Annotated in this window: 49 protein-coding genes (1 of these 49 running past the window's edge); 36 read left to right on the top strand and 13 right to left on the bottom strand. The window is 63.6% G+C overall.

Going from position 1 to position 57,671, the window contains the following annotated elements; all coding sequences use genetic code 11:
* Positions 1-528, top strand: partial view of an ATP-binding protein gene (locus ACF8EF_RS23115; RefSeq protein WP_176683346.1) — the 3' portion only. It extends 486 nt beyond the left edge of the window; the window shows 528 of its 1,014 coding nt (coding positions 487-1,014); its start codon lies off the left edge, out of view; it ends in the stop codon at positions 526-528.
* A gap of 77 nt (positions 529-605) precedes the next feature.
* Entirely contained in the window at positions 606-1,196 is a 591-nt protein-coding gene (locus tag ACF8EF_RS23110; RefSeq protein WP_392462130.1) for a VWA domain-containing protein, read from the top strand.
* Between the two features lie 106 nt (positions 1,197-1,302).
* On the opposite strand, the gene ACF8EF_RS23105 is transcribed toward ACF8EF_RS23110, so the two are convergent.
* On the bottom strand, positions 1,303-1,569 hold the full coding sequence (locus ACF8EF_RS23105; RefSeq protein WP_003247923.1) for a hypothetical protein: 267 nt from the start codon (positions 1,567-1,569) through the stop codon (positions 1,303-1,305).
* Between the two features lie 341 nt (positions 1,570-1,910).
* Here ACF8EF_RS23105 and ACF8EF_RS23100 point away from each other — a divergent pair, with 341 nt between their 5' ends.
* On the top strand, positions 1,911-3,236 hold the full coding sequence (locus ACF8EF_RS23100; protein WP_176683348.1) for a sigma-54 dependent transcriptional regulator: 1,326 nt from the start codon (positions 1,911-1,913) through the stop codon (positions 3,234-3,236).
* 399 nt (positions 3,237-3,635) lie between these two features.
* Here ACF8EF_RS23100 and ACF8EF_RS23095 read toward each other — a convergent pair whose 3' ends face one another.
* A complete protein-coding gene (locus tag ACF8EF_RS23095; RefSeq protein ID WP_392462128.1) occupies positions 3,636-5,636 on the bottom strand; it encodes a U32 family peptidase in 2,001 nt (666 codons plus the stop codon).
* Positions 5,637-5,850: 214 nt separating this feature from the next.
* Positions 5,851-6,231 carry a RidA family protein gene (locus tag ACF8EF_RS23090; protein ID WP_003247927.1) on the bottom strand — a complete coding sequence of 127 codons (381 nt, stop codon included), beginning with the start codon at positions 6,229-6,231 and terminating at the stop codon, positions 5,851-5,853.
* Positions 6,232-6,367: 136 nt separating this feature from the next.
* Here ACF8EF_RS23090 and ACF8EF_RS23085 point away from each other — a divergent pair, with 136 nt between their 5' ends.
* Positions 6,368-7,060: a tRNA (adenine(22)-N(1))-methyltransferase gene (locus ACF8EF_RS23085; RefSeq protein WP_392462126.1), complete on the top strand. Its 693-nt coding sequence runs from the start codon at positions 6,368-6,370 to the stop codon at positions 7,058-7,060.
* A gap of 1 nt (position 7,061) precedes the next feature.
* Here ACF8EF_RS23085 and ACF8EF_RS23080 read toward each other — a convergent pair whose 3' ends face one another.
* Positions 7,062-7,322 carry a DUF2790 domain-containing protein gene (locus ACF8EF_RS23080; RefSeq protein ID WP_004577522.1) on the bottom strand — a complete coding sequence of 87 codons (261 nt, stop codon included), beginning with the start codon at positions 7,320-7,322 and terminating at the stop codon, positions 7,062-7,064.
* Positions 7,323-7,436: 114 nt separating this feature from the next.
* On the opposite strand from ACF8EF_RS23080, the gene ACF8EF_RS23075 reads away from it, so the two are divergent.
* Positions 7,437-8,369 (top strand): LysR family transcriptional regulator, encoded by a 933-nt coding sequence (locus tag ACF8EF_RS23075; protein ID WP_339533515.1) that lies wholly within the window; start codon positions 7,437-7,439, stop codon positions 8,367-8,369.
* 117 nt (positions 8,370-8,486) lie between these two features.
* On the opposite strand, the gene ACF8EF_RS23070 is transcribed toward ACF8EF_RS23075, so the two are convergent.
* A complete protein-coding gene (locus ACF8EF_RS23070) occupies positions 8,487-9,638 on the bottom strand; it encodes an acyl-CoA dehydrogenase family protein (protein ID WP_176683352.1) in 1,152 nt (383 codons plus the stop codon).
* Positions 9,639-9,654: 16 nt separating this feature from the next.
* Positions 9,655-10,728 carry an enoyl-CoA hydratase/isomerase family protein gene (locus tag ACF8EF_RS23065; RefSeq protein ID WP_176683353.1) on the bottom strand — a complete coding sequence of 358 codons (1,074 nt, stop codon included), beginning with the start codon at positions 10,726-10,728 and terminating at the stop codon, positions 9,655-9,657.
* Between the two features lie 328 nt (positions 10,729-11,056).
* Between ACF8EF_RS23065 and mnxG the strand changes: the two genes are divergently transcribed.
* From mnxG to ACF8EF_RS22970, 19 genes are all read left to right on the top strand, one after another.
* Complete coding sequence (gene mnxG, locus ACF8EF_RS23060) at positions 11,057-16,900, top strand: manganese-oxidizing multicopper oxidase MnxG (RefSeq protein ID WP_176683354.1); 5,844 nt, start codon at positions 11,057-11,059, stop codon at positions 16,898-16,900.
* 18 nt (positions 16,901-16,918) lie between these two features.
* A complete protein-coding gene (locus ACF8EF_RS23055; RefSeq protein ID WP_176683355.1) occupies positions 16,919-18,895 on the top strand; it encodes a cytochrome D1 domain-containing protein in 1,977 nt (658 codons plus the stop codon).
* Positions 18,892-19,548 (top strand): SCO family protein, encoded by a 657-nt coding sequence (locus ACF8EF_RS23050; protein WP_176683356.1) that lies wholly within the window; start codon positions 18,892-18,894, stop codon positions 19,546-19,548. Before ACF8EF_RS23055 ends, ACF8EF_RS23050 begins: the two co-directional genes overlap by 4 nt.
* A complete protein-coding gene (locus ACF8EF_RS23045; protein ID WP_176683357.1) occupies positions 19,545-20,210 on the top strand; it encodes an SCO family protein in 666 nt (221 codons plus the stop codon). The genes ACF8EF_RS23050 and ACF8EF_RS23045 overlap by 4 nt, the downstream gene beginning before the upstream one ends.
* A gap of 194 nt (positions 20,211-20,404) precedes the next feature.
* Positions 20,405-21,895: an ABC transporter substrate-binding protein gene (locus ACF8EF_RS23040; protein WP_256122339.1), complete on the top strand. Its 1,491-nt coding sequence runs from the start codon at positions 20,405-20,407 to the stop codon at positions 21,893-21,895.
* 12 nt (positions 21,896-21,907) lie between these two features.
* Positions 21,908-22,549, top strand: a complete 642-nt coding sequence (locus ACF8EF_RS23035) for a SurA N-terminal domain-containing protein (protein WP_176683359.1) — start codon at positions 21,908-21,910, stop codon at positions 22,547-22,549.
* Positions 22,550-22,798: 249 nt separating this feature from the next.
* Complete coding sequence (locus tag ACF8EF_RS23030) at positions 22,799-23,332, top strand: response regulator (RefSeq protein WP_176683360.1); 534 nt, start codon at positions 22,799-22,801, stop codon at positions 23,330-23,332.
* Positions 23,333-23,515: 183 nt separating this feature from the next.
* Positions 23,516-25,189 (top strand): GspE/PulE family protein, encoded by a 1,674-nt coding sequence (locus tag ACF8EF_RS23025; RefSeq protein ID WP_176683361.1) that lies wholly within the window; start codon positions 23,516-23,518, stop codon positions 25,187-25,189.
* A complete protein-coding gene (locus ACF8EF_RS23020; RefSeq protein WP_176683362.1) occupies positions 25,173-25,952 on the top strand; it encodes a hypothetical protein in 780 nt (259 codons plus the stop codon). Before ACF8EF_RS23025 ends, ACF8EF_RS23020 begins: the two co-directional genes overlap by 17 nt.
* Before the next feature lies 1 nt (position 25,953).
* Complete coding sequence (locus tag ACF8EF_RS23015; RefSeq protein ID WP_176683363.1) at positions 25,954-26,496, top strand: pilus assembly protein; 543 nt, start codon at positions 25,954-25,956, stop codon at positions 26,494-26,496.
* Positions 26,483-27,046 carry a type 4a pilus biogenesis protein PilO gene (pilO, locus tag ACF8EF_RS23010; RefSeq protein ID WP_176683364.1) on the top strand — a complete coding sequence of 188 codons (564 nt, stop codon included), beginning with the start codon at positions 26,483-26,485 and terminating at the stop codon, positions 27,044-27,046. The genes ACF8EF_RS23015 and pilO overlap by 14 nt, the downstream gene beginning before the upstream one ends.
* Positions 27,046-27,552 (top strand): hypothetical protein, encoded by a 507-nt coding sequence (locus tag ACF8EF_RS23005; protein ID WP_176683365.1) that lies wholly within the window; start codon positions 27,046-27,048, stop codon positions 27,550-27,552. The genes pilO and ACF8EF_RS23005 overlap by 1 nt, the downstream gene beginning before the upstream one ends.
* A complete protein-coding gene (locus tag ACF8EF_RS23000) occupies positions 27,549-29,414 on the top strand; it encodes a secretin N-terminal domain-containing protein (protein WP_176683366.1) in 1,866 nt (621 codons plus the stop codon). Before ACF8EF_RS23005 ends, ACF8EF_RS23000 begins: the two co-directional genes overlap by 4 nt.
* On the top strand, positions 29,411-29,890 hold the full coding sequence (locus ACF8EF_RS22995; protein WP_176683367.1) for a type II secretion system protein: 480 nt from the start codon (positions 29,411-29,413) through the stop codon (positions 29,888-29,890). The genes ACF8EF_RS23000 and ACF8EF_RS22995 overlap by 4 nt, the downstream gene beginning before the upstream one ends.
* A gap of 5 nt (positions 29,891-29,895) precedes the next feature.
* Positions 29,896-30,270: a type II secretion system protein gene (locus ACF8EF_RS22990; RefSeq protein WP_003247965.1), complete on the top strand. Its 375-nt coding sequence runs from the start codon at positions 29,896-29,898 to the stop codon at positions 30,268-30,270.
* Positions 30,245-30,772, top strand: a complete 528-nt coding sequence (locus tag ACF8EF_RS22985) for a type II secretion system protein (RefSeq protein ID WP_176683368.1) — start codon at positions 30,245-30,247, stop codon at positions 30,770-30,772. The genes ACF8EF_RS22990 and ACF8EF_RS22985 overlap by 26 nt, the downstream gene beginning before the upstream one ends.
* Complete coding sequence (csgE, locus tag ACF8EF_RS22980; RefSeq protein ID WP_209965542.1) at positions 30,769-31,170, top strand: curli production assembly/transport protein CsgE; 402 nt, start codon at positions 30,769-30,771, stop codon at positions 31,168-31,170. Before ACF8EF_RS22985 ends, csgE begins: the two co-directional genes overlap by 4 nt.
* A complete protein-coding gene (locus tag ACF8EF_RS22975; RefSeq protein WP_003247970.1) occupies positions 31,167-31,580 on the top strand; it encodes a curli assembly protein CsgF in 414 nt (137 codons plus the stop codon). The genes csgE and ACF8EF_RS22975 overlap by 4 nt, the downstream gene beginning before the upstream one ends.
* A 34-nt stretch (positions 31,581-31,614) precedes the next feature.
* Positions 31,615-32,463, top strand: a complete 849-nt coding sequence (locus ACF8EF_RS22970) for a CsgG/HfaB family protein (RefSeq protein WP_176683370.1) — start codon at positions 31,615-31,617, stop codon at positions 32,461-32,463.
* A gap of 181 nt (positions 32,464-32,644) precedes the next feature.
* On the opposite strand, the gene ACF8EF_RS22965 is transcribed toward ACF8EF_RS22970, so the two are convergent.
* Positions 32,645-33,442, bottom strand: a complete 798-nt coding sequence (locus tag ACF8EF_RS22965) for an RHS repeat-associated core domain-containing protein (RefSeq protein WP_392462123.1) — start codon at positions 33,440-33,442, stop codon at positions 32,645-32,647.
* Positions 33,443-34,193: 751 nt separating this feature from the next.
* Here ACF8EF_RS22965 and ACF8EF_RS22960 point away from each other — a divergent pair.
* The 5 genes from ACF8EF_RS22960 (at position 34,194) to ACF8EF_RS22940 (ending at position 40,371) form a co-directional block, all read left to right on the top strand.
* A complete protein-coding gene (locus ACF8EF_RS22960) occupies positions 34,194-34,430 on the top strand; it encodes a hypothetical protein (RefSeq protein ID WP_392462139.1) in 237 nt (78 codons plus the stop codon).
* 343 nt (positions 34,431-34,773) lie between these two features.
* Positions 34,774-36,684 carry a sigma-54-dependent Fis family transcriptional regulator gene (locus ACF8EF_RS22955; RefSeq protein ID WP_176683372.1) on the top strand — a complete coding sequence of 637 codons (1,911 nt, stop codon included), beginning with the start codon at positions 34,774-34,776 and terminating at the stop codon, positions 36,682-36,684.
* A gap of 1 nt (position 36,685) precedes the next feature.
* Positions 36,686-38,419 (top strand): ABC transporter ATP-binding protein, encoded by a 1,734-nt coding sequence (locus ACF8EF_RS22950; protein ID WP_392462121.1) that lies wholly within the window; start codon positions 36,686-36,688, stop codon positions 38,417-38,419.
* Positions 38,409-39,086 (top strand): peptidase S8 and S53 subtilisin kexin sedolisin, encoded by a 678-nt coding sequence (locus ACF8EF_RS22945; RefSeq protein WP_392462119.1) that lies wholly within the window; start codon positions 38,409-38,411, stop codon positions 39,084-39,086. Before ACF8EF_RS22950 ends, ACF8EF_RS22945 begins: the two co-directional genes overlap by 11 nt.
* Positions 39,079-40,371: an NAD(P)/FAD-dependent oxidoreductase gene (locus ACF8EF_RS22940; protein ID WP_392462117.1), complete on the top strand. Its 1,293-nt coding sequence runs from the start codon at positions 39,079-39,081 to the stop codon at positions 40,369-40,371. Before ACF8EF_RS22945 ends, ACF8EF_RS22940 begins: the two co-directional genes overlap by 8 nt.
* Before the next feature lie 52 nt (positions 40,372-40,423).
* Here ACF8EF_RS22940 and ACF8EF_RS22935 read toward each other — a convergent pair whose 3' ends face one another.
* Complete coding sequence (locus ACF8EF_RS22935) at positions 40,424-41,677, bottom strand: MFS transporter (protein WP_129932243.1); 1,254 nt, start codon at positions 41,675-41,677, stop codon at positions 40,424-40,426.
* 251 nt (positions 41,678-41,928) lie between these two features.
* Here ACF8EF_RS22935 and ACF8EF_RS22930 point away from each other — a divergent pair, with 251 nt between their 5' ends.
* On the top strand, positions 41,929-43,668 hold the full coding sequence (locus ACF8EF_RS22930) for a sigma 54-interacting transcriptional regulator (RefSeq protein WP_392462115.1): 1,740 nt from the start codon (positions 41,929-41,931) through the stop codon (positions 43,666-43,668).
* 194 nt (positions 43,669-43,862) lie between these two features.
* Positions 43,863-45,137 carry a carbohydrate porin gene (locus tag ACF8EF_RS22925; RefSeq protein ID WP_392462113.1) on the top strand — a complete coding sequence of 425 codons (1,275 nt, stop codon included), beginning with the start codon at positions 43,863-43,865 and terminating at the stop codon, positions 45,135-45,137.
* Positions 45,138-45,196: 59 nt separating this feature from the next.
* Here ACF8EF_RS22925 and ACF8EF_RS22920 read toward each other — a convergent pair whose 3' ends face one another.
* From ACF8EF_RS22920 to ACF8EF_RS22900, 5 genes are all read right to left on the bottom strand, one after another.
* Positions 45,197-46,207 (bottom strand): alcohol dehydrogenase catalytic domain-containing protein, encoded by a 1,011-nt coding sequence (locus tag ACF8EF_RS22920; RefSeq protein ID WP_392462111.1) that lies wholly within the window; start codon positions 46,205-46,207, stop codon positions 45,197-45,199.
* 10 nt (positions 46,208-46,217) lie between these two features.
* Positions 46,218-47,036, bottom strand: a complete 819-nt coding sequence (locus tag ACF8EF_RS22915) for an SDR family NAD(P)-dependent oxidoreductase (protein WP_021782943.1) — start codon at positions 47,034-47,036, stop codon at positions 46,218-46,220.
* Positions 47,037-47,070: 34 nt separating this feature from the next.
* Positions 47,071-47,592 carry a 2,4'-dihydroxyacetophenone dioxygenase family protein gene (locus ACF8EF_RS22910; RefSeq protein ID WP_392462109.1) on the bottom strand — a complete coding sequence of 174 codons (522 nt, stop codon included), beginning with the start codon at positions 47,590-47,592 and terminating at the stop codon, positions 47,071-47,073.
* A 206-nt stretch (positions 47,593-47,798) separates the two neighbouring features.
* On the bottom strand, positions 47,799-49,112 hold the full coding sequence (locus ACF8EF_RS22905) for a hypothetical protein (protein WP_392462107.1): 1,314 nt from the start codon (positions 49,110-49,112) through the stop codon (positions 47,799-47,801).
* Between the two features lie 138 nt (positions 49,113-49,250).
* Positions 49,251-50,744, bottom strand: a complete 1,494-nt coding sequence (locus tag ACF8EF_RS22900; RefSeq protein ID WP_176683378.1) for an aldehyde dehydrogenase — start codon at positions 50,742-50,744, stop codon at positions 49,251-49,253.
* A gap of 403 nt (positions 50,745-51,147) precedes the next feature.
* On the opposite strand from ACF8EF_RS22900, the gene peaA reads away from it, so the two are divergent.
* The 5 genes from peaA (at position 51,148) to ACF8EF_RS22875 (ending at position 57,484) form a co-directional block, all read left to right on the top strand.
* A complete protein-coding gene (gene peaA / locus ACF8EF_RS22895) occupies positions 51,148-52,713 on the top strand; it encodes a quinohemoprotein amine dehydrogenase subunit alpha (RefSeq protein WP_392462105.1) in 1,566 nt (521 codons plus the stop codon).
* 48 nt (positions 52,714-52,761) lie between these two features.
* Positions 52,762-54,192, top strand: a complete 1,431-nt coding sequence (gene peaB / locus ACF8EF_RS22890; RefSeq protein WP_064492342.1) for a quinohemoprotein amine dehydrogenase maturation protein — start codon at positions 52,762-52,764, stop codon at positions 54,190-54,192.
* A gap of 1 nt (position 54,193) precedes the next feature.
* Positions 54,194-54,517: a quinohemoprotein amine dehydrogenase subunit gamma gene (qhpC, locus tag ACF8EF_RS22885; protein WP_014590799.1), complete on the top strand. Its 324-nt coding sequence runs from the start codon at positions 54,194-54,196 to the stop codon at positions 54,515-54,517.
* A gap of 31 nt (positions 54,518-54,548) precedes the next feature.
* On the top strand, positions 54,549-55,670 hold the full coding sequence (gene peaD / locus ACF8EF_RS22880) for a quinohemoprotein amine dehydrogenase subunit beta (RefSeq protein WP_392462103.1): 1,122 nt from the start codon (positions 54,549-54,551) through the stop codon (positions 55,668-55,670).
* Positions 55,671-55,810: 140 nt separating this feature from the next.
* Positions 55,811-57,484, top strand: coding sequence for a fatty acid CoA ligase family protein (locus ACF8EF_RS22875; RefSeq protein WP_392462102.1), 1,674 nt, complete (start codon positions 55,811-55,813; stop codon positions 57,482-57,484).
* The last annotated feature ends 187 nt before the right edge of the window (positions 57,485-57,671 follow it).

Raw genomic sequence — 57,671 nt, 5'->3', positions numbered from 1 at the left:
TTCGGCCTGAACGTGGCGCTGGAGGGCTTACCGGAGCCCGAGGCCCGGCAGCAGATCATTCGCCGCCGCCTGGCCTTCGACAGTGACCCTCAGGCGTTCTGCGCACACTGGGCCCAGGCCCAGGCGCAACTGCGCGAGCGCTGCCAGGCGGCGCGCCAGGCCTTGGCCGACATTGCCCTGGATGACCAGGCGCTGGCCTGGATTACCGAGCGCTGCTACGCCGCCGGCGTGGACGGCCTGCGCGCCGACCTGGTGTGGCTGCGCGCTGCGCGCGCCCACTGTGCCTGGCGCGGCGCTGCGGCTATCGAAGAAGTGGATGTCGAGGCGGTGGCCGAATTCGCCTTGCGCCATCGCCGCCGTATGACGCCCCAGGCCAACCCGCCGTCGGCGCCACCGCCGCCTGACCAGCAGCCTGGCGCCGGCAACCCGGGTGAACGGGGCGGGCAGGGCGACTGGGGGGCATTACCGGCGCAGCCGGTTGCCAGCGGCGCCCGCCGTGAGGTGCCGAACTGGGCAAAAAAGCCCTGAGCATCCCCCAGCCACCAGCCAAAGGGGCGGATGCCAGAGCGGGCACAGGCAAGCAGAACGGTACCCGCCGTGGCCCCGTGCATCATGCGGCGGTCGGCCGGGTGGCCTGGCTGCCGACCTTGCTCAAAGGGCGGCCGCGTCAGCGACAGGACCTGTGCTGGCAGCAGCGCAAGGGCAGGCCTGCAGAGTTGTGGCTGGTGATCGTCGATGCCTCGGCTTCAACCCGGCGTCATCAGGCGCTGGCGCAGACCAAAGGGTTGCTGGCGGCATTGTTCGACCAGGCCTATCGCCAGCGCGCCCGCTTGGCCCTGCTGACTGCCAGCGGGCGCACGCCACAGTGGCAGCGCCACGGGCTGAAGGCATCGGCCGCCTTGCAACCCTGGTTGCAGGCCTTGGGGGCAGGTGGGGGCACGCCGTTGTTAGCCGCACTGGAGCAGGCGCGGCACTGGCTACAGGCGCGGCAGCGAGCCCACCCGCAAGAAGCCTTGCGTTGCCTGGTCTTCACCGACGGTCGCCTGCAGTACAGCAATATCGTGCAGCCGATGCCATGCACCACGTTGTTGGTCGATATGGAGCTGGCGCCAGTGCGCCTGGGGCGCGCGCAGCGTCTGGCAGAACAATTGCACGCCGATTACCAGCATTTGCAACAATTCAAGGTGGTGGATTGAAAGGGCGGGTTGCGACACTATGTCGCAATCAGAAAAGTTGTCGCAACAGCAACAGAGAAGTTGCACAAGTGCGTGACAGTGCACGCACTTGTTGTGCCAGCCGATATTACTTTGGCATCGACCACGGTTGCAGGTCGTAACCCTTTTCACACAGTTCGGCGCGCACTTCTTCGATCAGGCTGGCCCATTGGGCCGGGTCGGAGTAGATGCGCGACGACACTTGCTTGGCGCCGATGCGGGTGCTGGTCCGGTCGATCACTGCCAGGCTCAGTTCACCAGTACCGTTGGGCGCATCCCAGGCTACGCACTGGAACGGTTCGAAGGCGTGGTCGGCAATCAGCAGTGCTTCGTTGACACGGAGCGGGGCATTCATGGTTCGGTCTCTCTATGGTCCCAAACATCGAAGTGAAGTCCGCGTTGCTTCAAAGTCGCCTCATGTATCGCGAAGTGCAGCGCGGGGTTGTGTGTACTGATGCTCGTTGTTAGTGGATAAGTCACACATTGGTTGTAAATTTTTTTCCAGGGGCGCCGCTGTTCTTGCCTGCGCCGCCTTGTGATGTCGATAAAGTGCGAAAATTCCCGTAGTGGTTTGTAAAAAAATGATTCGGCAGACAAACGGTACTGGGAACCGTCAACTTCGTTGCTACTGTTAAACGAGCGCCACAACTTGCTGTTTTACTTCAAAAAACCAAAAACTGGCGCCAAGGACCGGTCATGCAGCAGCCTGCCGCTCAACGCCGTTTGCTTATCGTCGACCCCTGCGACGATTGCCACCGTTTGTTACCTGGCCTGCGCAACGCAGGCTGGGATGTGGACAGCTGTCTGCTCGGGGCTGCGCTGGACCACACGTGCGATGTCGGGCTATTGCGCTTGCAGGCTTCGCACCTGAGGCACCCGGATGCGGTCAAGGACATGATCAAGCGCAGCAACACCGAATGGATTGCCGTGCTCAGCGCCGATCAGCTGCGCATGCCGGCGTTCGGCGATTTTGTGTGTGAATGGTTTTTCGACTTCCATACCCTGCCGTTCGACGTCTCCCGTGTGCAGGTAACCCTGGGCCGGGCCTTCGGCATGGCGCGCCTGCGCGGCAAGGGGGCTGTCAAGGTCGATGAGACGACCCATGAATTGCTCGGCGAAAGCCGGCCTATCCGCGAGTTGCGCAAGTTGCTGGGTAAACTGGCACCCACCGAGTCCCCGGTGCTGATCCGCGGTGAGAGCGGCACCGGCAAAGAGCTGGTGGCACGCACCCTGCACCGCCAGTCGCAACGCAGCGAGCAGCCGTTCATCGCTATCAACTGCGGGGCGATCCCCGAGCACTTGATCCAGTCCGAACTGTTCGGCCATGAGAAGGGCGCCTTTACCGGCGCCCACCAGCGCAAGGCCGGGCGTATCGAAGCGGCCGATGGCGGCACGTTGTTTCTTGATGAAATCGGCGACCTGCCGTTGGAGTTGCAGGCCAACTTGCTGCGTTTTTTGCAGGAGAAGCACATCGAGCGGGTGGGTGGCAGCCAGCCAATACCGGTGGATGTACGGGTGCTGGCGGCCACGCATGTGGACCTCGAGCGGGCCATTGAGCAAGGGCGTTTCCGCGAAGACCTGTATTACCGCCTGAACGTCTTGCAGGTGGTGACCGCGCCGTTGCGCGACCGGCATGGTGACCTGTCGATGCTGGCTAGCCATTTCGCCCATTTCTACAGCGTGGAAACCGGGCGTCGGCCGCGGTCGTTCAGCGACCATGCCCTGGCGGCGATGGGCCGGCATGACTGGCCGGGCAATGTGCGCGAGCTGGCCAACCGTGTGCGCCGCGGGCTGGTCCTGGCTGAAGGGCGGCAGATCGAGGCGCAGGACCTGGGGTTGCAGTTGCTCGACCCGGAACAACAGCCGCTGGGCACGCTGGAGGAATACAAGCACCGCGCCGAGCGGCAGGCGCTGTGCGATGTGCTCAACCGGCACAGCGACAACCTGAGCGTGGCGGCCAAGGTGCTGGGCGTTTCGCGGCCGACGTTCTACCGCTTGCTGCACAAGCACCAGATACGCTGAGCGCTTCTGAGGTACGCTTGCGCCGTTCTTTGAAGCCGCTCTTACACAAGCCCGTGTAGGAGCGGGTTCACCCGCGAAAGGGCCGGGCCTGCTAGCCAGTTTCCACCCGCCGTTCACCGTTGTCTCTGCTACCGTATTCGCGGCTACCCGCGAAAGGGCCGGACCTGCTGGCCAATGTCCACCCGCCGTTCACCATTGTCGCGGCTACCGTATTCGCGGGTAAACCCGCTCCTACAGGGAACAAGCCTGTGTAGGAGCGGGTTTACCCGCGAAAGGGCCGTGCCTGCTGGCCAATTTCCACCTGCCGTTCACCGTTGTCTCGGCTACCGTATTCGCGGCTAAAGCCGCTCCTACAGGGAACCACAAGCCCGTGTAGCGAAGAGGCCCTGCCAGGCGAACTCAGTGCGGTCCGCGCGGGATGGTCTTGAGCAAGTCTTCCGGGCTGATATGCCCCACCACCTGGGCCACCGCGCTGCCCGGGGTCGGCAGGTCGATGATGTGGCTCTTCATCTTGCCGATCACATGCATCTCGCACGGCTTGCAGTCGAACTTCAGGGTCAGCACTTCGTCACCCTGAATCAGCTGCATCGGTGCCACCTTGGTGCGCACGCCGGTCACGCCCTTGGCCTGCTTGGGGCACAGGTTGAAGGAGAAGCGCAGGCAGTGCTTGGTGATCATCACCGGCACTTCGCCGTGTTCTTCGTGGGCTTCATAGGCCGCATCGATCAGTTGCACGCCGTGGCGGTGGTAGAAGTCGCGGGCCTTCTGGTTGTATACGTTGGCCAGGAATGACAGGTGCGACTCGGGGTACACCGGCGGTGGTGTGCTCTCGGCCTTGCGCCCGCCACGCGGATGCGCCTGCACACGCGCTGCAGTCAGCGCCTCGATGGCTTCGCGGCGCAGGGCCTTGAGCTGCGAGTTGGGAATGAAGTACGCCTGTGGGGCATCCAGTTCGATGCGGTCGGCGTGGTACAGGGTGGTGCCCAGCTGGCCGAGCAGGTCGTGCAGCTGCTCCAGTGCCTGCTGCGGCTTGTTGGCTACGCCGAACGGGCCGTCCAGGGCCACCTGCACACTCACGCCTTCTTCACTGCTCAGGGTCAGCATCAAGCGCTGCTCGCGCAGGACCGCGTGCCACTCCACGCCGACCCGGCGTTCGGAGGAGGTGCGTTGCAGGGCCTGTTGCCAATTGTGGTCGAGGTTGCGCGACAGCGGGTGGTTGGGCCGCAGCTTGTGCAGGCCTTCGGGCATTTCGTTGGGTTCGACGCGATAGCGGTAGCGCTTGTGGCCGTCTTCTTCGAATTCGCCCCGCGGTTCGGCGATGTTGGCGCGGAAGCCCACCACTTCGCGCTTGACCAGCACATTGAGGCCGTCGCCGTTGGTCAGCGGTACGTCGGTAACCACGTGCATGTCACGCTTGCCGACCTTTTCCACTACACCCACCGGCAGGCCGGTGAAGGTTGGCGAGTCGAAGGCGCCGATATCGACCTTACGGTCGGTCACGAAGTAGTCGGTGCTGCCGCGGTGGAAGGTTTTGTCCGGGTCGGGCAGGAAGAAGTGTTGGGTACGGCCGCTGGACGCGCGGGCGTACTGAGGGCGGTCTTCAAGGATGGCATCGAGCTCTTTGCGGTAATGGGCGGTGATGTTCTTCACATAGCCCATGTCCTTGTAGCGGCCCTCGATCTTGAACGAGCGCACGCCGGCATCGACCAGGTCAGCCAGGTTGGCAGTCTGGTTGTTGTCCTTCATCGACAGCAAGTGTTTCTCGAACGCAACCACGCGGCCCTGGTCATCTTTCAGCGTGTAGGGCAGGCGGCAGGCTTGCGAGCAATCACCGCGGTTGGCGCTGCGGCCGGTCTGCGCATGGGAAATGTTGCATTGGCCGGAGAACGCCACGCACAGTGCGCCGTGGATGAAGAACTCGATGGCAGCATCGGTTTCGGCGGCGATGGCGCGGATTTGCTGCAGGTTCAGCTCACGCGCCAGTACCAGTTGCGAGAACCCGGCCTGGTCGAGGAACTTGGCCCGCTCCAGAGTGCGGATGTCGGTCTGGGTGCTGGCATGCAGCTCGATCGGTGGGATGTCCAGCTCCATCACCCCGAGGTCCTGCACGATCAGCGCGTCAACGCCGGCATCGTACAGCTGGTGAATCAGCTTGCGCGCCGGTTCCAGCTCGTTGTCGTGGAGGATGGTGTTGATGGTGGTGAACACGCGTGCATGGTAGCGATGGGCGAACTCGACCAGTTCGGCGATATCGCTGACTTCGTTGCAGGCGTTATGGCGCGCGCCAAAGCTCGGGCCGCCGATATAGATGGCGTCAGCGCCGTGCAGGATCGCTTCACGGGCGATGGCCACGTCACGGGCAGGGCTGAGCAGTTCCAGGTGATTCTTTGGAAGGGACATGTCGTTATATTTTCGGGCTGTCACGGTTTAGGCGGGCATTGTAGCGGTGAAACGGGCTGGCGGCATCATTGGGGTGCCGGGAGGTGCGGGATCGGCTGGGAGTACGCGCAACTGTGGGAGCGGCTTTGGGTCGCGAACGGGCCGCAGAGCGGCCCCGGCGATTTTGCGGTCAGTCAACGATGTCGGGGGCGCTGCGCACCCCGACAAGCGCAGCTCAGCGCTTGGCAGCCATCGCCGTCACTTCCACACGCATGCCTTCAAATGCCAGCGAAGCCACGCCCACCGCCGCACGCACCGGCCAGGGCTTGCTGAAGAAGCGCTGGTACACTTCGTTGAACGCCGCGCGGTCGGCCATGTCGGTCAGGTAGATGGTCAGGTGCAGCACGCGGTCCATACCGCTGCCGGCCTTTTCCAGGGCCACTTTCAGCGCCTGCAGGGTGCATTCGCTCTGCTCGACGATGCCGCCCAGTTCCAGGCTGCCGTCGGCGTGGGTCGGGATTTGCGTGGTGACCAGTACGCCGTTGTACTCGGCAACGTCCGAGGAAATCGACTCGGCGTCCGGGTCCGGGGTGTAGATGATGTCTGCATTTGCCATGGTGTGTTTGCCTTGCAACGGAAGGAAAACGGCAAGCCTACGCGAGCGCACCGGCCCGGTCGAGGGTGCCTCGGCGTTTGAAATGCGCGGCGTTCGCCGTCAGAATCGCGGCCGATTGCAAAACCAGGGGTTTACGTTGAACGAACAGACTTTGTCCAGGCGCCTGGAGCGCGTGGCCGCCCATGTACCGCAGGGCGCGCGCTTGGCCGACATTGGCTCGGACCACGGCTACCTGCCGGTGGCCTTGATGCTGCGTGGCGTGCTCGAGGCCGCTGTAGCGGGTGAGGTGGCACAGACGCCGTTCGCCTCGGCCCAGCGCAATGTGCGCAAAAATGGCCTGCAAGAGCGGGTCACCGTGCGCCTGGCCGATGGGCTGGCAGCGGTCGAGCCGCAAGACCGTATCTCGGTGGTGAGCATCTGCGGCATGGGCGGCGACACCATGTGCGAGATCCTCGAGGCCGGCAAGCAGTGCCTTGGCGGCGTCACGCGCCTGGTACTGCAGCCTAATGGCGGTGAGCGCGAACTGCGCCAGTGGCTGGCGGGCAATGGTTACCAGATCGTCAGCGAAGAGCTGTTACGGGAAAACCGCTTCGATTACGAGATCATCGTCGCCGAGCCGGGCAGGGGGGTGTATAGCGCTGAACAACTGTACTTCGGCCCCGTGTTGATGCAGGAGAAAAGCGAGGCGTTTGTGGTCAAGTGGCGGCGCATGCTGCGGCAGAAGCAGCAGACCCTGGCCAATTTCCAGCGGGCCCGCGATGCGGTGCCTCAGGCGAAGATCGACGATTTCAATCAGCAGGTGGGCTGGATCACCCAGGTACTGGCCTGACTCACTGCTGCGAGCAGTTGCCCATTTCCCGGTAGTCGATTTCGCGCTTCTGGCCCTGATGGTCGACGTACACCATGTGTGCGGTGCCCACCTGGCAGTCGGCGGCGTTACTGGCCGGGGTGATGGAGATGACCTTGGCCACGTCCAGCGGCATGCCGTATTCATATTGGCTGCTGACGGGCTGGTTGTTGCCGGCATCGGCAAAAGCACCGAACGAGGCGAAGGCAGCGGCAATGGCAAGGACAGTGATCGAGCGTTTCATGACAGGCTCCTTTTTTAATGGATGGCTAATGATCTATTCATTTGCCATCCACAATAAATGGGCTAAACCGTGATAGATTCCTGCTTTTAACGCAACAATAAGGAGCACCCCTTCATGGACATGCTGCATGCCATGCGTACCTTCACCCGGGTGGTGGAATGTGGCAGCTTCGCTGCAGCTGCCAATGCTCTGGATATTTCTGCAGCGCAGGTTTCGCGCATCGTTGCCGAGCTGGAGAACCAGTTGCAGACCCGCCTGCTGCACCGCACCACCCGGCGCTTGCGCATGAGCGAGGCGGGTGAGCGGTTTCTGGAGCGTGCGCGGCAGATCATGCTGCTGACCGAAGAAGCCGTGGGCGAAGCGCGAGGGGCGCACCTCACGCCTCGCGGCCATCTGCGTTTGCACTGCCCACACGGCATGGGGCTGTTGCTGATGCCGCTGGTGGCCGGCTACAACATGCTTTACCCGGAAGTGGTGATCGAGCTGACGCTGTCGCAGCGCAACCCCGACCCACTGGCAGAAGGGCATGACGTGGTGATCACCGTGGACGGTGCGCTACCGGATTCGCAACTGATCGCTGTGCCACTGGGCAACATTTTCAGCATCCCCTGCGCGGCCCCCGGTTACCTGGATACCCACGGTGTACCGGAGCGCCCCGAAGACTTGCACGGCCATCGCTGCCTGCGCATGGCTTACCCGATGTACGAAGGTGACTGGGTGTTCCCGCAAGGGGTTGACCAGTGCGTGATTGCCCCGAACGACAGTTTCTCTACCAACGTCGCCGACGCCATGCTGGTGGCCAGCGAGCTGGGCATGGGCATTGGCCTGCTGCCGTTCTACACCGCCAGCCAGGCGATCGGGCAGGGGCGCTTGTGCCGGTTGCTGGCACCGTATCGGCTGCGGGAAAGTGCGCTGTATGCGATGTATCCGTCACGCCATTACCTGGACGCCAAGGTGCGCACCTGGATCGATTACCTCAAGGAGCAACTGCCGGCGCTGTTCGAGGGGCATGCCAGGGTGGTGGATGATACGCGGTATTGGCGCTGAGGCGAGAAGTTTGCCGCTGATACATCCCGGTGGGAGCGGGCGCGCCCGCGAACACCGGCAAAGCCGGTGCCATCCACCGCGTCGCCCGCTCCCCCAAAAAACCGCGCTGCCTTTGCGTTACAGCGGATAGTGCTTCAATTCCCGCGCAATCAGCATCCGCTGGATCTCGCTCGACCCTTCATAGATCTGGGTAATCCGCGCATCCCGGTAATAGCGCTCCACCGGGTAATCTTCCAGATAACCATACCCACCATGCACCTGGATTGCCATCGAGCACACCCGCTCGGCCATTTCCGAAGCGAACAGCTTGGCCTGTGACGCTTCCGACAGGCACGGCTTGCCGGCGCTGCGCAGGCGGGCGGCATGCAGGATCAGCAAACGTGCGGCGTTCACCTGCACCTGCATGTCGGCCAGCAGGTTGGCGATGCTCTGGTGTTCATTGATCGGCTTGCCAAACTGTATGCGCTCACGTGAGTAGACCAGCGCCGCTTCGAATGCAGCGCGGGCGATGCCCAAGGCCTGGGCGGCAATGCCGATACGGCCGCCTTCGAGGTTGGACAGGGCAATGGCCAGGCCCTTGCCACGCTCACCGAGGATATTGGCGGCAGGAATGCGGCAGTTGTCGAAAGTGACCGCGCAGGTGTCGGAGGCGCGGATGCCCATCTTGTGTTCGCTGCGGTCAACCTTGAACCCAGGGTTGTCGGTGGGCACCAGGAACGCCGACAGGCCTTTCTTGCCCAGCTCCGGGTCGGTCACTGCGAAGACGATCGCCAGGCCGGCACGGCGGGCATTGCTGACGAACTGCTTGGCACCGTTGATGACCCACTGGCCATCCACCAGTTCGGCGCGGGTGCGCAGGTTGTGCGCCTCGGAGCCAGCCTGTGGTTCGGTCAGGCAGAAGCAGCCAATCACCTCGCCGCTGGCCAGGCGTGGCAGCCACTGCTGTTGCTGTTCGGCGGTGCCGTAGGCCAGCAGCGGGCCGCAACCTACCGAGTTGTGGATGCTCATCATCGCCCCGGTGGCGCCGCAGCCGGCGGCGATCTCTTCCACGGCCAGGGCATAGGCGACATAGTCGGTGTAGCTGCCGCCGAAGTCCTCTGGCACCACCATGCCCAACAGGCCCAGTTCGCCCATCTTGCGCACCACGCCATCATCGATCCAGCCGGCCTTTTCCCAGGCCTGGGCATGGGGTGCGATTTCGCCACGGGCAAAGTCCCGGGCCATGTCGCGGATCATGATCTGTTCTTCGCTCAGTTCGAGGTCTTGCATCTGTGTACTCCCGGGCTCACAGGCCTTCGAAGAATTGTTCGACCCGCTGGCTTTGCAGCGCGGCCAGGGTCGGCGGGTTCCAGCGGGGCTGCTTGTCCTTGTCGATGATCAGGGCACGCACGCCTTCGATGATGTCGCCGTGCTGGAACCACTGGCGGTCCAGGTGCAGTTCCATGGCAAAGCAGTCGTCAATGCCCAGCTCGCGCCCTCGGCGCAGCATCTCCAGCGTAACCGCCATGGCCAGAGGCGAGCGTGTTTCCAGCTGATCGGCGGTGGCCACCGCCCAGGCGTGGCTGTCGCCAAGGCTCACCGCACGCAGTTGCTCGACGATGGCTGGCAGGTCGGGCAGGGCGAAGAAGTGGTCGATGACCGGGCGCAACTTTTCCAGTGGCGCATCGTCCAGTACCTGGGTACCGAGCCTGGCCAGCAGGTTTTGCAGGTCCTTCAGCGGGTGGTCGCTGAAGTCGAGCTGGTCGAGGCCCTGGTCGAGGGCGGCGAGCTGGTCGCTGGCCAGGTACCAGTCGGCCAGGCCGCAATACAAGGCGTCGGCCGCCTGGATCTGGGCACCGCTGACACCCAGGTAGATGCCCAGCTCGCCGGGGATGCGCGAGAGGAAGTAGCTACCGCCTACGTCCGGGAAGTAGCCGATGCCGACCTCGGGCATGCCCAGCCGGCTGCGCTCGGTGACCACGCGCAGGTCGCAGCCCTGGGCCAGGCCCATGCCGCCACCGAGGGTGAAGCCGTCCATCACCACCAGTATTGGCTTGCGGTAGCGGTGGATGACCAGGTCGAGGGCGTACTCTTCGACGAAAAAGGTTTCATGCAGCGTGTCGCCGGCCTTGAAGCTGTCGTACAACGAGCGGATGTCGCCACCGGCACAGAACCCCTTGGGGCCTTCGCCGCGCAGGACCACGGCGTGCACGTGCGGGTTGTCGGCCCACTGATCCAGGTGCTGACGCAGGCTGCGCACCATGTCCAGGGTCAGGGCATTGAGACCGGCCGGGCGGTTCAGGGTCAGGTGGCCGATCTGGTTGCGGACCTCGGCCAGTACGTGGTCGGTTGCTGCCGGGGTATGAGCGTGCGCAGTCATTGCGTTCTCCCTGCTTTGTTATTGATTTTCCAAGTGAAGTCTGGAGTTCGCTGGAGGATCGCTGGATCCTGGCATGCGAATTTGCCTTGTACAATCGACAATTGTGCAAGGGTACCGTGCGTTTTTACCTTGTGCGAGGCCAGCGCGCGCCTGGGGCGTAGCCTTTACCCTCACGGGATTTCGCCCCCCGATTCGGGGGAACCCGCTGGGGGATCCTCCCCAACCTGATTCGGTTGACATCGCAAGTTGCTGACGGATATGAAATTTTTCTTCTGGCACACACCTTGCTCCAGCTCCCCACAGAGATCCTGTGTCCCGGAGGTGCAGCATGTCGACGCCGCTCAAAGGCCCCATCGTGTCATCACTCGTACTGGCCTTGCTTGGCTGGGAAGCAACCAGCGAGGCGGCTGTGCAGTGCCAGCGCACCCTGGTCGCCAACGTGGTGGCACTGGATCAGCCACTGATGTTCAACCGCCTAGGCGCGCAGAACGCCAACGGCATGATGTTTGCCCTGCGCGAGGATGTGGTGGACGACAAGCTCGTCCCGCTGAGCATGGGCGGGGCCGCCGTGCCGGGCAAGGTCACCCTGCGCCCGGACAAGCGCCCGCGGCCTATCGTGCTGCGCGTGGCGGCCGGTGACTGCCTCACGGTCAACCTGACCAACCTGCTGGATTACAAGGCGAACCCCAACAAGCACGGCATCGAGGCCGAAGAGCCCGAGGGTGAGGAAGAGGGGCCGGAGGTTGAAAACGAAGGCGGCGAAGGCTTTGTCGCCGACGAGCAGGTGGCCGAGCGCATGGTCGGCTTCCAGGTCAACGGCATGCAGGCGGTGAACAGCATTGCCGATATTTCCGCCTATACCGGGCGCAACGGCAACTTCTTCGTCAGCCCCGGCAGCACCCGCAGCTACACCTTGTATGCCGAGCGCGAAGGCGCCTTTGCCGCCACCAGCAAAGCCGCTACATTCGGCGGCGAGGGTACGGCGGGCAACGTTTCCAATGGCCTGTTCGGCCAGGTGGTAGTGGTGCCCAAACTGGGCCGTACCTACCGCAATACCCTCACTGAAGAAGAAATGCGCCTGGCCACCACCGGTCGAACCGCCACCGGCCAGCCCGTGATCGACTACGAAGCCCGTTATCCGCAGGTCGAGCCGTGGATCGCCGAAGGCAAGGCCGGCAAGCCGATCATTGCCATGGTCAACGGCAACGAGATCATCAGCAGCGAGACCGATGCCATCGTCATGGGGCCCAACCCCGACGGCAGCTTCCCCAGCTCTACTTACCCGCTGGAAAGCACGGGCAAACGCAACCCGGCGCTGCCCAACCGACTGGAGGCGTTCCGTGATTTCGCCTCGCAGTTCGCCGACGAGGTTGCCGGTACCCAAGCCTTCCCTGGCTACTGGGCCGACCCGGTGATGGGCCATGTGCTGGAGCCTACGCGCGATTCGTTCATGATCAATTACGGTTCTGGTGGCATGGGCGCCGAAGTGGTGGCCAACCGCTTGGGGGTGGGCCCGATGCACGATTGCCTGTCGTGCGCCTATGAAGAGTTCTTCCTCAGCGCCCACACGGTTGGCGATATCGGCACCCTGGTGGATGTACCGGCAAACGTCGGCCTGGAACACATCCGCCCGGGCGAAGTGCCGCCGGCCAGTGCCGTCGGGGTCAAGGCCAGCATGGCCCTTTACCCCTCAGAGCCTGCCAACGTGCACCACAGCTATATCGGTGACTTCACCAAGTTCCGCAACACCCACAACGGGCACGAGCAGCACATCTTCCACTTGCACGGCCACCAGTGGCTGTTCAACCCCAATGACGACAACTCCGACTACATCGATGCCCAAGGCATCGGCGCTGGCGTCGGCTACACCTACGAAATCGCCAACGGTGGATCGGGCAACCGCAACCGTGTTGCCGGTGATGCCATTTACCACTGTCACTTCTACCCGCACTTCGCCCAGGGCATGTGGGCCATGTGGCGGGTACATGACGTGTTCGAAGAAGGCACGCGCCTGGAGGTAAGCGGGCAGGGCGAGAATGGCTTCCACAGTACCCCGTTCGCCCTGCGCAGCGGTAAGCCGGCCGTTGGCGCCCGGGCCCTGCCCGATGGCGAGATCATTGCCGGTACACCTATTCCGGCCATCGTGCCGTTGCCCGGCAAGGCAATGGCGCCCATGCCCGGCAAAGTCGTGGTCGTGCCCAAGCTCTCCGAGGCGTTGGTTGCCGCCAACGATGATGACCACGAAGACGAGGATGATGACGACTACGCCAGTGAGGCGCCCGTGCGCAAGGCCGTGGGCTCGCTGGCGCTGGTCGACCGCACCGAGGCCAACCGCAACGCCGATGGCACGTTGAAAAACCCAGGCTACCCGTTCTGGATCGGCGGTATGGAAAGCAGCGTCGGCAATCGCCCGCCAACCCCGCCCCTGGACATGCTCGACCCGGCCCTGGCCCGGCAACTGAAAGACAGCGGTAAAGCCCTGTGGGCCAACCTGGATGCGAACCAGGTCGATGGCTGGGACGGCGGCCTTGGCCGCCATGCACTGGACGGTGTGTCCGCCGGTGGTGTAGCGGATACCACCACCACGAAACTGGACTTCACCAAGGTCGTGCACAAGGCCAAGCCCATCTACCTGCCTGAAGAGGGCACCGATGTCGAGCAGGCAGCCATGCAGTTCCACGCCATGGGTGAACACCCCAGCTATGCACTGATCCCCGGTAACCAGCCAGTGGCCAAGGCGTTCCGCACCAACGGCGCCTTGCCGACTGCGGGTGCGCCGTACTACGAGCCCTGCATGGATGACCGTGGAAAACGCCTGACGCAGTCCTCCGGGGTCGGTGAGTTCAACAGTGGAGAGAGCCTGACGGGTGTGAACTTCCGTGGCGCCTCGGCCTTCACTGCCGACCGCCCACGCATCTACAAAGGGGCCAATATCCAGTTCGACGCGGTGTACAACAAAGTGGGCTACCACTTCCCGCAGGCACGCATCATCGCCCTGTGGGAGGACGCCTGGCCGGTCATTACCAAGCAGCGCCCGCCAGAGCCGCTGGTGATGCGCATGAACACCTTCGACTGCGCGATGTACCAGCACACCAACCTGATCCCGAACATCTATGAGATGGACGATTACCAGGTGCGCACCCCGACCGACGTGATCGGCCAGCACATCCACCTGCCCAAATGGGACCTGACCGCCGCCGACGGCTCGGCCAACGGCTGGAACTACGAAGACGGCATTCTTTCGCCCGGTAGCGTGGTCGAGCGTGTGCATGCCATTCGCACTTACAACGGTTGCACCGAAGGGGATAGCCGCGATGGCACCGCTGCCTGCCCGAAAGCCAGGCAGCACCCGTACTTCGGCCGCTTTGGCCGCGCCGACTGGCTGGGCGCACGTACAGCCATGCAGCGCTGGTTCGCCGACCCGCTGGTGAACGTGCATAACGTCGACCGTGGCCTGGGCACCATCTTCACCCATGACCACCTTGGCCCATCGACCCACCAGCAAGTGGGCCTGTATGCCACCGTGCTGGCCGAACCGGCCGGCTCCACCTGGTACCACGCCGAAACCGGCGAGCAGCTGTACAACCCGGCCACGCGCCAGGACGGCGGCCCGACCTCGTGGCAGGCGGTGATCCAGACCGGCGACCACGATGGCGACGGCAAGAACGACAGCTACCGCGAGTTCTTCCTGGAGTACAGCGACTTCCAGCATGCCTATGAAGCCGGCGTGTACGTTGGTGCCGGGCCGGACGGCATTCCCAATGCCCAGTCGTACCCGGCCACCGCCGACAGCTTCCGCTACGCCATCAACCCGCCCGTGCGTGGCAAGGCGTCGAGCCTGCTTGAGGCCATCGTCGAGGAACGTGGTGGGATCAACCCTGGCTGCCCAAGCCGGCCATGCCCGCAGGCGATCTCGGTGGATGACCCGGGGATGTTCGTCGTCAACTACCGTAACGAGCCCCTGGCCCTGCGCGTGTATGACCCGAACAAGGTTGGCCCGGACGGCAAGCGTGGCATGCAGGCCGACGGCCTGGCCGGCGACCTCAGCTATGCCCTGCAAACCCGTACCGACCGCGCTATCCCGGCGATGAACCTGTCGCCATCGGCGATCACCTCAGCGGTCGGCCCCACCGGCGGCACCACGCTGTTCCCGCCACATATCAACACGGCTGGCGCCGAGCCGGGCGACCCGTTCACCCCGTTGCTGCGTACCTACTCCGGTGACAACGTGCGCCTGCGCATGCACGCCGGAGGCCACGAAGAGGAGCACAACGTCACCCTGCACGGCGTGAAATGGCTGCAGAACGGTTCTGGCTTCGGTAGCAGCTCCAACTCGGGCTGGAAGTCGTCGCAAATGATCGGCATCTCCGAGCAGCTGGGCTTCATGGCGCCGGTGTCGATGATCTCCAGTTCGGCAGCCACCAACGGCGACTACCTGTACTCGCTGGACGCCGCCCTGGAAGGCTACTGGAACGGTATCTGGGGCATCATGCGCAACTACACCGCGCAGCGTGCCGACCTGTTCCCGCTGCCCAACAACCCGCAGCCGGTGGCCATGCGCAACACCGTGAACTTTAACGGCATCTGCCCGAAAACCACGGCCAACCCCAACGGCATTGGCACCCGCACTACGGTCAAGCGCAACTACGAGATCGTCGCTGCGCTGGCCAACGACATCCTCGAAAACCGTAACGGCGTCAGCATCAATGACCCGGCGGGCATCGGCCAGCATGTCGGCGGCGCGCTCAAGGCCGACGGTGGCACCCTGGTGTTCAACAGCCGCAAAACCGCCATCCCGCTGGTCAGTGGGGTAGACCCTGAAGATGGGGCGACCTTCACCATCGGTGGCCACAGTGCGCCGCTGCATGACCCGACCGCGATCCTGTACGTGCGCAAGGCTGACCTCGATGCCACCACCGGTAAGCTCAAGCCGGGTGTCCCGGTAGAGCCCCTGGTACTGCGCGCCAATGCCGGCGACTGCATCAGCATCACCCTGGAGAACCGCTTGCCACTGGTGATGCCAGACCTGTCGAGCACTGCAGTGATGCACAACGTGGTCAAACGTGACCGCTTCGACAGCGAAGGCTCCACCGCCTTTGCCAACAACCTGATGCGGCCGTCCAGCCATGTGGGCCTGCATGCGCAACTGCTGGCCTACGACATCACCAAGTCCGACGGTGCCAACGTTGGCCTGAACCCGGTGCAGACCGTGCCACCGCGTGCCGGCACCAGCGGCGCTTACCCGACCAAGGAGTATCAGTACTACGCCGGCCACCTGGAGCGTGAAGGCAAACCGGTGTCGCAATTGGGCCGCACAGTGGACAACATCAAGACCACGCCTATCGAGTTCGGTGGCCTCAACCTGACCCCGTCAGACTTCATCAAACAGCCGCAGAAAGGTCTGGTGGGTGCCATGAGCATCCTGCCGCAAACCGCCACCTGGACCGAGGATACTGCGACCCGTACCCAGGCCACGGTGAAGGTCAGTGGCCAGCCGGACTACCGCGACTTCGTCACAGTGTGGCAGCGCGCACTGAACATGCGCTGGGCCGACGGTCGTCCGGTAGAAGGTATCAATGTCGAAGGCAACGGCGCTGCCGGTGACCCGCAAGACAACGGCAACATGGCGGTCAACTACAAGACCGAACCGTTGTGGCTGCGCTTCGGCATGGCGCCCGACTCGCCATTCGGCCGCGCCAATGGCCTGGGCTTTGGTGATGTACCCAACGCCCACATGGCCTACGCCAACGCCCTGGTCGGTGGCGACCCGCAAACCCCGGTGCTGTACGCCAAGCCTGGGCAACCGGTGCGCAACCATATCGTGATGCCCAGTGGTGGCAGCCGCGGCATGGTCTACCAACTGGACGGGCACGTATGGCCACTGCACAACTACCAGGCCGAGAAGAGCGATGCGGACGGTTACCCGATGAGCATGCCCGGTATCGGTTCGGTGCGCTTTGGCTACAACCCGATGGCCATGTACATCGGCGCGCAGGAAAGCGTACTGCCAGCAGCGCACTTCAGCTTCATGCTGCCGAGTGCCGGCGGTGCCAACGCGGTGGCGGGTGACTACCTGTTCCGCGACTACGCCGCCTACGGCAACCTTTCGGGGCTGTGGGGGATCTTGCGGGTGACCAACGAAGCGCCGCCGGCAACGGCCCCGGCGCAGTGACGGAAGGGGAACGCGAGCATGAACAAAAAGACTCGCCCTGCTTACCTGGGGGTAGTGTTGGGGGTAGCGCTGATCGGCCTGGGCGTGGCGTACGAAAAACTATGGTGCGACCCGCGCGAGCTGTTGCAGGAGCGGGCCAATCCGCAGGCCTTGCACCGGCTCAGCCGGGACGGCGTAACCGTGGAGTTCGAGGCCCGGCCATTGGCCGGAGGGGAACTGAAGGAGGGCGATTTCGCCAACATCCGCTTCAAGCTCAGCGACCAGACCAGTGGTCAACCGCTGTCGGGCATGGCCCCGGGAGCCTGGATCGACCCGGTGCAGTCGGCCCCGGCGGGGGACCGCGAGCAGAGCTGCAAGGCGCGTGTGGCGCTGTTTCTCAAGAGCAGCATTGGGGCCCGGCCGCTGCTCGACCTGAACAGCTACTTCTTGCTGATGTTGAACAATGACGCCAGCCTCACCGTGATCGACCCGACGGTGTCGGTGGGCGGCGTGACCAGCACCATGGCCCGCATCGAGCTGCCAGGCCGGCCCATGGACTGGGCGGCCATCAGCGATGACAAGCAGGTTTTCGTGTCGATACCAGAGCGGGGCAAGGTTTCGGTGATCGATACCGAGACCTTCACCCGCGTGGCCGACCTGGATGCCGGTGACCAGCCGCTGCGCGTGGCCCTGCAGCCGGACCAGCTTCGGCTGTGGGTCGGCAACAACAGCAGCGACCCGGCCAAAGGCGGGGTAACAGTGATCGACGTGCCGGGGCGCAGCGTCCTGAAACACTTCAACACCGGAACCGGGCACCACGAAATCGCCTTCAGCGCCGACTCGCGCTACGCCTACGTCAGCAATCGCGACAACGGCACCCTGAGCGTCATCGGCATCCCGGAAATGCGCCTGGCCAAGACCATCAAGGTGGGCCCGCACCCGCTGTCGGTCAGCTATTCGGCGCTGTCCCAGGCCGTGTACGTGGTCGATGGCGAGGAGGGCAGCGTAAGGGTGTTCGATGCCCGCAGCCACCAGTTGCGCCACACGGTCCAGGCCGAGCAAGGCCTGGGGCCGATGCGCTTCAGTCAGGATGGCCGCTACGGCATCGTGCTCAATACGTTGGAGAACCAGGCCCTGGTCATAGACGCCAGTACCGACAAACTGATCCACCACGTTCCGGTGGCGGCCGAACCGTACCAGCTGACGTTCACCAAAGGCTATGCCTATGTGCGGGGCCTGGCCTCACCGAGAGTGAGCATGATCAATCTGGCCAGCCTGGGAGAGGGGCGCTCGCCAATCGTGCAAAGCTTCGAGGCCGGCCCGGCAGCGCCGCGCCAGGCCGGTGACCTGCCACTGGCCCAAGGGCTGTCGGTATCGCGTGATGACAATTCGGTGTTCGTGGTCAACCCGGTGGACAACAACACCTACTTCTACACCGAAGGCATGAATGCGCCGATGTCCGGCTACAACAACCGCGGCCACCAGGCCCGCGCCGCCCTCGTCGTTGACCGCAGCCTGCGCGAAGTGGCACCTGGGGTGTATGGCTCGACGGTGAAGCTGCCCGCTGCCGGCAAGTTCGACGTTGCCTTCCTGCTCAACCAGCCGCAAATCATTCATTGCTTCAGCACCGAGGTGGCCGCAGGGGCCAATGCCAGCAAACCCAAAGGCGCGCGTGCCGAGTTCATCGGCCTCGACCAGCCGCTGCCGCAGCACAGCGACTTCACTGCGCGAGTGCGGATTGTCGGTGACGACGGGCAGCCGCGCCTGGGCCTGAACGACCTGAGCCTGCGCTACTTCCTGGCGCCATCGTCGATGCCGCGCAACCTGCAGCTGCAAGAGGTGGGCGAGGGGGTCTACCAGGCGGCGCTGAACTTGCCTGAGGCCGGTGCCTGGTACCTGCATGTGCAGTCGCCCTCGTTGGGGCGCAAGTTTGCCGAAGAAAACTACACCAGCCTGCGCGTTCTGCCGGCTGCTGCAACCAATGCTTCCCAGACTGACGTGAGGAATGTGCGATGAACGCCAAGCATGCTTGCACACTGTTGGCCCTGAGTCTGGCATTTGCCAGCAACCTGGTAATGGCCCACGCCGGTCACGACCATGACGGTCACGCCGGACAACCGCCGGCGGCGCATCAGGAAAAGACCAGCGTGCGCTTTGCCGATGTTTCGCTGCTGAACCAGGACGGCATGCCGGTACGCCTGGAGAAAGACCTGGTGGATGACCATCTGGTGGTCATGGGCTTCATTTACACCAGTTGCACCACGGTATGCCCGGTGGTGTCGTCGATCATGGGCAAGGTCCAGCAGCAACTGGGTGGCCGGGTAGGCGAGGAGGTCCGCATGGTGTCGATCAGTGTCGACCCCCAGCGTGACGACGCCAAGCGCCTGCAACATTATGCCAAGGCATTCCAGAAGGGGCCGGGCTGGAGCTGGTTGACTGGTACCCCGTACGCCATCACCGAAACCCTGAAGGGGCTGGGCAGCTTCAACGCCGACCTTAGCCAGCACCCACCGCTGATACTGGTGGGTGACGGGCGTAGCGGGCACTGGACGCGTTACTACGGCTTCACCGACCCGGCTGTCTTGATCGAAGAGATCAACCGCCTCAGTGCGCGCCGGGTACATGCCAAGAGCACCGCCATCGCCGACCATCACGAGGTGCAACCATGAGCACTGCAACCGCCCACCGCGCTGGCATGCGTGCTTTCGACTGGCTGGTGCTGGGTAGCTGCCTGTGGATCCTCACGTCGGTGGCGTTCGCCCACGAAGGCCATGCGCCGCAACCCCCGGAGCCGCAGCCGGCACCGCAGGCGATGGCCAGTGGTGGCGGTACCCGCGACGCCAAGACGTGGTTCACCGACACCGTGTTGAAGGACCAGAATGGCCGCGAGCTGCGCTTTTACAGTGACGTGCTCAAGGACAAGGTGGTGATGCTCAACGTGATCTTCACCCACTGCACCGATGCCTGCCCGCTGATTACCCGCAAGCTGCGCGAGGTGCGTGAGGCCATGGGGCCAGCGCTGGCCGGCCAGGTGACCTTCGTGTCGATCAGCAGTGACCCGCTGAACGACACCCCCGAGGTGCTGAAGGCGTTCGCCGCCAAGCAGGGGGTGGAGGGGCCGAACTGGTTGTTCCTGACCGGCGACAAGGCCAACGTCGACTTGGTGCTTGGCCGTATAGGGCAGTTCCTGCCGAGTCCCGAGCAGCATTCGACGCAGCTGATTGCCGGTGATGTTGCAGGTAAACGCTGGAGCAAGATTCGCCCGGATGCACCGCCAGCGGCGATTGCCCAGCGCATGCAGCTGCTGACTCAGCCACTGGCAGGTCGGTGAGTATCATGGGCCGCCTGGGGAATTGGCGTCTGTGGCATCAGCTGTTGTGGGAGCGGCCTTGCGTCGCGAAAGGAGCGCGCAGCGCTCCCCTCTTTCTGCGCTTGAGCTGCCACTGCCGGGGCTGCTGCGCAGCCCTTTCGCGACGCAAGGCCGCTCCCACAGGGCTTGCGATTTGGCTCACATGCGCGCTTGGCATGGCATCTTCGACCTCAGCCTTGGCCCTGAACCTAACCGACCACGAACAAGCCGGCAAACGCCTTTACCGCGAGGGCGTTTCCAGTAGCGATGCTCAATTGCAAGCCCGGGTGGGCGCCAGCGACATCACAGTCCCCGCCAGCGTGCTGCCCTGCGCCAGTTGCCACGGCAACGATGGCCGTGGCCGTGCCGAAGGCGGTGTGCGCCCCCCCGGCCTCGACTGGCAACGCCTGGCACTCGGCCAGGGCCTGCGCGAGGCCAACGGCCGTCGCTACCCGGCCTATACCGACAGCAGCCTGGCGCGGGCCATCCAGCAGGGTATTGACCCGGCTGGCAATCGCCTGGACCCGGCCATGCCACGCTTCGAACTGACCTTGGCCGACCAGCGCAACCTCACCGCCTATCTCAAACGCCTGGCCCAAGAACGCGACCCTGGTGTGGAGGAGGGCGTGCTGCGCCTTGGCACCCTGCTGCCCGCGAGCGGTCCGCTGGCCGAAGCCGGGCAGGTAGTGCGTGCCGTGCTGGAAGACGGCGTGGATCAACTCAATCAGCAAGGCGGCATTCACGGGCGGCGCCTGGAACTGGTCGTACTAGACCCAGGTTCCGACCCGGTCAATGCCGAACGCGCCCTGCAACAGTTGCTCGAGCAAAAGCGGGTGTTCGCCCTGATCGCGCCATTGGCGCCCATGCTGGACCTGCGCCTGACGACCTTGTTGGCGCCACAGAACGTGCCGATGGTCGGCAGCACCCCACGCAGCGGCGGCAGCGAACAGATCTTCGACCCGCTACCCGGCTTGCCCGAGCAGTTGCTGAGCCTGGCGGAGCATGCCCGTGGAGCGCTGGGCCTGGCACCGGATGAGTTACGTGTAGTGTTTGCCGGTAACGAACACGCAGCCTTGGCCGAGCAGGTACGCGAGCGCTTACGACAGCAGGGCTGGGCGCCACCCGCTATCCTGGCTTTCGACGGCCAGGCCGTGGACGGGCAGGGCATCGTCTTTCTTGGCCGCGCCCAGGCCTTTGCCGAGTTGGCGGCGGCGTTGCAGGAGGCCGGCCGCGAGCCCTACCTGTTCGCCGCCTCCAGTCAGGTAGCCGGCGCTGTGGCGCGATTGCCGGCGCAGTGGTCGCAGCGGCTGTTTCTGGCCTACCCCTACGTGCCTGAGGACTGGACCGAGCAAGGCCTGGCTGCGCTCGCCGGGCTTCAGCAGCGCCAGGGCCTGGACCCGCGCCAGGCGTCGTTGCAGGTCAATACGCTGTGCGCGTTGCGCCTGCTGAGCGAAGCGCTGAAGCAGATTGGTCGTGATGCCAGCCGCGAGCAACTGATCGCTGCGCTCGAAGGCCTGCACGATGTGCCCACCGGCCTGACCCCGGCACTGGGCTTTGGCCCTGGTCGCCGCCAGGGCATGGCAGGTGCCCATGTGGTGGCGGTGGCCCTGCCCGGGCCGCGCTTTACTTCGGTCAGCCCCTACCGGCCAGTGCCGGTCAGCCCTTGAGCGGAGGTTGTCATGCGTATCCTGTGGTTGTGCCTGTTGCTGGTGCTGACCAGGGCGAGCTGGGCCGATGTGCCGGCGGCGCGGGTCAATGGTGTCGAGATCGGGTTGATGCGCCTGGAACGCTACTTCAGCGAGTACCTGGACGCCCAGGGGCGGGCGGTGACCAGCATCCGCAACCCAGGCCTGTATAAACGCCTGCGTGACCAGGCGTTGGACGAGCTGATCGACAAGGAGCTGTTGTGGCAGGAAGCGCAACGCCAAGGCATTGCTGTCAGCGATGAACAAGTGTCGGCGCAGGTTGGCGAGATCGAAGCGGCATTTGGCAGCCCGGCGCTATTCGAAAGGCGGCTGGCAGAGGCGGGCTTCGACAGGGCGCAGTACACTGAATACACCCGGCATGAGATGGCGGCACAGCAAGTGTACGCCCTGCTCAGCGCAGTCGACGCGCCGAGCCAGGGCGAAGTGGAGGCATTTTATGATGCCAATCAGGAGAGGCTGCAAGGAGCGCAGAACCAAAGTGATAATCCATCGGTCATACGCGAGCAAGGCCTGGCCTTGGCCAGGGCAACGCTCATCGGTCAGCGGGAGGCGCAGGCGCGCCAATCCGTGCGCCAACGTTTGCGCGAGTCCGCTAAAGTGGAAATCGCCGACTGAGCCCGTTGATGGCGCTTGCCCCAATGCTGGGGAATTAAGGTTTGGCAATTTGCCATCATTTTCCCCGCTTGTGGGGAACGGGTGGGGTGCGCCTGCTCAGCGTATGTCGGTTACTGGCCGGCACCCTAGTAAAATCAGTGGCTTACAGTGGTGCAACATGACTATTCACGCCTGGCACGAAGCCTGCTCAAGTCTTTACAAGGGCGTACTTCGCAGACCGGGGAACCGGGCAGTATTTGGGAGTCGACCTTGGTGAACAGAGTATTGGTAGTCGATGACGAACAGACTCTTGCGCAGAACCTGCAAGCGTATCTGCAGGCGCAAGGCCTGGAAGTTCATGTTGCCCACGACGGTGCCAGTGGTATCGAACAGGCTGAAAGCCTGGCACCGCAAGTAGTTGTGCTGGATTACCGCCTGCCCGACATGGAAGGTTTTCAGGTGCTGGAGGCTGTACGCAAGAACAGGCAATGCCACTTCGTGCTGATCACCGCCCACCCCACCGTCGAGGTGCGTGAGCGGGCCGCCGAACTCGGTGTGAGTCACGTCCTGTTCAAGCCGTTCCCACTGGTGGAACTGGCGCGTGCGATCTTCGACCTGCTGGGCATCGAGCGCCGGCGCAGGGCCACGGACAACCCGGCCGAAGGGTTCGTCGAACGACGCCAGAACAGGAACGAATCGTTCCCCCTGCAGTTGTACGATGGAAGCTGGGTGCTGGCCGACCGCCGCCGTAATGGCGCCAAGCCACCGGAGCCCGACGACGATCAACTGCTCACAGGGGAATAGCGGCGCCCGCACCCCTGGCCGAGCCAGCCTGCGACGCGCCCCTGAGCGGAGTCGCAGGCCATGCCAGAAGCATTCGATGCAACCCCGGAATCTGCAAAGCCTGCACCGATGTTTTCGCGGGCATGCCCGCTCCCACAGGATGTATGCAGCCCACAGACCTGTGATGTACCTGTGGGAGCGGGCATGCCCGCGAAGAACCCAGCAAAAATTTCCGCCTACCCCCGCGAACTGCTGGCCCAGGCCCGTTTGCAAGCCACTGACGAGCGCCTGCTCGACTGCCTGGAACGCCTGGCCTGCGACACCCCCGACACCTTCACCCGGCGCCTGGGCCTGACCCTGCATTATCCGGTACTCGACAGCCACAGCCTGCTGGCCAGCACCCCACGCTTCGACAAGGTGGCCTTGGCCCAGTGCCTCAAGCGCGAATGTGTGCTGATCGAAGAGGGCGGCCAGTTGCTGGGCGTGTTCGCCGACCCCTTCGATCCCGCTCGCCTGGCCTGGATCGACGACGTACTGCAAGGCGCGCCGCTTTACCTGGCCCACGCCGCCGACCTGGCCACCTTCCTGGCCCGTCATGAAGAAAGCTTCCACGCTGTCGATGCCCTTGACCACGACGCTGAAGCCAGCAGCGAAAGCGACCCGCTGCAACGCCTGTCGCTGGCCAGTATCAGCGAAGATCAGAGCCGCGTGGTCAAGCTGGTCAACTCCACCCTGTACGACGCCCTCAAGCTGCACGCCAGCGACATCCACCTGGGCATGACCGGCCAGGGCCTGACCATCAAGTACCGCATCGACGGCGTGCTCAACGGTGCAGGCAAGGCCAGTGGCAGCGCCTTCGCCGACCAGGTGATCTCACGTATCAAGGTCATGGCCGAGCTGGACATCGGCGAAAAACGCGTGCCCCAGGACGGCCGCTTCAAGGTGGCCGTGGGCGACCGGCAAATCGACTTCCGGGTGTCGATCATGCCTAGCATCTTCGGTGAAGATGCGGTGCTGCGGGTGCTCGACAAGCAGGACTTGTCCGACCGGGTCAGCGGCGTGCAACTGCAAGCCTTGGGCTTTGCCGACGAGACCTTGCGCGCCCTGCGTCGGTTGGCGGCAGAACCCTACGGCATGATCCTGGTCACCGGCCCTACAGGCAGCGGCAAGACCACCACCCTGTACGCCATGATCAGCGAGATCAACCATGGCATGGACAAGATCATCACCATCGAGGACCCGGTCGAGTATCAACTGCCCGGCGTCCTGCAGATCCCGGTCAACGAGAAGAAGGGCCTGACCTTCGCCCGCGGCCTGCGCTCGATCCTGCGTCACGACCCGGACAAGATCCTGGTCGGCGAAATCCGTGACCCTGACACCGCCCAGATTGCCGTGCAATCTGCGCTCACTGGCCACCTGGTGTTCACCACCATCCACGCCAACAACGTGTTCGACGTGATTGGCCGCTTCAGCCAGATGCAGGTCGACCCCTACAGCTTCGTTTCCGCGCTCAACGCGGTGCTGGCCCAGCGCCTGATTCGCCTGGCCTGCCCGCACTGCGCCACGCCCTGTGAACACGATGACGACACCCTGTATGGCTCAGGCCTGACCCGCGAGGGGGTGGCCGGCTGGACGTTCGTCCGCGTCAAGGGCTGCGGCCATTGCCGTGGCAGTGGTTACCGCGGCCGCAGTGCGATTGCCGAACTGCTGCACCTGGATGATGACCTGCGACAAATGATCGTGGAGCGCCGCCCGCTGGCGCAGATCAAGACGCTTGCCTGTCAGCGCGGCCTGCGCCTGCTGCGGGCCTCGGCCCTGGACCTGGTCCGCGATGGCCGCACCACCCTTGAGGAGATCAACCGTGTCACATTCATCTGACCGTTACTGCGCCGTATTGGGCGCCGAGGGTGTCGGCCTGGGTCGCTGGCACAAGAACCACCACCAATGGCTGGGCAGCCGCGCGTTCAGCAGCGACGCCACCCAACCGGCCTGGGATGCTGCCGTCGACGGGTTGGCCGCGCTGCTGGCCGAGCATGCGGTGCGGGGTGCCCAGTTGCGGGTGCTGCTGTCCGCCCGCTACAGCCGTTTCTGCCTGGTGCCCTGGAGTGACGCCATCGGCCACCCTCGCGAGCTGGACGCCTATGCCCGCGCTTGCTTCGAAAACCTTTACGGGCAGCCGTTGGACGACTGGCGCATCGTGCTGTCACCGGAGCCTGCCGGTGCCGCCCGCATCGCCACGGCGCTGCCCGAAGCCTTGCTGCGGCGGCTGCAGGCACTGGGCCAGGAAAGCCGCCTGAGCCTGCGCTCGGTGCAACCATACCTGATGGCTGCCTACAACCGCTGCTGGTCACAGCTGGAGCAGGGTGACTTCCTGTTCGTGCTGGCCGAGCCGCGCCGCAGTGTATTGCTGCTGGCCGCCGGCGGTGCCTGGCAGCAAGTGCTGGCACAAGGCTGCGCTGACAGCGACCAGGCCTTGCAAGCACTGATCGAGCGTACCTGTGAGCTGTACGGCGAGCACCTGCCACGGGTGTACCTGCATGCCCCGGGCCGCTGCGACGTGCCGCAACTGGCGGCCGTGCAACTGTGCCAGCCGGCCGGCGAAGCCGACCCGCTGTGCGCCATGTGGCGGGCGGTGGCCTGACATGCGCCGCCTCGACCTGGAATTTCAGCCACGACGCAGCGGCCCGCTGGTTTGGTCGCTGCTCGTCCTTGCCAGCGCCATGGTCGCCGGCCTGGTGCTGCTGCAGCAACGCTTGCAGACCGAGCAAGTGGCGCTGGAAGCCAGCGTCCATAGCCTGGAACTGCAACTGGGCCGCCGCCCGGCCAGCACCGAACCCAGGAACAGCGCCGCCAGCCGGGAGCAGGCTGAGCGCCTGGCACAAATGCGCAGTGTGTCGCAGCAACTGCAACGCCCCTGGCAGCAGCTGTTCGCCATGCTTGAAGCCATGCCGCAGGACGACGTCGCGCTGCTCGGTCTGACGCCGGATGCACGCAAGGGCCAGGTGCGCATCACTGCCGAGGCGCGCAACCTCGAGGCGATGCTGCAGTACCACCAGCGTCTGGAAGCCAGCGACGAGCTCAGCGACGTGTCGCTGCTCAACCACGAGGTGCTCGCTGCGCGGCCCGAGCACCCGGTGCGCTTCACCCTCACCGCCACCTGGGAGACCGGCCATGCGCGCCCTTGAATCGTTCAGCAGCCTGATCCTCCAGGAGCGCCTGCGCATTGTCGGCCCGGTAGGCCTGGCTGCCGTAGCCGTAGGCCTGCTCGCCATTGGCGTGGGGTGTGCCGGTGTGCTGCCGCAATGGCAAAGCGTACGCGAACTACGCGCCACCGAAGCGCAGGCCAGCGTACAGGTAGGGCGTGTCAAGCGGGGTGAGCTGAAGATTGCGACCCAGCCCGAGCAGCAGGCCCTCGACAGCCTGCGACAGCAACTGCCCGGGCAGCCCCAGGCCAGCGAACTGATCGAGCGTCTGTACCGCCTGGCCAGCGCCGAGCGCATCAGCCTGGCCCGTGGTGAATACGCGTTGGGCATCGACCCCAAGACCGAGCTGGCCCGCTACCAGATCGTGCTGCCTGTGCGCGGCAGCTACCCGCAGATTCGCGGCTTTATCAAAGGCCTGCTCAAGCAACTGCCGACCCTGGTGCTGGAAGACCTTGAGCTGCAACGCAAACGCATCGGCGACAGCGAGCTCAATGCCCGCCTGCGCATGACCCTTTACCTGTCGAGGTCGTGATGAACACACAACGTGCAGTCATCTGGGCCGGCTTCCTCGGCGTTAGCGCGGCACTGGCCTGGGCGCCGGACCATTGGTTTGGCCAGGACGATGGCGTCGCGGCCTTCGCGGGTAAACCCGCTCCTGCAACAGAAAGCGCTGCGCCCATCGTAGGGGCGGGCTTGCCCGCGAAAGGGCCGGAGCAGGCCTCCCGCGACCTGTTCCCAACCCAGCAATGGACCCAACCCAAAGCCCTGGCCACGGTCATCGAACAGCCCGTGGTCGCCGCGCCAGTACTGGCACCCGCTCCGACCGCCCCAGCCTTGCCATTTGAATTCATCGGCCGCATGGGTGACCGCGACGACCTGCAGGTCTTCCTGCAGAGCGGCGAAAAACTCTACGTCGTGCGCCAAGGCGACGTGATCGAAGACACCTATCGCCTCGATCGGGTATCGGCCAGCGAGCTGAACCTGGTCTACCTGCCTTTGCACCAGTCGCAGACCTTGTCTGTCGGGAGCGCACCATGAAGTCGTCAAAGCTGTGCAAGCCTGCTCCGTTTCTGCTCGTTGCGCTGTGCGTGGCCATTGCCGGTTGCGGCTCCAGCGCGGTACGCAAGGACAGCGATCAATTGATGAAGGAGGGCCAGTACGAAGCCGGCATCGCCCGCCTGGAAGAGGCGTTGCGCGACGACCCGCGTGACACAGAGCTGAACATCGCCCTGGCCCACAGCCGCCAGGCGGCTGTCGAGGCCCTGATTACCCAGGCCGACAGCGACCGTGTCCGCCACGACTTCGCCAACGCCCGCATGGGCTATGGCCGGGTGCTCACCCTGGAGCCGAACAACCGCCGTGCCCAGGAAGGCATTCGCCAACTGGAGCTGATCCGCACCCTGGACGAACGCGTCGCGCTTGGCCAGGCGGCACTGCGCCAGGGCGACCTGTTCGGTGCCGAACGCTACATGCGCGAAGTCTTGCGTCTGGACCCGCAGAACCAGAAGGGCATGACCCTGCGCAGCGACATCGAAAACGTGCAGGCACGCACTGCGCAGCCGTACCCGCAATTGCGCAGCAAGCTCGAGCGGCCGGTCACCCTGGAGTTTCGCGATGCCAACCTGAAGACCATCTTCGAAGTGCTGTCGCAGGTGGCGGGCATCAACTTCATCTTCGACAAGGACCTGCGCCCGGACATGAAGGCCACCATCTTCGTGCGCGAGGTGCGCATCGAGGACGCGATAGCGCTGCTGCTGGAACAAAACCAGCTGCGCCAGAAGATCGTCAACGACAACACCGTGATGGTCTACCCCGACTCGCCGCAGAAGACCAAGGACTACCAGGAACTGGTCATGCGCACCTTCTACCTGACCAGCATCGATGCCAACACCGCGCTGAACATGGTCAAGACCATGCTCAAGACCCGCGACGTGTTCGTTGACGAGCGCCTCAACACCCTGACCATGCGTGACACCCCGGACGCCGTGCGCATGGCCGAGAAGCTGCTGCAATCGCAGGACCAGTCCAATCCCGAGGTGGTGCTGGAGGTGGAAGTGATGGAAGTCGCCACCTCGCGCATCCTTGACCTCGGCCTGCAATGGCCCAACACCTTCGGCGTGCTGAGCAACGACGGCAAACCGGTCAGTGTGCTTGACCAACTGAGGGGCATCGACTCCGGCCGCATCAGCATTTCGCCGTCGCCGCAGGCCAAGATCAACGCCCAGGACAAAGACATCAACACCCTGGCCAGCCCGGTGATCCGCGTCAGCAACCGCGAACAGGCGCGCATCCACATCGGCCAGCGGGTACCGATCATCAGCGCCACCTCGGTGCCGTCAACCCAAGGCCCGGTCATTACCGAGAGCGTCACCTATCTGGACGTCGGTCTGAAGCTTGAAGTGCAGCCCACCGTGCACCTGAACAACGAAGTGGCGATCAAGGTGGCGCTTGAGGTGAGTAATGCCACGCCGCTGGAAGCCACGCGCCAGGGCACCATTCCGGTTCAGGTCGACACCCGCAACGCGCAGACCAGCCTGCGCCTGCATGATGGCGAAACCCAGGTGCTGGCCGGCCTGGTGCGCAACGACCACAACGCCAGCGGCAACAAGATCCCCGGCCTTGGCGACATCCCGGGCCTGGGCCGGCTGTTCGGCAGCAACAAGGACGACATGAGCAAGAGTGAGCTGGTGCTGGCGATCACCCCGCGCATCGTGCGCAACCTGCCGTACCAGAGCCCGTCGGACATGGAGTTCTCCACGGGCACCGAGTCGGCCATGCAGGTGCGCCAGATGGCGCCACTGCCGCCGATGGACATGCCCGGTAACGCGCCGGCCACTGATGCACCGGTCGTGGACAGCCAGATGGCGGTCGTCCCGACCAACGTGAGCCCACGGCCATGAACACCCGGCGCCGCATGCACGGCTTCAGCCTGATCGAGGTGGTGCTGACCCTGGCACTGCTCGGGCTGCTCGCCAGCATGGCCGCGCCGCTGACCGAAACCGTGGTACGCCGCGGCAAGGAGCAGCAACTGCGCGAGGCGCTGTACCAGATTCGCGACGCCATCGATGCCTACAAGCGTGCCTTTGACGCCGGCTACATCGAGAAACGCCTGGATGCCAGCGGCTATCCGCCGAACCTGCAGGTGCTGGTAGAGGGCGTGCGTGATGTGCGCAGTGCCAAGGGCGCCAAGTTCTACTTCCTGCGGCGCATCCCGCACGACCCGCTGGTGGCGGCAAAGGATGAAGACGAAGGCGGCTGGGGCCTGCGCGCCTACGACAGCAGCCCAGACAACCCGCGCGAAGGCGAAGACGTGTTCGACGTGTATTCCAGGGCCCGCGGCAAAGGCCTGAACAACATCCCTTACGGCCAATGGTGACAGCCATGAAACGCAGCAAAGGCTTCACCCTGATCGAACTGCTGGTGGTGATGGCGATCATCGCCACGCTGATGACCATCGCCATGCCGCGCTACTTCAACAGCCTGGAAAGCTCGCGCGAGGCCACCCTGCGTCAAAGCCTGGCAGTGCTGCGCGAGGCGCTGGACCACTACTACGGTGATACCGGCCACTACCCCGATTCACTGGAACAACTGGTGGAACAACGTTACCTGCGCAACACGCCGGTCGACCCGATCACCGAGCGCAGCGATGCCTGGCAGTTGGTGCCACCGCCCGAGGGCGTGGCGGGCGGTGTGGCCGATATCAAGAGCGGTGCCACAGGGAGGGCGCGTGATGGCAGCCTCTTCGCTGAATGGTAAGGCCAATGACGGCTTCACCTACCTCGGTGTGCTGCTGCTGATTGCGGTCAGCAGCGTGGCCCTGGCCGCCACCGGCACGATCTGGGCGAGCGCCGCCCAGCGCGACCGCGAACGTCAGTTGCTGTGGGTCGGCGGCCAGTATGCCCAGGCCTTGCGCAGCTACTACCGCGCCTCGCCAGGGCTGGCCCAGTACCCCCAGGATCTGGCCGACTTGCTGCAGGACAACCGCTTCCCGCAGGCCAAACGGCACATCCGCAGGCTTTACCCTGACCCGATCAGCAACAGCGACGAGTGGGGCCTGCTGCGCTCGATCGACGGCCGTATCACTGGCGTCTACAGCCGCTCGGACGCCACCCCTTTCAAGCGCAGTGGCTTCAGCGCCGAATGGAGCGGTTTCGAGGGGCTGGAACACTACAGCGACTGGCAGTTCGTCGCCGAGCAGGCCTTTACCGAAAGTGCACGCGGTGTGCAGACGAATGCAGGCCCGGGAGACACGCCATGAAGCGCCTGGCTGCGCTGTGCCTGAGCCTGCTGCTGATGGCAGGGGTGGCCACCTGTGCCAAGGCGGGTGCCGAAGACGAGATGCAGGGCTTTATCGTCGATAACACCATCTCGCACATCGGCCACGAGTTTTACTACTACTTCGCCGACCGCCTGCGCGCCACCAGCCGTCTGGACTTCAACCTGGTGGTACGCGAACGCCCCGATGCCCGCTGGGGCAGCCTGGTGACGGTGGAGTTCGAGCGTGAAGTGGTGTATCGCCGGTTCCTGCCACCGAACACCACCGAGCTCAAAGACGAGGCCGTCGCCGCCGCCGACCTGGTCAAGCAGCAGATCATTCAACGCAAGCTGCAGCGCCTGCTACAGGACACCACCGACTTGGAGAGGGACGAGCTATGAACCACCGCATTCCACGTTGCATTGCCGCCTGCCTGCTGGCCAGCGCCTGTGCTGCCCAGGCCACCGAGCTGGTGTACACCCCGGTCAACCCGGCCTTTGGCGGTAACCCGTTGAACGGCACTTGGCTGTTGAACAACGCCCAGGCGCAGAACGACTACGACGACCCGGACCTCAAGGACCGTGCCTCGGCCTTTACCGGCACCACAGCCCTTGAGCGCTTCAGCAACCAGCTGGAGTCGCGGATGTTGTCGCAGTTGCTGGACAACATCAGCAACGGCAACACCGGCAGCATGGCGACCGATGCGTTTCTCATTGACGTCATCGACGATTCCGGGGCCTTGAGCATCAAGGTCACCGATCGTGCCACAGGAGAAATTTCGATCATTGAGGTCAGCGGCCTGAACCCCTGAGAGGGAAGGGCTTTTATGTTGGGGAGAGAACACCATGAAACGTCTGCTGAGCACGCTGCTGATCCTCACCGCCCTGGGCCTGCAAGGTTGTGGCCTGCGCGAACCGATGCCCGCTGAACAGGACTCGGAAACCCCGACCCTGACCCCAAGGGCCTCGACCTACTACGACCTGATCAACATGCCACGCCCCAAAGGCCGGCTGATGGCCGTGGTGTACGGCTTCCGCGACCAGACCGGGCAGTACAAGCCCAACCCGGCCAGCTCGTTCTCCACCAGCGTCACCCAGGGCGCGGCCAGCATGTTGATGGATGCCCTGAGTGCCAGCGGCTGGTTCGTGGTGCTGGAGCGTGAAGGGCTGCAGAACCTGCTGACCGAGCGCAAGATCATCCGTGCATCGCAGAAAAAGCCGGATGTGGCGGAAAACATCATGGGCGAGCTGCCACCGTTGCAGGCCGCCAACCTGATGCTCGAAGGCGGCATCATCGCCTACGACACCAACGTGCGCAGCGGTGGTGAAGGTGCCCGCTACCTGGGGATCGACATCTCCCGCGAGTACCGGGTGGACCAGGTCACCGTCAACTTGCGCGCCGTGGACGTGCGCACCGGGCAGGTGCTGGCCAACGTGATGACCAGCAAGACCATCTATTCGGTAGGGCGCAGTGCCGGGGTGTTCAAGTTCATCGAGTTCAAGAAGCTGCTGGAAGCCGAGGTGGGGTATACCACCAATGAACCGGCGCAGCTGTGCGTGCTGTCGGCGATCGAAGCGGCGGTGGGGCACTTGCTGGCGCAGGGGATCGAGCGGCGGCTGTGGCAGGTGGCGGGGGATCCAGCTGATGGCAAGGCCACGGTGGACAAGTTCTTGAGCCAGAATCTGCAGCCGTGATTGACTGTTAGGGAAGCTCTGATCAATTCAGCACAGGCCGCCTGACCTGTGCTGAATTTGCTTGAAAACATTGCGAATTTCAGGTTTCGGGCAACTTGATTGGAGTTTCCCTAAAGCATTTCGAGACTTTAGCTTGTTCGATGCAGGCAATAGTACAAGCTACCGGCTAGGCGATCGGCTTTCATTGAGTTAGTGAGAAGTTGAAATGGGATGAGTGCGTTCTGTTTCTTAGTATTTTTACCTGCTCCTGATAGTTGCGCCCGTGAAGCGCACTTGGCCTGCTGAGTAGAGTAGTGGAACCCACTGTAGGGGGGGCATATAGGTTACCGATCTCAAGCAATCCACGGTATAGTGGTATGATTTCAGGGTCTGTCGGGGGCTTGCCAAGATATATCGCATCTCTAGCTTGGTCTCGTTGCTCTAGTGTAACTTCGTCGATACCTGCTAATATTAAGCGGTCTCGGTGCTTCTTTATTACCAGACGGCTGAAATCTTTGCTTCTAACCGAAAAGTAAGCATCACGTGCCGACGCTTTGATCATGACTTCTGTGTGTGGTCCCTTGAATATTTCGAGACTCTCCATGGTGTAGAGGTTTGGCTTTTTTTTGTTTAATATTTTTATGTAATCATCATACATTAATTGGGATGACCGCAGGTTGGATGCTCTTAAATTTCCTAGCCTTGACGAAGGCGGTAATTTTTGCGCGGCCAGAATTTGTAGTGGCAGAACGCTGGAATGGCCACTTGGATCAACAAAGTTGATCGGGTCTCCTTGGCAGTAGGCGTAGCTGTTGATGCCGCCTGATTGAAATGGACTTAAATTGTCCGGCGAACAAAAGCGCATCAAGCACGGCTTGTATCCGCGCCGACCATTCCCAAGTAAATATCCATCGGATATTTTGTCGAGCGGCTGATCGTTGAATGCGAGGGTTGAGTGGTTAGCCGCCATGTGCCAACCATAGGGGGTATAGCGTAGCATCGATCATTGCCCCTGGTTTATTTAATATTGTAGGTATATATAGATTAGTGAATAACGGGCCGCAATCGTTGTTTTTAACAGTTGACATATACTGTTGGGGTGTGTGGCCCCCCGGGTTAATCCATGCCAGTGGCTCTCACAGTGTTACCTAATATCGCCTCCGGCGCTCAAAGAGGATCTGGTAAGTATGCCCCGCGAGGGGGGACGGTCCCCGAATGAGATGGTGCGGATTGATAGGGAATCGCTCCGGCGTTTTCGTCCAGGCCTCACCGATCACCTTGAAAGGAGTGCGCCATCGCAGCCCTATCGCGACACAAGGCTCCCACATCGGCCGCAGCAGCCGGCCAGGAGTGCGATCAGGCAACAGAAGTGTTACTGCGCATGCCCTCAGCTTGAAACCCTTCCCTGACCTCGGTAGTCTTTGCCCGCTGCTGTCAATCCAGCAGTCGGGTTTGGTCACCCGCAATCATCAAGGCGCACAAGCGCCCGCTCTGCGATACAGTTGGCGCTTTTTTGTGCCCGGCTGTTTCGTTTTATGGCGGCTGTGCGTGGGGCGCCTCCGTGCGCGCCGGTTTCCTTGATTCCCGGTTGACCAACCCGCGTACAGTCGCCACCCATTCGTTTGGTCACGTTGTGTGGCGACTCCAGTGAATCAAGGAGCGACACAATGACAAAAGGCTTACCTGATCCTCCTGTACGCGCCACCACGGCGGCCTCCAGTTTCTCCACCTGCGAATGCAGCCATCCACCGTTGTTCGCCGTTCGTTTCGGCGTGGATTACGAAGATGCGCTGGTGCACCTGTCCACGCTGCTGAAAGGGGCGTTTGCGACCAACCTCAAGGCGCTGGAACTGGCCAAGGGCACCTGCCGTGATCTGCTGTTGAGCAATGACCATGGGTTGGATTCGGCCAAGGCGGTGGTGGAGGCGTTGCTGGATGGGGTTGAGAGGCAGCAGCTGGCTGGGCGGAAGGCGGCGTCGAGTGCCTGACGGGGCTTGGGTATTGGTGATAGCGATCGATATCCCTGATTGACCTCGAGGGCCTCTTCGCGGGCTCGCCCGCTCCCACAGGTACAGCGCAGTCCTCAGGCTTGGTGCGAACCCTGTGGGAGCGGGCAAGCCCGCGAAGCAGGCGACGCGGTGGATCGCACCGGCAACGCCGGTGATCGCCGGCAAGCCAGCTTCCACAGGGATTGCGCGAGCTTCAAGTAACCTGGCCAGCTACACCCCAATCCATCCACTATCAGATGACGCCCAGCCATTTCTCCCGCACACTGCGGAAAATTCCCAAGCCCGTACCCCGTCACATTGCGGGGCACAGCCGGAGTAGAAAATGGCGCGACAACTAATAACAAACGCCCACGACCCGCTGCACGAATCCCGCGAGGCCCGCCTGAAGCTGGCCAGCGAAGGCGAACTACCGCTAGGGATGCTGCGCGACGAGATCGACGCCTCCTGGCGCCGCAGCCTGGGCCACGGCCTGGACTGTCTGCAGGGCGAACAGGTCGGCCTGGGCCTGGAACAGGGCCATGACCTGCGCCTGCTGCTGGAGCGCAACCGCCTGCTGATCGATGCCGTCGCCCCCGAACTCGACTACCTGGTCGCGCGCCAGGGCAAGGCTGGCATCGTCATCCTCGGCGATGCCCAGGCCAACGTGCTGGCCATCGAAGGCCAGAAGCACGTGCTGCAACGCGAAGGCCTGCGCGATCTGCACCCGGGCAGTTGCTGGAGCGAATCGCTGCGCGGCACCAATGCCATCGGCACGGCCGTGGTCGAAGGCCGGCCGACGCTGATCAACTGCGGTGAACACTACCTTGACCGCCTCAGCCCGTTCTCCTGCACATCCGTCCCGCTGCGCGACCCGCGCGGCGAGGTGATCGGCGTGCTCGACATCACCCGCGAAGGGGTGATGGCGCAACCGCAGGACAGCCTGTCGACCCTGATGCTGGCGGCCGGCAACATTGAAAGCCGCCTGTTTGGCCTGTGCCATCCGGAGCACCTGGTGCTGGCCTTCCACAGCCGCCCGCAGTACCTCAACAGTGCCTGGCACGGCCTGTTGGCCCTGAGCCTGGACGGCGAAGTGCTGGCTGCCAACGACAGTGCCTGCCAGCTGTTGCAGGTGCCGCGTCACGAACTGATTGGGCGGCGCAGCACCGACCTGCTGGGCGAACGTTCCCCGGCCTTTATCGCTCGCCTGTGGCAGGGCGGGGTCAGCAGCGTGCAGACGGCCAAGGGCGAGTTCTATTTCCGTGCCCTACAGCTGCCGCGCCATGGCCGGGTAACCCCCAGCACACCATCCAGCAAGCCGGCCTTGAGCAAACAGTCGCCTGCACTCGATGCTCTGGCCGGTGGTGATCAACGCCTGGCGCGCAACCTGCGCATGGCTCGCCAGGGGCTGGGCAACGGTTTGCCAGTGCTGCTGCTGGGCGAAACCGGTACCGGCAAGGAAGTGGTCGCTCGGGCCTTGCACCAGGCCAGCCCGCGTGCCGACAAACCGTTCGTGGCGGTCAACTGCGCGGCCATTCCCGAAGGGCTGATCGAGTCCGAGCTGTTCGGCTACCGTGAGGGCGCCTTCACCGGTTCGCGGCGCGGTGGCATGGTCGGGCGGCTGATGCAGGCCCATGGTGGCACGCTGTTCCTCGACGAAATCGGCGACATGCCGCTCGCCCTGCAAGCACGCCTGCTGCGGGTACTGCAGGAGCGCCGCGTAGCACCCTTGGGGGCGGGTGACGAGCAGGACATCGACGTGGCGCTGATCTGCGCCACCCACCGCGACCTCAAGCGCCTGGTCCAGGAACAACACTTCCGTGAAGACCTGTTCTACCGGGTCAACGGCGTGTCGCTGCGCCTGCCGGCCCTGCGTGAACGTGAGGACCTGGCGGCGATCATCCAGGGCCTGCTGGACAAGGCCGATGCGCGTGGTGTAACCCTCGACCCGGCGTTGACCGCGTTGCTCGAAGGCTTCGACTGGCCTGGCAACATCCGTCAGCTGGAAATGGTGGTGCGCACCGCGCTGGCCATGCGCGAGGATGGCGAGCAGGTGCTGACCCTCGATCACCTTACCGACTGCCTGCTGGACGAACTGGCCAGCAGCACAGCGCCCTCCGGCAGCCTCAAGGACAGTGAACTGGAACAGATTCGCGGTGCCCTGGCGCGCCACCAGGGCAACGTCTCGGCCGCCGCCGCGGCACTGGGTATCAGCCGGGCGACGCTGTACCGCAAGCTCAAGCAGTTGCGCGGCTGACGTGGGCGGCCTGTTCGCAAGGCTGGTGGATTCCAGCGACCCTGTACTCATGCGCCAGGCGTTGGCCTGGCTGTATGGTTTCGTGCGCCCCCATCGGCGTGCCATCGGCCTGTTGCTCAGCTTGTCGCTGGGTGCATCGCTGCTGGCGCTGGCGCAGCCCTGGCTGGTCAAGACCCTGATCGATGAAGGGCTGCTGGCCAAGGATTACCAGACGCTTTGGCACATGGCGGCAATCATGATCGGCGCGGGCCTGCTGGGCACGGTGCTGGCCGGCGTCAACCGCTACCTGCATACGCGCTTGTCGGGGCGCATCCTGTTCGCCTTGCGCGACGATCTTTACCGCCATCTGCAGCAGTTGTCGCCGACCTTTTACGGGCGGCGGCGTATCGGCGACATTCTTTCGCGGCTGGATGGCGATGTGGCAGAGATCCAGCGCTTTGCCGTGGACTCGCTGTTCTCGGCGGTGTCGGCGGTGATCGGCCTGGTGGGCGCGGTGACGTTGATGCTGATGCTGTCGTGGCAGTTGTCGCTGTTGCTGGCGCTGCTGGTGCCGATCGAAGTGCTGTGGCTGCGCTGGATGCGGCGCAAGGTGGAGCGCGAAGTGCGCAACTTGCGTGAGCGCTCGGCGGACGTGTCGTCTTTCCTGGTCGAGACCCTGCCGGCGATGAAGTTCATTCAGGCGGCCGGCCAGCAAGGCCGGGAAGCAGGGCGCCTGGACCAGCTTGGGCAAGGTTACCTGCGCCAGTTGCTGAAGGTGCAGGTGACCGAATTCTTCACCCAGGCCATCCCCGGCACGCTCACCTCGTGGTGCCGCGCCTGTGCGTTCCTGGTCGGTGGCTGGTGGGTGATCCAGGGCACCTGGCAACTGGGCGCGTTGATCGCTTTTTCTACTTACATGGGCATGGCGGTTGGGCCGGTGCAGAGCCTGTTGGGCTTGTACGTGGCGGTGCAGCGCATGGCTGTCAGCCTGGGAAGGGTGATGGAACTGAAGCAGGAAGCGGTAGCGGTGCATCAGACCGCCAACCCGCAGCCCATCCCCGATGGCCCCGGCGAGTTGCGCCTGGAGGCGCTGAACTTTGCCCATGAGGGGCGCCAGGGTGCGGTACTGAAAAACGTGCAGGTGAGCATCCCGGGTGGCCTGAAAGTCGCCATCAGCGGTGCCTCCGGGGTGGGCAAGTCAACCCTGATCGACCTGCTGCAGCGCTTCTACGACCCGGACGCCGGGCGCATCCTGCTGGACGGCGTCGACCTGCGCGACCTCGACCTTGTTGCATTGCGCAGGCAAATCGCTGTGGTCAGCCAGGACATCGTGCTGTTCCGTGGCACCCTGGCGCAGAACCTGGCTTATGGCGTGCCCGAGGCCAGCCGTGATGAACTGGAACGGGTGGTGCGCCTGGCGCGGCTGGACAGCCTGGTCGACAGCCTGCCGTTGGGCCTGGATGGCTTGCTGGGCGAGCGCGGCCAGCAGTTGTCCGGGGGGCAGAAACAACGCATCGCCATTGCTCGTGCAGTGTTGCAGGCCCCGGCGATCCTGGTGCTGGACGAGGCCACTTCGGCGGTGGATGAGGCCACCGAACGTGAAGTGATCGCGGCCATCGACCAGCTGTTCGCTGACCGCACGCGCATCCTGATCAGCCACCGGGCTTCGACCCTGGCCGATGCCGACCTGCACCTGCAACTGCATGACGGCCAGTTGCAGGTACTGGCGCAGGAGGTGATCAATCATGGGCACTGACGTGCGCGTTGGCATCATCGACAGCGGCTGCTCGCCGGAGCAGGCCAACGGCTTGCTGGATGCCCGCCGTTTCTGGCTGGAAGACGGCCAGTTGCGCGAAGGTGAAATGCTCCCCGACCCGCTTGGGCACGGCAGTGCGGTGCTCGCCAGCTTGCAACACGAGGCCGGTCCGGTGTCGGTGCTGGTGGCCCAGGTGTTCAGTGACCAGGCCAGCACCAGTGCGTTGCAGGTGGCTGCTGCATTGCTGTGGCTGGTGGAATCGGGGGCCACGCTGATCAACCTCAGCCTGGGCTTGCAGCAGGACCGGCCCGTGCTGCACCAGGCTTGTGCCGAGGCGCTGGCAGCTGGTGTGCTGTTGTGTGCATCCAGCCCGGCGCAGGGTGGGCCGGTGTACCCGGCCAGCTACCCTAGGGTATTTCGATTGACCGGTGATGCGCGTTGTGCGCCCGGCCAGTGGTCCTGGCTTGGCACCCGGCAGGCGGACTTTGGCGGTTATGTGGGGGCGGGCGGCCGAGCGGGTGCGAGCTTGGGCTGTGCAGCTTTGAGCGGAAGGATTGCGGCTTTGCTGCGTGACGAGCCGGGTAGGGATCGCCAGCAGGTCCATGACTGGTTGCGCGATCACGCGGCGTTCATCGGCCCAGAGCGTCGGGGGCCCAGCCATGGTTGAGCCGCGCATTGTGGTGCTGGGTGCCGGCCCTGCGGGTGCCGCCACGGCCATTGGCTTGCGGCGGCTGGGTTACACCGTGACGGTGGTGTCGGAGTGGCGCCGTTTCGCGGCCGTAGAAGGCGTTTCGCAGCGGGTGCTGGAGGGCTTGCGTCATGCAGGCCTGGGCGGGGCCTTGAGCCAGGCGGCCATGCCGGCCACCCGCCAGGTGCACTGGAATGGCCAGCATCTGCAGATGAACCAGGAGTTTTTGCTCGACCGGCAACGTTTTGACCAAGCGCTGCGCGAAGACCTTCAGCGCGCAGGCGTGCGTGTGGTCGAGGGGCGGGTGCGTGAGGTTGTGCAGGGGGGCGGTCATCATGTGCGCCTGGACGATGGGCAGGTGCTGACCGCTGATTTCCTGGTTGAGGCCCGAGGCCGACAGGCGCCCCTGGCCGCAGACCGCCTGCGTGGGCCGGAAACGGTCAGCCTGCTCAACGTCTGGCAGGGTAGCCCCGGTGCACCTGCGTCGGCGGTGGAGAGCCTGGAGGATGGTTGGGCGTGGATGGCACGGCTGGAAGATGGCCGCTGTTACTGGCAAGTCACCCAGGACGCTGCCGGGCTGCCGGGGAAAGCTGGGTTGGCAGCGTACTGCGTGGCGTTGCGGGGCCGCAGCGCGTTGGTAGCCGAGCTGTTCGACGATCAGGCATTGATACCGGCACAGGTGCATGCACGTAGCAGTACCGCCATACTGGCGGGTGAATGTGTCGGGCAGGACTGGATCCGGGTGGGGGATGCCGCCATGGCCGTTGACCCGCTGTCGGGCAACGGGATTTTTCAGTCGCTCTCTTCGGCATTGCAGGCGCCGGTGGTGATCAATACGTTGCTGCGCAGGCCTGAGCGGGCCGAGCTGGCGCGGCAGTTTCACCAGCAGCGGGTCGAGCAGCTGTTCTTGCGTTTTGCCCGCATTGGCCGGGATTTCTATGCCCAGGAACAAAGCCGGGTGGGGCAACCGTTCTGGGCCCGGCGCCAGGGTTGGCCGGATGCGCAACCCCTGCACCTGAGCACGGACTGGCGAGCGGTGCGAGTGGCACGGCAGCCAGTGTTGCGTGACGGGCTGGTGGATGAAGCCGAGGTCGTGGTGACGGCGGACCAGCCGCTGGGGGTTTGGCATTTGCAAGGTGTAGAACTGGCACCGATAGTTCGCGGGCTTCATGCTGGCCTGGCGCTCAGTGCTGTGCTTGAGGGACAGCAGGTTGAGCATCAGAAAATGGTGCGACGTTGGCTCACAGAACAGGGCTATACCTGAACCCCGGGGCTGCATGGCGTCCCCAGGATCCCGGCTCGGAGCCTCTGGACCGCTACTCGCTTACCGCCGTCAGGTTGCTGCGCCCGACCGCGCGCAGGGGGGCAGTTTCAATCAGCCCCAACCCCAGCACTCCAACAACGATTGCGCACCCTGCTTGTAGCAGCAACGGGGCGCCAAGACCATGAATGTCCGCGAGCCAGCCGCCCAGCACCGGGCTGAGCACGCCGCCGACCACTTCACCCATGCCCATCACCAGCCCGACGCAGGCGGCAATGCGATGAACCGGTACGGTTTCTGATGGAATGGTGGCCATGAAGATCGGCGCCACTCCGCTGGCCGACCAGGTGATGAACAATACCGTGCAAAGCATCCAGAACGGCCCTTGAAAATACAGCGCTGCCAGCGGCGTGAGCGCCCCGATCAGGGAGAACACCACCACTACCAGGCGCCGGCCCAGGCGGTCGGAAAGCGCAGGCACGATGAAACTGCAGAGCGTGGCACTGGCACCTAGCACGCTCATCAAGATACCCATTTCGGTAGAGCCGAACTGCCGCTCGTTCATGTAGTACACCGGCATGAACGCCCACCCCAGCACCATCCACGCCACGTAGAAGCACGCGATGAGCATGCTCAACCAGACGTTGCGATAACGCAGTAGTTCTAACAGCGAACCTGCTGCGACGGGCTGCGAGGCGGAAGGTGTCGTCGGCTGGGCAATGACTACCTCCCTGGGCTCGCGCACGTACTTCCAGATCATGCACGCGGCAATCAACCCGGGGATGCCCGCGACGATGAATGCAAGGCGCCAGTGGTAGTGGCTGGCCAGGGCCACGAGCAGCAGGGGCGCGATGCATGAGCCCAGCAGGTTGCTGCCAAAGTTCTGCATGATGCCCATGTTGTGGCCGCGACGGCTTGCCGTGGAGTTCATCGCCATCAGGGTTTGCGAGATAGGCAGTATCGGGCCTTCGGCCACCCCCATCAGCAGGCGGGCAGCCAGCAGCATGAAGAAGGTGCTGGCCAGCCCGGAGAAGAACGAGCACACCGAAAACACGATCACGGCCACCAACAGGTAAGGCTTGCGGCGCCCGCTGCGGTCGGAACGGGCGCCAAGCAGGTACCCGGACAGTGCCCAGGTCAATGACAAGGCCGATACCAGCAAGCCGATCTGGGTATTGCTCAAGGACAGGTCGGCGGCCACGAAGGGCGCCAGGAAACTCATTGCATTACGGTCGAAGAAAACAAAACCGAAACTGAGGCTGAGCACGAACAGCAAGCGGTTTTCGTAGGAAGAGAACCAGCGGCGCATGGTGTATCTCCTGCATGATTATTGTTATTGGAATACGCGACGTTCAAAGGCGTCCGCCAGCAGGTGATAGCAAACGCTAGGCCAATTGCGCAGGCCAGCCCCAGGCCCTTGCATACAAGGCCTTGCGCCGGGGCTGGAGCGGCGCAAGCCTTGATCTTTGTTGATCAAGCTGGCAAAAGTTGATGATCAAATATCGGCCTGGCCATCGTGTGACACCGCCCGTGCGCAGAACAAGAACAATAGGAGAAGGTATGAGTCGTTCATCCATCGCGGCACCCCGCGAAGCTGTGTCGTGTTCCCCTCAGGCCTATGAAACTAGCAGCCCGACCCCGGCCGACCTGCGTCGCTACCTGCGGTTTTCAGATGAGGATGCGCGTATCTGGCTGGACGACCAGAGCATGGTCATGCTGCATTCCAGCGCGCTGGGTGCATTGCGCCGCGAGTTGATCGAAAGCGTCGGGCGTGAAGGCGCGCGGCGCATCCTGATGCGCATCGGTTATTCGGCGGGTAGCCAGGATGCCGCGCTGGTACGCAAGCGCTGGCCGGCATCGGACGAGCGCAGCTCGTTCATTGCCGGCGGCCGGCTGCATGCGTTGCAGGGTGTGGTGCGGGTGGAAACGGTCGACCTTGACCTGGACATCGAACGCGGCCACTTCCACGGGGAATACCTGTGGCACGACTCGCGTGAAGCCCATGAGCACATAGCCCACTACGGGGTTGGCGACGAGGCTGCGTGCTGGATGACCCTCGGCTACGCCGCCGGTTATGCCAGCGCCTTTATCGGCAAGCTGGTGGTGTACCGTGAGGTCGAATGCGTGGCCGCAGGCGGCCGCTGCTGCCGGATTGTCGGCGATACGGCAGATCGCTTGCCAGATCATGAGCACGGCGCCGAGCAGCGCTACTGGGACCCTGCGCACTTTATTCAGATGAACTCGATCTGGTCGCCCTCCGAGGGCGAGGCGGTACAACCTGCCTGCACGGCCAGCAGCTTGCCGCTGCAAGACGACATGGTCGGCATTTCTGCTGCTTTCAGCGTTGCCCGTCATCAAATTGCGCAAGTGGCACCCACCCGTGCCACGGTGCTGTTCAGCGGTGAGTCGGGCGTTGGCAAAGAGGTGTTCGCCAAGGCGCTGCATCGGCTCAGCCCGCGCGCCCAACAACCGTTGGTGGCGGTCAACTGTGCAGCTTTACCAGAAAGCCTGCTGGAAGCTGAACTGTTCGGTGCCGAAAAAGGCGCCTACACCGGTGCAACGCAGGCGCGTACAGGTCGTTTCGAACGGGCCTCTGGCGGCACGCTGTTCCTGGATGAGGTCCAGGCGTTGAGCATGAGCGCCCAAACCAAGCTGCTGCGCGCCTTGCAAGAGGGAGAAATCGAGCGGGTGGGCGGCAACAGGCCGATCAAGGTCGATTTGCGGGTTATTGCTGCGACCAACGCCAACCTGCGCGAAGCGATTGCTCGCGGCACCTTCAGGGAAGACCTGTTCTTCAGGCTGAACGTGTTCCCCATTCACCTGCCTCCGCTGCGTGAGCGCCGGGATGACATCCCGCTGCTGATGGAGCACTTTTTCAAACACTTCACCCAACTGCACGGCAAGCAGGTCACCGGGTTCAGTGCCCGGGCCGTGGAAGCGCTGCTCAACTACAGCTACCCCGGCAACGTACGAGAGCTGCAAAATCTGGTGGAGAGAGGTGTGATTGCGGCACCCGGGCAAGCATCGATTCGTACCCAGCACCTGTTCCCCTGCGGTGAGCAGGCGCCCCGCGCCGGGTTGGGCGTGGGCGGTGACGGCAGCCTGTGCAAAGCGCCCAGCGAGCCGGACCCGCGGGGCACGCCCATGGCCGAACTCAAGCATGCCATTCACAACCAGCAACTGGAGCAATATCGGCTGGTGTTGCAGGCCTGTAATGGCAATCTGTCTGCCGCAGCTCGGCAACTGGGTATCAGCCGTCCGCAGCTGGCCTACCGACTGAAGGCCCATGGGCAGGGGTGAATTGATGATCGAGCTTGATCAAAGCGGATCAATTTGATCAAGCCAGGCAACGAATACTGTTGGCACAACCCCATGATACAGGGCGTTTCGCCGCGTCCCGGGGGCTGGCACAGCCCTTGCGATGCACCAGGCGCGACTTCCTGAAGCGGTAGTTTCAGGTCGCACTTCATAACAACAAAAACAGAGAGTGCATCATGAATGCTCAACCGAGCGGCACTTGGGTGCCTGGCGTTCGCGTTACCGCCTTGTCCATTGCATTGACCGCCTTTGCGTGTGCTGCCCACGCACAGGAGGCGATCAAGTTGGACCTGCAAGTGTGGAACCTGTCGGTGAAAAACCTGGATACCGGCCCCGATCCTTACCACTACGCCAACAGCGGCAACGTGTTCGCCGGTGTCGAGGGCGACCTTGACGCACTGGCGAGCATAGCCAGGGCGTCGTTCAGTCTGCAGTACGTGTTCTTCCCGTTCATGCGTGGTGAAGGGCAGCCCGCGGAGGACAGCTGGCAGGGCAAGGCCGGGAGTTTCTTTGCCGGAGCGCCGATGCACAACGACATCGATACCGGCTACCTGGCACGCTTCACCTGGAACCAGCGTCTGTTGCAGGACCACCTGGAACTGGCGGTGGGCCGCAGCAATGCCCGTCAGCACTTCTACATGGCCAACTGTGAGAACGTGATCACCTGCAACGACCCGGTCATCGATAACTCCACTGGTATCCTGCCGTACCCCTATGGCAGTTGGGGCGGTTACGCACGTTATCGTTTCGGTTCCGGCAGCTACCTGCATAGCGGGGCGTTCGAGTCAAACCCCCAGCACTACTTCAAACGTACCAAGGGATTTGACTGGGACCCGGGTGATGCCAGCGGTGTGACCTGGCTGGCCGGGGTAGGGGCGAAAGCGGATTTTACCCAGGACCCTTATGCGTACCATTACGAACTGAACGGTTTTCATAACACCGGCGAACAGATCGACCCCATGGACGGCCGCTTGCGCAGGGGGAGCGATGGGCTGCTGTTCAAGTTCCGCCAGACATTGGCCAGAGAAGGCGAGGCCGCCGTGCCCGAGCGGGGTTGGCAGGTGTTTGGCGCCTGGTCCTGGAGCGCCGATGACATGCAGCCTTTTTCCCATTTCGCCGAAGTTGGTGTGACCCGCCTTGGCCCGTTCGGTCGGCCGCAGGATACGCTCAACCTCAAGGCCAGCTACCTGCGCCTGGGTGCGCGCCAGGCAGCCTGGCAAGAGCACGCGCGGCTGCTTGCCACCGGCCGCGATGAGCGTACGCGTCGAGGTGTATCACGTATCGAGCTGAACACGCACTGGCAAGTCACCCGCAACCTGGCACTGGAGCCCAGCGTTCAGTACATCTTCAACCCGGACAACTTCTACAACCCCAGCGCGCCAGTGAGTGGCGACGGTGCGGTAATAGCCCTGGAGGTCATGTACAACCTCGGTTCCGCGCTCGGTTTGTAGGCCCTGAACGCAAACCTCCCGCCGAAGCGGGAGGTTTTAACCGGTGACTATTGAGGCGGTCAGGCCTGCTGGGGGGCTACCATGATCTTGCATTGATGCTGGCGTTGTCGCAGGGCTTCGAATGCCTGGGGCATCTCGGCCAGCGACACGGTTTCGCTGACCATGGTTAGCGGGGCGGCATCGGGGCCGTCCAGCACATCTATAGCGGCGCAGAACTCGTCCATGTTGAAGAACGCCGACATGACCAGGTTCACCTCCTTGGACACTGCCTGGAACGGCATGAACCTGTCCGCGACCGTGCACAGCCCAAGCACCACAACCGTGCCCCGTGGGCGCACATGGTCGATAGCCTGTGCAATCAGGCCTGGGCGGCCGACGCACTCGAAAACGATGTCGGCCGCGCCGCCCAGGTTTTGCGCAATACACGCCGGCAGTGCGCCGTCGCCTACCAGAAAGTGCGTCGCCCCAAGATGCAACGCGCGCTCGCGCTGCCAATCGCCCAAGTCGGTGATGGCGACGGTGGCTGCACCCAGGCGCCTGGCCCAGTAGGCCACTGCCAGGCCGATAGCCCCTGCACCCAGAATCAGTACCTTCGCGCCAGGCTTGAGCCCTGCCCGCATCACACCGTGCAAAGCCACGGCAAGGGGCTCGGCGAGGGCGCTGTCCTTGAGCCCGACACTGCTCGGAATAACCCGGCACTGGTGGCCCTTGGCAGTCGCCCACTGCGCAAAACCACCCCCCTGCAAGCTGAACGCGGGGCACCAGGCAGGCTCACCGCGCAGACAACTGGCGCACTGCCCACAACCGCGCAAAGGTGCCACGGCCACGGCATCGCCGACTTTCAGGTTGTTTACCTGCTTGCCACACTCAACCACACGGCCGCTGTACTCATGGCCCAGCACGCTGCCTGGGGCAATATTGAAAGCCGGGTCCTGGGTCATGTGCAGGTCACTGCCGCAGATGCCGCAGCGACACACCTCTATCAGAACTTCGTCGGCAGCGGGCACAGGCATCGCAACCGTGCCCAATTGCAAGGGCTGGTTCAGGCCTTTGAACAGAATTGCTTGCATCATCGCCTCCTCAGTCCACCCGGCCGAGCATCTGCCCGCCGTCTATGACAATCTGCGCGCCCGTGACGTAATCCGAGGCAGGCGAAGCCAGGAACAAGGCCAGGCCCTTGATTTCCTCGGTGGAGGCGATCCGATGTTGCGGCACTCGCTGAGCGAAGGCCGCGCGGTCGGCCGGGTTGCGCAAACGGCCCCCGGCGATGTTGGTCACGAACGGGCCAGGCGCGATCGCGTTTACGTTGATGCCGTAGCGGGCCAGTTCCATCGCGGCCTGCCGCACGAGTGACGCAGCGCCGGCCTTGGCTGGCATGTAGGGGGTGCCGACGATGGCTTCATTGATGATCGCGGCATTGGAGGTTGTGACGATGATGCGGCCCTGACCACGCGGTTTCATCAAGCACACTGCCGCACGCAGGGTGGTGAACACCGAGGTGAGGTTGGTTGCAAGCACCTTGTCCCAGTGCGCTTCGTCCAACGTCTCCAGTGCGCCTTCAGCGCAGCGCTGGCCCTCGCTGTCCAGAAAGCCGGGGCCAGCGTCGATGCCGGCGTTGGCGAACACAACATCCAGCCGGCCATAGCGCTCGCCGATGCGTTCGAAACAGGCATACATCGCCTGGCGATCGGTAGCGTCCACCACTTCCCCGTGCACGGCGAAACCCAGCGCGGTCAACCGCGCTACGTGTTCTTGCAGGCGTTCGTCGTCCACGTCAAGCAGGGTGACCTGCGCCCCTGCTTCGGCCATCACTTCGGCATAGGCCAGACCAATGCCGCTGGCGGCGCCGGTAACCACACAGGTCAAGCCTTCGACGGCAAATCGTTCCCAGTACTTCATCTGCGCCTCCCTGTCTGTCGACTGCTGCACCCGCTCACAGGAACAACGCCTGGTTGATTGGCAGCCCGTGTTTCTCGCAATGGCTCACGTAATGATTGATGAACCAGAACACATCGGTGGTTTCGGTGTGCTGGCCGTGCTCGTCGAAAAACTCGATAGGCCCGTGAATCCAGAACAGTGCCTTCATGCCTTGCGGGTCATCGGAATACAGGGTGTGCGCCGTGCCTGGGGTTTCGAAGACAAAGCTGCCGGGCTTTGCGACCCAGTCGTACTCGTAATATCCCCAGGTGCCCTCCAGCGTTACTGCTGACACGGCTGCGCGGTGCCGGTGGGTGCCGATGCGGCCGCCGCCCTTGACCCAGAGAATGTTGCACACGCTGCCGGTTCGTACATCGAAGCTGAGGTGGCGTATGGCGGCGCAATCGCCGAACGGGACCCAGGGTGATTCATCCTCGCCGGTGCCTATGTGCCCGCCATGCAGGCCATAGCGGTCGACGATGGTGGCATGGGGCTCAGGCGGCAGTTGGACAATGCTTGGCTTCAGGGTGGTGTTCATGAACAGGCCTCGATGTGTTGTTTTTATGGTCGAGCGTTGGCTCGCGAGGATCTTGTGCACAGCCTGTGCCAAGCCCTGAAAGGCCTGATTTACGCAGGTTAGAGCGGGTTAAGGTGGTGAGAATTCATGCAGCTTGGCAGGCTTGATGATTAAATTTGATCAAGCGCGTGGTGCAGAAGGGGCGCGCCGCGCCCCGCTATTGCAGGTCAGAAGAAGGTCCCGACAATCAACTGCAGGTAAGTCCCGGTATCCCGCCCGCCCAACTGCGTACCGCCATTGGCCGCACTGCGCTCCGGTTTGTAGAACCCCACCACCGGACTGATCAGCAGGTGGTCGTTGACCATCCATTCCACATACAGGTCCAGCTCGCGTCCGCCAAGGTTGCCCTGGTCGGTGTCCAGCGTGTCGAAGTCGAAGTACAGTGCGCCGACGGTCAGGTTGTCCCGTGGCTTGCCCTTCAGCGCTACATGGTGCACTTGGCTGTTCTTGTTGAACGGCCCGGCATAGTTGGCTGCCACTTCACCCTGGAACCAGGTGCCGTAGCCCCGGCTCAGGCCATAGAACAGCGGGTCGAAGCCTTCTGAGAAGCGGCTGTAGCGATAGGTGGCGGTAGGTGACCAGGGCAATTGGGAGAAGGTCCAGTTGCCCTCCAGGTACCAGGCATTCTCGCGCCCGCCGGTCTTGTCCTGGGTCACGTACTCGGCGGCCAGCTCCAGGTCTTTGACGCCCAGGTTGCCGCGCCCGCGCAGGCTGGCGGTGTCCATGCCGTCGCGGTGTTCCAGGCCCATGATCTGCGCGTAGCGCTGGTCCACGTCGAGGCCGCGGATCCAGCTCAGGCCGACGGTGCCGGTATCGGCGACGTGCTCCAGGTTGGCTACTGCCAGGGAAGTGTCGGCTTGGTAATGGTTGTCGGACTTCAACCACATCAGGTCACCGCGCCAGCCCTGGTTACCGCCCAGGCGCAGCACGGCGGTGCGGTCGAAGGCCTTGCGCGCGGCCAGGTAGTAGGCACCGCCGCGATCGAAGTTGGCCCCCAGGTCGACCTTGCCCAGGTTGACCGGGTCACCCTGGATCAGGAAACCATCACCCAGGGTGACGACCTGGCGGCCACCGGAAATGTCGACGCCATCTTCGCCCAGCGCCGGAAACAGGTTGGCCGAGCGCCAGCCCAAATACAGGTCTTCGGTGGCGGTGCGGCGTTCGTCGCCCAAGGTCAGGCCGGCGGCGTCGCCATCGCCCCAGGTGGCGGAACTGAGCAGGCTGAAGGCGCCGTAGAGGGTGCCGCTATCGGCCAGGGTCTGGCTGCCGCTGAGGCCGTATTTTACGTAGCCTTCCTGCCAGGCGGTGCTGCCGGGTTGGCGGTTGCCGGCCTGGTTGAAGCTTTCGTCGCTGTGGAAGACACCGAACAGGGCTTCGAGGTTGGCGTTGAGGCTGGTGCCATCGTGGTTGTACAGCTCGTAGGCTTGGGTGGCGGGGGCGGTTAACAGCAGGGCCAATGTGCAGGCGAGTGTGTGCCTCATGGGTTTGCTCCATGGTTTTTATTGTTGTTTTTTTGTTGCCTGTGCCGGCCTCTTCGCGGGTGAACCCGCTCCTACAGGGCATGTGATACCTGGTGTAGGAGCGGGTTTACCCGCGAAGAAGCCGGTACAGGAAAAAGATCAGAGCTTGATCAACACCGATTTCAGCTCCGTGTAATGCTCGATGGCCGCTGAACCCATCTCACGACCAACGCCAGACATCTTGTAGCCACCAAACGGCAGCGCCGGGTCCAGCGCGCTGTGGCAGTTGACCCACACCGAGCCAGACTTGATGCGCGGGATCATGCGGTGCACGGCGGCCAGGTCGTTGGACCAGATGCTTGCACCCAGGCCATAGGGGTTGTCGTTGGCCATGCCGATCACTTCGTCGATGTCATCGAATGGCATCGCCACCAGCACCGGCCCGAAGATTTCTTCCTGTACCAGGCGGTGACGCTGGTCCACATCGACAATCACCGTCGGCTTGACGAAGTAACCAGGCCCGAAACCTTCACCCCCGCAGGCGATGGTGGCGCCCAGTTCGCGGCCAAGCTCGATGTAACCAGTGACGCGGTCCTGCTGCTTGGCTGAAATCAACGGGCCCATCTGCACCGACGGGTCCAGCCCGTTGCCCAGCTTCATGGCATTGGCGATCCCGGCGATGTCGGCCACCACGTTGTCGAAGTGCTTGCGGTGCACATACAGTCGCGAGCCTGCGCAGCACACCTGGCCCTGGTTGAAGAAGATCGCCGTGGCCGCACCGGCTGCGGCTTCCTGCAGGTTGGCGTCGGGCATGACGATGGTCGGCGACTTGCCGCCCAGCTCCAGGGTGACGCGGGTCATGTTGTCCATGGCCGCCTTGCCGATCAGCTTGCCGACCTCGGTGGAGCCGGTGAAGGTCAGCTTGTCTACGCCGGGGTGGCGGCTGAGCGCGGCGCCGGCGTTCAGGCCGGTACCGGTAACCACGTTGAACACACCGGCCGGGTAGCCGGCCTCGTCGACCAGCTCGGCCAGCTTGAGCACGCTCAGTGGGGTTTCATCGGCAGGCTTGAGCACCACGGTGCAGCCGGTGGCCAGTGCCGGGCCGAGCTTCCAGCAGGCCAGCAGCAGTGGGAAGTTCCAGGCAACGATGGCGCCAACCACGCCCACTGCCTCGCGGCGCACGAAGCCGTGGAACTGGTCGTTGGGCATCAACGGCATGGACGCTTCGACGGTGCTACCCTCGATCTTGGTGGCCCAGCCCGCCATATAGCGCAGGAAGTCGATGGCCAGTTGCACGTCCATCACCTGGGCCACGGCGGCGCTCTTGCCATTGTTCAGGCATTCCAGTTCGGCCAGCTGACGCGCATCGCGCTCCATCAGGTCGGCCAGGCGCCACAGCAGGTTCTGCCGCTCGCGTGGGCGCATGCGGCTCCAGGGCGAGTCGTCGAAGGCCTGGCGCGCAGCGCGCACGGCGCGGTCGACATCTTCGGCCTCGGCGGCCGGCACTTCACCCAGCACTTCGCCGGTGGCCGGATTGCGGAACGACAGGGTGCGACCGCTGGCGGCGTCCTGCCAGTCGGCACCGATGCGCATCTTCAGCTTGCGTTCGAGAAAGGCGCGGGTGGTGGGCAGGATGGGCAGTTCGGAAAGCATGGGGCTGTGCCTCTTGTCATTGGATGTGACGGGCACTGGCGCAATGGCCGTGCCAACCTGGGCTGATAGCCGCAAAGCGTTGTGGGCGTTGGGTTTTGCCTGAGCGCAAGGTTGCGATTGCCGGGTTGCGCTGTTGCACATTGAGACGGTGTGAGACGGTGGTGAAACAGTGGCTGTTCGGCCTCTTCGCGGGCCCTGTCTCAACATGAAACACCCTGTCGCGAAATGGCACGCTGCAAATGGCCATCCCGGCTCCTGGCCAAGCCCCGAAAACCGCTTAAAAGGTTGAAAGGAAACGCTTTTACCCTAACTGGCACAGTTCCTGTATCACAACCGTCACATGCACACCTGCTGTACCAAAGCGTGCGAAAACGATAAGAACAACAACCGTGGAGGTCTGACCTTGAAGACGACTCGACTCCGGCGGCATGCGGGCAAACTGGCGCTGGTCGCCGCCGCGCTGCTGAGCACCCAGGCCATGGCGGCCGAGCAGGGCCCGAGCCTGTTGCAGAACAAGTGCATGGGGTGCCATATCCCCGAAGGCAACGACACCTATAGCCGCATCAGCCACCAGCGCAAGACGCCGGAAGGCTGGCTGATGAGCATCGCCCGCATGCAGGTGATGCATGGCCTTCAGATCAGCGACGACGACCGTCGCACGCTGGTCAAATACCTGGCCGACAAACAGGGCCTGGCGCCCAGCGAAACCGATGGCGTGCGTTATGCCATGGAGCGCCGGCTCAATACCGTCGAGCACTTCGACACCCAGCTCAGTGAGACCTGTGGCCGTTGCCACTCGGGTGCCCGTGTCGCCTTGCAACGGCGCCCGGCCAAGGAGTGGGAACACCTGGTCAACTTCCACCTTGGCCAGTGGCCGTCCCTTGAATACCAGGCCCAGGCGCGTGACCGCGACTGGCTGCCGATCGCCCTGCAGCAAGTGGTGCCGGACCTTGCCAAGCGTTACCCGATGGACAGCGCGGCCTGGGCCGAATGGCAGAAGGCCAAGCCCAAGGCGGACGTACTGCCGGGGCAGTGGGCATTCAGCGGCCATATGCTGGCCAAGGGCGATGTACGTGGGGTGATGAGCGTCACGGCCGGAGAGGGCGACACCTTCAAGGTCGAGGTCAAGGGTGCTTACGCCGACGGTACACCGTTCAACGGCAGCGGCTCGGCCATCCTGTACAACGGTTATGAATGGCGGGGCAATGTGAAGGTTGGCGATGCCAACCTGCGCCAGGTGTTCGCCGCGCTGGATGGCGAAATGAAAGGCCGTATGTTCGAAGCCGATCACGATGAGCGCGGGTTGGACTTCAGCGCCGTGAAGGAAGGCAAGGCGCAGTTGCTGGCGGTACAACCGGCGTTCATCAAGGCCGGCGGCGAAAGCGAAATTACCCTGGTTGGCAGCGGCCTGACTGGCAAGCCGGACCTGGGGGCCGGGGTGGAAGTGACCGAAGTGCTGGAGCAGACCCCTACCTTGGTAAGGGTCAAGGCCCGCGCCGCGGCCGATGCCAGGCCAGGCCTGCGCGAGGTGGCGGTAGGTACGCTCAGGGGCGTGAACCTGGCGGTTTACGACAAAGTCGACGAAGTGAAGGTCGTGCCGGCGTTTTCCATCGCGCGCATTGGCGAGAACGGCGCCTCCGTGCCGAAAGTGCAGGGGCGTTTCGAGGCCGAAGCCTGGGGCAAGGATGCCGATGGCCAGCCGCTGCGTATCGGCTACCTGCCGGCCAGCTGGAGGGTCGAGCCGTTCAACGAGCGTGCTGTCGAGGATGAAGACGTCAAGTTCGCCGGGCAGATGCAGGCCGATGGCGTGTTCGTGCCAGGCGGTGCCGGGCCCAACCCGGAGCGCAAGATGATGACCAACAACGCCGGTAACCTCAAGGTCATCGCCACGCTGGCCGACGGTGGCCAGACCGGCGAAGGGCACATGATCGTCACCGTACAGCGCTGGAACAACCCGCCGCTGCCGTAACGGCAGGCTGCAACGGTTTTCCAACGGATCGATTATCGGGAGGTCGCCATGGGCGTACTACTGAACCTGGTCGAACGCAACCTGCACGAAGTACAGGTTGATGCCGACCGCATGCTGTTTCATATCCCCAGCAGTTCGCTGTTCACCGCTGATGCGGTGACCGGCGGCATCATCGACACCTTGCGCCAGCAAGGCTGCTCGGCCGAGGAGCTGATGCAGCGCCTTGGCCAGCAGTTTGCCGGCGAGGATATCCAGGACACCCTGCGCGAGCTGATCGCGCTGGAGCTGGTCAGCGACGGCTCGCCGCTGACCCCGGAAATCGCCCTCAGGCAGGTCGAGCGCACCGCGCTCAACACCGTGGTGCTCAACGTCAACACCGGCTGCAACCTCAGCTGCACCTATTGCTACAAGGAAGACCTGGACAAGCCTTCCGCCGGCAAGAAAATGAGTACTGCCACCGCCGAAGCCTCGGTGGAGATGCTGCTCAAGGAGTCACCCAACGAGCAGCGCTACAGCGTGGTGTTCTTCGGTGGCGAACCGCTGTCCAACCGGCCGTTGATCGAGCACATGGTGGCTTACTGCGAGCGGCGGTTCGCCGAGGCGGGCAAGCAGGTGGAGTTCATCATGACCACCAACGCTACCTTGCTGACCGAAGAAATCATCGATTGGCTCAACGCCCACCGCTTTGGCCTGTCGATCAGCATCGATGGCCCCAAGACCGTGCACGACCGCAACCGTATCACCGTGGGCGGGCAGGGCACCTATGATGTGGTGCGGCGCAAGGCCGACCTGCTGCTGTCCCGCTACACCAGCCGGCCGGTGGGGGCGCGGGTCACGCTGACCCGTGGCATTACCGACGTTGAAACCATCTGGAACCACCTGTTCAACGAAATGGGTTTTGCCGAGGTTGGCTTTGCCCCGGTTACCTCTGGCGACATGGCCGACTTCAACCTCACTGGCGAAGAGCTGGTGCAGGTGTTCGCCAACATGAAGGCACTCGGCCGGCGCTACCTGGAGGCGGCACTGGAGCACCGCAACATCGGCTTCTCCAACCTGCACCAGTTGATCACCGACATCCACGAAGGCCACAAGAAGGCCCTGCCGTGTGGCGCCGGGTTGAAGATGCTGGCGGTGGACCATGAAGGTGAGCTGAACCTGTGCCACCGCTTCACCGGCTCCAGCCTGCCCACCTTCGGTAACGTGCACCAGGGCGTGAAGCAGGCGCAGCTCAACGACTTTCTGTCGCAGCGCCTGGACCGCAGCAACACCGGCTGTGAAAGCTGCCGCATTCGCAACCTGTGCTCCGGCGGCTGCTATCACGAGAGCTATGCGCGCTACGGCGACCCGCAGCACCCGACTTATCACTACTGCGAACTGATGCGCGACTGGGTGGACTTCGGCATTGAAGTTTACAGCCGCATCATGGCCGCCAACCCGGCCTTCATCGATCGCTACATCACCCCGCGGAAGGCGCACTGACATGAAGCACTTGAAGCCCCTGAACAACAAGGCGCGCATCCTGGAGCAGGCCGCCGCCGAAGACCGTGTCGAAGAAGTGATGGCAATGAGCGCGGTGGCAGGCTGTACGGCCACTACCGACCCGGGCTGGGAGGTGGACGCCTTTGGCGGCGTGAGCTCGCTGTGCCAGCCGATGGAAGCCGACCTCTACGGTTGTTCGGACCCTTGCTGGTGGCCGGCCCAGGTGCCGGACATGATGAGCACCTACCAGGACTGGAACGCCCAGGCGACCAACTCGGCAGAGGACTGGCGCAACCTCGGCACCGTGTTCCCGAAAGACAAGTGACGGCCCAACAAGAATGACAAGGGGAAACCGCATGAAAGCTGGACGCTGCGCGCCATTGGCGCTCACCATCGCCGCCATGGCTTGCGCCGGGCTGGCACAGGCCGACGACACTGGCCCGGCACTGAAGGCTGGCCACGAATACATGATCGTGACCAACTACCCGAACAACCTGCATGTGGTCGATGTGGCCAGTGACACGGTCTTCAAAAGCTGCCGGATGCCCGACAAGTTTGGCCCGGGCACCGCAATGATGGCGCCGGACAACCGCACCGCCTACGTGCTCAACAACCATTACGGCGACATCTATGGCATTGACCTGGACACCTGCAAGAACACCTTCCACGCCAACCTGTCCAGCGTAGCCGGTGAAGTTGGCCGGTCGATATACTCGTTCGCCATCAGCCCCGATGGCAAAGAGGTGTACGCCACGGTCAACCCGACCCAGATGCTGAACGACCATTACGTGGTCAAACCACCGCGGCTGGAGGTGTTCAGCACCGCTGATGGCCTTCAGGCCAAGCCCGTACGCACCTTCCCGATGCCGCGACAGGTGTATCTGATGCGCGCCTCCGACGATGGCAGCCTGTACGTTGCCGGGCCGGACATTTACAAGATGGATGTGAAGACCGGCAAATACTCGGTGGCCCTGCCGTTGCGCAACTGGAACCGCAAAGGCTACAGCGCCCCGGATGTGCTGTACTTCTGGCCGCACCAGAGCCCGCGCCATGAGTTCACCATGCTGTACACCATTGCCAGGTTCAAGGATGACAAGCAGGACCCGGCCACCGCCGAACCGCTGTATGGCTACCTGAGCATCGACCTGAAGACCGGCAAGACCCACACCCAGGAGTTCGCCGACCTGACCGAGCTGTACTTCACCGGCCTGCGCTCGCCCAAGGACCCGAACCAGATCTACGGCGTGCTCAACCGTCTGGCCAAGTACGACATCAAACAGCGAAAGCTGATCAAGGCGGCTAATCTGGAACACACCTACTACTGCGTGACGTTCGACAAGAAGGGCGACAAGCTTTACCTGGGCGGCACCTTCAACGACCTGGCGGTGTTCAACCCGGATACGCTGGAAAAGGTGAAGAACATCAAGTTGCCGGGGGGGGACATGTCTACCACGACGCCGCAGGTGTTCGTTCGCTGAAACGGTGTGGGCTTCTTCGCGGGTAAACCCGCTCCTGCAAAAACCACCGCAGGCCCCAAATGTGGCGCCGTCCGGTGTAGGAGCGGGTTCACCCGCGAAGAAGCCAGCACAGAAAACACAAGAACAACAAGAGAACGCCCATGCCCCAGCCAAGCTACACCCAGGGCACCCAGGACAAGCCCCTGCTGACCCAATGCATCGGCGACGCCTTCGACGCCACCGTGGCCCGCTTCCCCGACCGTGAGGCGCTGGTGGTTCACCATCAGGCCCTGCGCTACACGTGGCGGCAACTGGCCGACGCCGTCGACCAGCACGCCCGCGCGCTGATGGCCCTGGGCGTGCAGCCCGGTGACCGTCTTGGCATCTGGGCACCCAATTGCGCCGAGTGGTGCATTACCCAGTTCGCCAGCGCCAAGGTTGGCGCGATCCTGGTCAACATCAACCCGGCCTACCGCTCCAGTGAACTGGACTACGCCCTTGGCCAGTCCGGCTGCCGCTGGGTGATTTGTGCCGACGCCTTCAAGACCTCCGATTACCACGCCATGCTGCAGGGCCTGCTCCCGGGCCTGGCCAGCGGTCAACCGGGCGCGCTGATCTGCGAGCGCTTCCCCGAGCTGCGTGGCGTGGTCAGCCTGGCGCTGTCGCCACCGCCAGGGTTTATGGCCTGGCACGCATTGCAGGCCCTTGCCGAGGTCGTCAGCGGCGAGGCCCTGGCCGCACGCCAGGCACAACTGCGTTGCGACGACCCGATCAACATCCAGTACACCTCAGGCACCACCGGTTTCCCCAAGGGAGCCACCCTTAGCCACAGCAATATCCTCAACAACGGGTACATGGTCGGTGAAAGCCTGGGCCTTACCGAGCACGATCGGCTGGTGGTGCCGGTGCCGCTGTACCACTGCTTCGGCATGGTCATGGCCAACCTTGGCTGCATGACCCACGGCAGCGCACTGATTTATCCTAGCGATGCCTTCGACCCGCTGGCCACGCTGCGTGCAGTGGCGCAGGAAAAAGCCACTGCATTGTATGGCGTGCCGACCATGTTCATTGCCGAGCTGGACCATCCGCAGCGTGGTGAATTCGACCTGTCGAGCCTGCGCACCGGGATCATGGCCGGCGCGACCTGCCCGATCGAGGTGATGCGCCGGGTGATTGGCGAGATGCACATGGCCGAAGTGCAGATTGCCTATGGCATGACCGAGACCAGCCCGGTGTCCTTGCAGACCGGTGCCGCTGACGACCTGGAGCGTCGCGTGACCAGCGTCGGTCGCACCCAGCCCTGGCTGGAGAGCAAGGTGGTGGATGCCGAAGGCAACATTGTCCCGCGCGGCGAGATCGGCGAACTGTGCACCCGCGGCTACAGCGTGATGCTGGGTTACTGGAACAACCCCAAAGCCACCGCCGAGAGCATTGACGCAGACGGCTGGATGCACACCGGCGACCTGGCGGTGATGGACGAGCAGGGCTATGTGTGTATTGTCGGGCGCAGCAAGGACATGATCATTCGCGGCGGCGAGAACATTTACCCGCGCGAGCTGGAGGAGTTCTTCTTCACCCACCCGGCGGTGGCCGATGTGCAGGTGATTGGCGTGCCTTGCAGCAAGTACGGTGAAGAGATCGTGGCCTGGGTGCGGCTGCACCCGGGGCATGCTGTCAGTGAGGTTGAGTTGCGTGAGTGGGCGAGGGCAAGGATTGCGCACTTCAAGGTGCCCCGGTATTTCCGTTTTGTCGACGCGTTCCCGATGACGGTGACGGGCAAGGTGCAGAAATTCCGGATGCGCGAGATCAGTGCCGAAGAGCTGTCTGCCAGATGACCTTTTACGCGCGCAAGGTGAAAGCAACGACCTTGTGCGCGGTGGCGGACACACATCGGTGGTTGGACACAGGCCGTCGTGGGAGCGGGTTCACCCGCGAAGGGGCCGGCCCTGCTGGCCAGTATCCCTGGCTATTCACCGTTGCAGCGGCCACCGTATTCGCGGGTAAACCCGCTCCTACACCTGA

Origin of the sequence: Pseudomonas sp. zjy_15 (assembly GCF_043101865.1) — a bacterium.
In the GTDB taxonomy this organism is placed as follows: Bacteria; Pseudomonadota; Gammaproteobacteria; order Pseudomonadales; family Pseudomonadaceae; genus Aquipseudomonas; species Aquipseudomonas putida_Y.
Note: the sequence above shows the minus strand (reverse complement) of the source record. Positions and strands in the feature narration are given on the sequence as shown.

Excerpts from the sequence above, each read along its gene's own strand:
- ACF8EF_RS22940 (WP_392462117.1), top strand. The coding sequence starts at position 39,079 with ATGGTTGAGCCGCGCATTGTGGTGCTGGGTGCCGGCCCTGCGGGTGCC.
- ACF8EF_RS23025 (WP_176683361.1), top strand. The coding sequence starts at position 23,516 with ATGCCCGCGAAGAACCCAGCAAAAATTTCCGCCTACCCCCGCGAACTG.
- ACF8EF_RS23100 (WP_176683348.1), top strand. The coding sequence starts at position 1,911 with ATGCAGCAGCCTGCCGCTCAACGCCGTTTGCTTATCGTCGACCCCTGC.
- peaD (WP_392462103.1), top strand. The coding sequence starts at position 54,549 with ATGAAAGCTGGACGCTGCGCGCCATTGGCGCTCACCATCGCCGCCATG.
- ACF8EF_RS22975 (WP_003247970.1), top strand. The coding sequence starts at position 31,167 with ATGAACCACCGCATTCCACGTTGCATTGCCGCCTGCCTGCTGGCCAGC.
- ACF8EF_RS23075 (WP_339533515.1), top strand. The coding sequence starts at position 7,437 with ATGGACATGCTGCATGCCATGCGTACCTTCACCCGGGTGGTGGAATGT.
- ACF8EF_RS22920 (WP_392462111.1), bottom strand. The coding sequence starts at position 46,207 with ATGCAAGCAATTCTGTTCAAAGGCCTGAACCAGCCCTTGCAATTGGGC.
- ACF8EF_RS23070 (WP_176683352.1), bottom strand. The coding sequence starts at position 9,638 with ATGCAAGACCTCGAACTGAGCGAAGAACAGATCATGATCCGCGACATG.
- peaB (WP_064492342.1), top strand. The coding sequence starts at position 52,762 with ATGGGCGTACTACTGAACCTGGTCGAACGCAACCTGCACGAAGTACAG.
- ACF8EF_RS22910 (WP_392462109.1), bottom strand. The coding sequence starts at position 47,592 with ATGAACACCACCCTGAAGCCAAGCATTGTCCAACTGCCGCCTGAGCCC.
- ACF8EF_RS22990 (WP_003247965.1), top strand. The coding sequence starts at position 29,896 with ATGAAACGCAGCAAAGGCTTCACCCTGATCGAACTGCTGGTGGTGATG.
- ACF8EF_RS22995 (WP_176683367.1), top strand. The coding sequence starts at position 29,411 with ATGAACACCCGGCGCCGCATGCACGGCTTCAGCCTGATCGAGGTGGTG.
- ACF8EF_RS22925 (WP_392462113.1), top strand. The coding sequence starts at position 43,863 with ATGAATGCTCAACCGAGCGGCACTTGGGTGCCTGGCGTTCGCGTTACC.
- ACF8EF_RS22985 (WP_176683368.1), top strand. The coding sequence starts at position 30,245 with ATGGCAGCCTCTTCGCTGAATGGTAAGGCCAATGACGGCTTCACCTAC.
- ACF8EF_RS23050 (WP_176683356.1), top strand. The coding sequence starts at position 18,892 with ATGAACGCCAAGCATGCTTGCACACTGTTGGCCCTGAGTCTGGCATTT.
- ACF8EF_RS22875 (WP_392462102.1), top strand. The coding sequence starts at position 55,811 with ATGCCCCAGCCAAGCTACACCCAGGGCACCCAGGACAAGCCCCTGCTG.
- ACF8EF_RS23095 (WP_392462128.1), bottom strand. The coding sequence starts at position 5,636 with ATGTCCCTTCCAAAGAATCACCTGGAACTGCTCAGCCCTGCCCGTGAC.
- ACF8EF_RS23045 (WP_176683357.1), top strand. The coding sequence starts at position 19,545 with ATGAGCACTGCAACCGCCCACCGCGCTGGCATGCGTGCTTTCGACTGG.
- ACF8EF_RS22965 (WP_392462123.1), bottom strand. The coding sequence starts at position 33,442 with ATGCTACGCTATACCCCCTATGGTTGGCACATGGCGGCTAACCACTCA.
- ACF8EF_RS22945 (WP_392462119.1), top strand. The coding sequence starts at position 38,409 with ATGGGCACTGACGTGCGCGTTGGCATCATCGACAGCGGCTGCTCGCCG.
- ACF8EF_RS22935 (WP_129932243.1), bottom strand. The coding sequence starts at position 41,677 with ATGCGCCGCTGGTTCTCTTCCTACGAAAACCGCTTGCTGTTCGTGCTC.
- pilO (WP_176683364.1), top strand. The coding sequence starts at position 26,483 with ATGCGCGCCCTTGAATCGTTCAGCAGCCTGATCCTCCAGGAGCGCCTG.
- ACF8EF_RS23080 (WP_004577522.1), bottom strand. The coding sequence starts at position 7,322 with ATGAAACGCTCGATCACTGTCCTTGCCATTGCCGCTGCCTTCGCCTCG.
- ACF8EF_RS23000 (WP_176683366.1), top strand. The coding sequence starts at position 27,549 with ATGAAGTCGTCAAAGCTGTGCAAGCCTGCTCCGTTTCTGCTCGTTGCG.
- ACF8EF_RS23055 (WP_176683355.1), top strand. The coding sequence starts at position 16,919 with ATGAACAAAAAGACTCGCCCTGCTTACCTGGGGGTAGTGTTGGGGGTA.
- ACF8EF_RS23105 (WP_003247923.1), bottom strand. The coding sequence starts at position 1,569 with ATGAATGCCCCGCTCCGTGTCAACGAAGCACTGCTGATTGCCGACCAC.
- mnxG (WP_176683354.1), top strand. The coding sequence starts at position 11,057 with ATGTCGACGCCGCTCAAAGGCCCCATCGTGTCATCACTCGTACTGGCC.
- ACF8EF_RS22930 (WP_392462115.1), top strand. The coding sequence starts at position 41,929 with ATGAGTCGTTCATCCATCGCGGCACCCCGCGAAGCTGTGTCGTGTTCC.
- ACF8EF_RS23090 (WP_003247927.1), bottom strand. The coding sequence starts at position 6,231 with ATGGCAAATGCAGACATCATCTACACCCCGGACCCGGACGCCGAGTCG.
- ACF8EF_RS22905 (WP_392462107.1), bottom strand. The coding sequence starts at position 49,112 with ATGAGGCACACACTCGCCTGCACATTGGCCCTGCTGTTAACCGCCCCC.
- ACF8EF_RS22900 (WP_176683378.1), bottom strand. The coding sequence starts at position 50,744 with ATGCTTTCCGAACTGCCCATCCTGCCCACCACCCGCGCCTTTCTCGAA.
- ACF8EF_RS22915 (WP_021782943.1), bottom strand. The coding sequence starts at position 47,036 with ATGAAGTACTGGGAACGATTTGCCGTCGAAGGCTTGACCTGTGTGGTT.
- ACF8EF_RS23040 (WP_256122339.1), top strand. The coding sequence starts at position 20,405 with ATGGCATCTTCGACCTCAGCCTTGGCCCTGAACCTAACCGACCACGAA.
- ACF8EF_RS23065 (WP_176683353.1), bottom strand. The coding sequence starts at position 10,728 with ATGACTGCGCACGCTCATACCCCGGCAGCAACCGACCACGTACTGGCC.
- qhpC (WP_014590799.1), top strand. The coding sequence starts at position 54,194 with ATGAAGCACTTGAAGCCCCTGAACAACAAGGCGCGCATCCTGGAGCAG.
- ACF8EF_RS23005 (WP_176683365.1), top strand. The coding sequence starts at position 27,046 with ATGAACACACAACGTGCAGTCATCTGGGCCGGCTTCCTCGGCGTTAGC.
- ACF8EF_RS22955 (WP_176683372.1), top strand. The coding sequence starts at position 34,774 with ATGGCGCGACAACTAATAACAAACGCCCACGACCCGCTGCACGAATCC.
- ACF8EF_RS22970 (WP_176683370.1), top strand. The coding sequence starts at position 31,615 with ATGAAACGTCTGCTGAGCACGCTGCTGATCCTCACCGCCCTGGGCCTG.
- ACF8EF_RS23035 (WP_176683359.1), top strand. The coding sequence starts at position 21,908 with ATGCGTATCCTGTGGTTGTGCCTGTTGCTGGTGCTGACCAGGGCGAGC.
- csgE (WP_209965542.1), top strand. The coding sequence starts at position 30,769 with ATGAAGCGCCTGGCTGCGCTGTGCCTGAGCCTGCTGCTGATGGCAGGG.
- ACF8EF_RS23015 (WP_176683363.1), top strand. The coding sequence starts at position 25,954 with ATGCGCCGCCTCGACCTGGAATTTCAGCCACGACGCAGCGGCCCGCTG.